The sequence below is a fragment of the Streptomyces sp. NPDC031049 genome (assembly GCF_055571015.1).
The window spans coordinates 115,344-170,572 of sequence record NZ_JBVIGC010000002.1 but is presented as its reverse complement, the minus strand read 5'-3'; the positions used below and the strand labels follow the sequence as shown (position 1 = coordinate 170,572).

At 71.2% G+C, this 55,229-nt stretch carries 53 protein-coding genes, 1 tRNA gene and 1 riboswitch (2 of these 55 cut by a window edge); of the genes, 22 read left to right on the top strand and 32 right to left on the bottom strand.

The window, feature by feature from the left end; all coding sequences use genetic code 11:
- Window positions 1-1,069, bottom strand: partial view of a helix-turn-helix transcriptional regulator gene (locus ACZ45Q_RS04225; RefSeq protein ID WP_468254616.1) — the beginning only. 1,076 nt of this gene lie to the left of the window's left edge; 1,069 of the gene's 2,145 nt are visible here — the first part of the coding sequence; the start codon lies at window positions 1,067-1,069; its stop codon lies beyond the left edge, outside the window.
- Window positions 1,070-1,563: 494 nt separating this feature from the next.
- Between ACZ45Q_RS04225 and ACZ45Q_RS04220 the strand changes: the two genes are divergently transcribed.
- The 5 genes from ACZ45Q_RS04220 (at window position 1,564) to drmB (ending at window position 13,698) form a co-directional block, all read left to right on the top strand.
- The gene (locus ACZ45Q_RS04220; protein WP_468254614.1) at window positions 1,564-1,770 is read left to right on the top strand and encodes a hypothetical protein; all 207 of its coding nucleotides are present in this window, start codon (window positions 1,564-1,566) and stop codon (window positions 1,768-1,770) included.
- 159 nt (window positions 1,771-1,929) lie between these two features.
- A complete protein-coding gene (locus tag ACZ45Q_RS04215) occupies window positions 1,930-6,699 on the top strand; it encodes a sacsin N-terminal ATP-binding-like domain-containing protein (protein ID WP_468254611.1) in 4,770 nt (1,589 codons plus the stop codon).
- Entirely contained in the window at window positions 6,696-8,600 is a 1,905-nt protein-coding gene (locus ACZ45Q_RS04210) for a UvrD-helicase domain-containing protein (RefSeq protein ID WP_468254609.1), read from the top strand. The genes ACZ45Q_RS04215 and ACZ45Q_RS04210 overlap by 4 nt, the downstream gene beginning before the upstream one ends.
- Window positions 8,597-11,836: a helicase-related protein gene (locus ACZ45Q_RS04205; protein WP_468254607.1), complete on the top strand. Its 3,240-nt coding sequence runs from the start codon at window positions 8,597-8,599 to the stop codon at window positions 11,834-11,836. Before ACZ45Q_RS04210 ends, ACZ45Q_RS04205 begins: the two co-directional genes overlap by 4 nt.
- Window positions 11,833-13,698, top strand: a complete 1,866-nt coding sequence (gene drmB, locus ACZ45Q_RS04200; RefSeq protein ID WP_468254604.1) for a DrmB family protein — start codon at window positions 11,833-11,835, stop codon at window positions 13,696-13,698. Before ACZ45Q_RS04205 ends, drmB begins: the two co-directional genes overlap by 4 nt.
- Before the next feature lie 17 nt (window positions 13,699-13,715).
- Here drmB and ACZ45Q_RS04195 read toward each other — a convergent pair whose 3' ends face one another.
- On the bottom strand, window positions 13,716-14,330 hold the full coding sequence (locus tag ACZ45Q_RS04195) for an ATP-binding protein (protein WP_468255310.1): 615 nt from the start codon (window positions 14,328-14,330) through the stop codon (window positions 13,716-13,718).
- A 234-nt stretch (window positions 14,331-14,564) separates the two neighbouring features.
- On the opposite strand from ACZ45Q_RS04195, the gene ACZ45Q_RS04190 reads away from it, so the two are divergent.
- The 4 genes from ACZ45Q_RS04190 to ACZ45Q_RS04175 are packed head-to-tail and all read left to right on the top strand — an operon-like array spanning window position 14,565 to window position 16,246.
- Entirely contained in the window at window positions 14,565-15,413 is an 849-nt protein-coding gene (locus tag ACZ45Q_RS04190; RefSeq protein WP_468254602.1) for a helix-turn-helix domain-containing protein, read from the top strand.
- Window positions 15,410-15,625: a DUF397 domain-containing protein gene (locus tag ACZ45Q_RS04185; protein WP_468254600.1), complete on the top strand. Its 216-nt coding sequence runs from the start codon at window positions 15,410-15,412 to the stop codon at window positions 15,623-15,625. The genes ACZ45Q_RS04190 and ACZ45Q_RS04185 overlap by 4 nt, the downstream gene beginning before the upstream one ends.
- A 37-nt stretch (window positions 15,626-15,662) precedes the next feature.
- A complete protein-coding gene (locus ACZ45Q_RS04180; RefSeq protein WP_468254597.1) occupies window positions 15,663-15,965 on the top strand; it encodes a DUF6247 family protein in 303 nt (100 codons plus the stop codon).
- Window positions 15,962-16,246, top strand: coding sequence for a hypothetical protein (locus tag ACZ45Q_RS04175; protein ID WP_468254595.1), 285 nt, complete (start codon window positions 15,962-15,964; stop codon window positions 16,244-16,246). Before ACZ45Q_RS04180 ends, ACZ45Q_RS04175 begins: the two co-directional genes overlap by 4 nt.
- A 69-nt stretch (window positions 16,247-16,315) precedes the next feature.
- On the opposite strand, the gene ACZ45Q_RS04170 is transcribed toward ACZ45Q_RS04175, so the two are convergent.
- The 4 genes from ACZ45Q_RS04170 to ACZ45Q_RS04155 form a co-directional block, all read right to left on the bottom strand.
- A complete protein-coding gene (locus ACZ45Q_RS04170; RefSeq protein WP_468254592.1) occupies window positions 16,316-16,789 on the bottom strand; it encodes a carboxymuconolactone decarboxylase family protein in 474 nt (157 codons plus the stop codon).
- A gap of 137 nt (window positions 16,790-16,926) precedes the next feature.
- Window positions 16,927-17,799 carry an alpha/beta fold hydrolase gene (locus ACZ45Q_RS04165; RefSeq protein WP_468254591.1) on the bottom strand — a complete coding sequence of 291 codons (873 nt, stop codon included), beginning with the start codon at window positions 17,797-17,799 and terminating at the stop codon, window positions 16,927-16,929.
- Window positions 17,800-18,063: 264 nt separating this feature from the next.
- Window positions 18,064-18,588 carry a DUF2267 domain-containing protein gene (locus ACZ45Q_RS04160; RefSeq protein WP_468254588.1) on the bottom strand — a complete coding sequence of 175 codons (525 nt, stop codon included), beginning with the start codon at window positions 18,586-18,588 and terminating at the stop codon, window positions 18,064-18,066.
- 110 nt (window positions 18,589-18,698) lie between these two features.
- On the bottom strand, window positions 18,699-19,124 hold the full coding sequence (locus tag ACZ45Q_RS04155) for an Hsp20/alpha crystallin family protein (RefSeq protein WP_468254585.1): 426 nt from the start codon (window positions 19,122-19,124) through the stop codon (window positions 18,699-18,701).
- 252 nt (window positions 19,125-19,376) lie between these two features.
- On the opposite strand from ACZ45Q_RS04155, the gene ACZ45Q_RS04150 reads away from it, so the two are divergent.
- A complete protein-coding gene (locus tag ACZ45Q_RS04150; protein ID WP_468254582.1) occupies window positions 19,377-19,679 on the top strand; it encodes a hypothetical protein in 303 nt (100 codons plus the stop codon).
- Window positions 19,680-19,711: 32 nt separating this feature from the next.
- Here ACZ45Q_RS04150 and ACZ45Q_RS04145 read toward each other — a convergent pair whose 3' ends face one another.
- Window positions 19,712-21,220, bottom strand: coding sequence for an MFS transporter (locus ACZ45Q_RS04145; RefSeq protein ID WP_468254579.1), 1,509 nt, complete (start codon window positions 21,218-21,220; stop codon window positions 19,712-19,714).
- Window positions 21,221-21,384: 164 nt separating this feature from the next.
- Window positions 21,385-22,758: a DUF445 domain-containing protein gene (locus tag ACZ45Q_RS04140; RefSeq protein WP_468254578.1), complete on the bottom strand. Its 1,374-nt coding sequence runs from the start codon at window positions 22,756-22,758 to the stop codon at window positions 21,385-21,387.
- Window positions 22,759-22,952: 194 nt separating this feature from the next.
- Between ACZ45Q_RS04140 and ACZ45Q_RS04135 the strand changes: the two genes are divergently transcribed.
- A complete protein-coding gene (locus ACZ45Q_RS04135; protein WP_468254576.1) occupies window positions 22,953-24,311 on the top strand; it encodes an SGNH/GDSL hydrolase family protein in 1,359 nt (452 codons plus the stop codon).
- Between the two features lie 38 nt (window positions 24,312-24,349).
- On the opposite strand, the gene ACZ45Q_RS04130 is transcribed toward ACZ45Q_RS04135, so the two are convergent.
- Genes ACZ45Q_RS04130 through ACZ45Q_RS04115 form a run of 4 tightly spaced genes read right to left on the bottom strand, consistent with a single transcriptional unit; the run spans window position 24,350 to window position 27,913 of the window.
- The gene (locus ACZ45Q_RS04130) at window positions 24,350-25,168 is read right to left on the bottom strand and encodes a DUF1707 SHOCT-like domain-containing protein (RefSeq protein ID WP_468254574.1); all 819 of its coding nucleotides are present in this window, start codon (window positions 25,166-25,168) and stop codon (window positions 24,350-24,352) included.
- Window positions 25,169-25,201: 33 nt separating this feature from the next.
- Complete coding sequence (locus ACZ45Q_RS04125) at window positions 25,202-26,227, bottom strand: ABC transporter ATP-binding protein (RefSeq protein WP_468255308.1); 1,026 nt, start codon at window positions 26,225-26,227, stop codon at window positions 25,202-25,204.
- A 53-nt stretch (window positions 26,228-26,280) separates the two neighbouring features.
- Window positions 26,281-27,135, bottom strand: a complete 855-nt coding sequence (locus ACZ45Q_RS04120) for an ABC transporter permease (protein ID WP_468254572.1) — start codon at window positions 27,133-27,135, stop codon at window positions 26,281-26,283.
- Window positions 27,128-27,913 carry an ABC transporter permease gene (locus ACZ45Q_RS04115; RefSeq protein WP_468255305.1) on the bottom strand — a complete coding sequence of 262 codons (786 nt, stop codon included), beginning with the start codon at window positions 27,911-27,913 and terminating at the stop codon, window positions 27,128-27,130. Before ACZ45Q_RS04115 ends, ACZ45Q_RS04120 begins: the two co-directional genes overlap by 8 nt.
- Window positions 27,914-28,169: 256 nt before the next feature.
- On the opposite strand from ACZ45Q_RS04115, the gene ACZ45Q_RS04110 reads away from it, so the two are divergent.
- Window positions 28,170-30,605, top strand: a complete 2,436-nt coding sequence (locus ACZ45Q_RS04110) for a transglycosylase domain-containing protein (protein ID WP_468254570.1) — start codon at window positions 28,170-28,172, stop codon at window positions 30,603-30,605.
- A gap of 46 nt (window positions 30,606-30,651) precedes the next feature.
- Here the strand turns inward: ACZ45Q_RS04110 and ACZ45Q_RS04105 are convergent, their stop codons facing one another.
- The 3 genes from ACZ45Q_RS04105 to ACZ45Q_RS04095 form a co-directional block, all read right to left on the bottom strand.
- The gene (locus ACZ45Q_RS04105; protein WP_468254568.1) at window positions 30,652-30,972 is read right to left on the bottom strand and encodes a DMT family transporter; all 321 of its coding nucleotides are present in this window, start codon (window positions 30,970-30,972) and stop codon (window positions 30,652-30,654) included.
- A gap of 39 nt (window positions 30,973-31,011) precedes the next feature.
- Window positions 31,012-31,073: riboswitch (guanidine-III (ykkC-III) riboswitch) on the bottom strand.
- Between the two features lie 125 nt (window positions 31,074-31,198).
- The gene (locus tag ACZ45Q_RS04100; protein WP_468254565.1) at window positions 31,199-31,555 is read right to left on the bottom strand and encodes a GroES family chaperonin; all 357 of its coding nucleotides are present in this window, start codon (window positions 31,553-31,555) and stop codon (window positions 31,199-31,201) included.
- 23 nt (window positions 31,556-31,578) lie between these two features.
- On the bottom strand, window positions 31,579-31,908 hold the full coding sequence (locus tag ACZ45Q_RS04095) for a DUF3618 domain-containing protein (protein ID WP_468254564.1): 330 nt from the start codon (window positions 31,906-31,908) through the stop codon (window positions 31,579-31,581).
- Between the two features lie 95 nt (window positions 31,909-32,003).
- On the opposite strand from ACZ45Q_RS04095, the gene bcp reads away from it, so the two are divergent.
- Window positions 32,004-32,471: a thioredoxin-dependent thiol peroxidase gene (bcp, locus tag ACZ45Q_RS04090; RefSeq protein WP_468254561.1), complete on the top strand. Its 468-nt coding sequence runs from the start codon at window positions 32,004-32,006 to the stop codon at window positions 32,469-32,471.
- A gap of 42 nt (window positions 32,472-32,513) precedes the next feature.
- Window positions 32,514-32,597: transfer RNA gene (locus ACZ45Q_RS04085), tRNA-Leu, on the top strand.
- A 41-nt stretch (window positions 32,598-32,638) separates the two neighbouring features.
- On the opposite strand, the gene rdgB is transcribed toward ACZ45Q_RS04085, so the two are convergent.
- From rdgB to ACZ45Q_RS04065, 4 genes are all read right to left on the bottom strand, one after another.
- Window positions 32,639-33,241: an RdgB/HAM1 family non-canonical purine NTP pyrophosphatase gene (gene rdgB, locus ACZ45Q_RS04080; protein ID WP_468254559.1), complete on the bottom strand. Its 603-nt coding sequence runs from the start codon at window positions 33,239-33,241 to the stop codon at window positions 32,639-32,641.
- Window positions 33,242-33,289: 48 nt separating this feature from the next.
- Window positions 33,290-33,697 (bottom strand): hypothetical protein, encoded by a 408-nt coding sequence (locus tag ACZ45Q_RS04075; protein ID WP_468254557.1) that lies wholly within the window; start codon window positions 33,695-33,697, stop codon window positions 33,290-33,292.
- 148 nt (window positions 33,698-33,845) lie between these two features.
- The gene (gene rph / locus ACZ45Q_RS04070) at window positions 33,846-34,583 is read right to left on the bottom strand and encodes a ribonuclease PH (RefSeq protein ID WP_468254554.1); all 738 of its coding nucleotides are present in this window, start codon (window positions 34,581-34,583) and stop codon (window positions 33,846-33,848) included.
- A gap of 77 nt (window positions 34,584-34,660) precedes the next feature.
- A complete protein-coding gene (locus ACZ45Q_RS04065; RefSeq protein ID WP_468254552.1) occupies window positions 34,661-34,894 on the bottom strand; it encodes a PTS sugar transporter subunit IIB in 234 nt (77 codons plus the stop codon).
- A 192-nt stretch (window positions 34,895-35,086) separates the two neighbouring features.
- Here ACZ45Q_RS04065 and ACZ45Q_RS04060 point away from each other — a divergent pair, with 192 nt between their 5' ends.
- Both ACZ45Q_RS04060 and ACZ45Q_RS04055 read left to right on the top strand, forming a co-directional pair.
- The gene (locus ACZ45Q_RS04060) at window positions 35,087-36,382 is read left to right on the top strand and encodes a PTS transporter subunit EIIC (RefSeq protein ID WP_468254549.1); all 1,296 of its coding nucleotides are present in this window, start codon (window positions 35,087-35,089) and stop codon (window positions 36,380-36,382) included.
- A gap of 202 nt (window positions 36,383-36,584) precedes the next feature.
- The gene (locus ACZ45Q_RS04055) at window positions 36,585-37,835 is read left to right on the top strand and encodes a PTS transporter subunit EIIC (RefSeq protein WP_468254547.1); all 1,251 of its coding nucleotides are present in this window, start codon (window positions 36,585-36,587) and stop codon (window positions 37,833-37,835) included.
- 81 nt (window positions 37,836-37,916) lie between these two features.
- Here ACZ45Q_RS04055 and ACZ45Q_RS04050 read toward each other — a convergent pair whose 3' ends face one another.
- A complete protein-coding gene (locus ACZ45Q_RS04050; RefSeq protein WP_468254544.1) occupies window positions 37,917-38,669 on the bottom strand; it encodes an MBL fold metallo-hydrolase in 753 nt (250 codons plus the stop codon).
- Between the two features lie 228 nt (window positions 38,670-38,897).
- Between ACZ45Q_RS04050 and ACZ45Q_RS04045 the strand changes: the two genes are divergently transcribed.
- Window positions 38,898-39,362, top strand: coding sequence for a type II toxin-antitoxin system PemK/MazF family toxin (locus ACZ45Q_RS04045; RefSeq protein WP_468254543.1), 465 nt, complete (start codon window positions 38,898-38,900; stop codon window positions 39,360-39,362).
- Between the two features lie 48 nt (window positions 39,363-39,410).
- Here the strand turns inward: ACZ45Q_RS04045 and ACZ45Q_RS04040 are convergent, their stop codons facing one another.
- From ACZ45Q_RS04040 to clpS, 7 genes are all read right to left on the bottom strand, one after another.
- A complete protein-coding gene (locus tag ACZ45Q_RS04040) occupies window positions 39,411-40,361 on the bottom strand; it encodes a PLP-dependent cysteine synthase family protein (protein ID WP_468254541.1) in 951 nt (316 codons plus the stop codon).
- Between the two features lie 5 nt (window positions 40,362-40,366).
- Window positions 40,367-40,645 (bottom strand): MoaD/ThiS family protein, encoded by a 279-nt coding sequence (locus ACZ45Q_RS04035; RefSeq protein ID WP_468254538.1) that lies wholly within the window; start codon window positions 40,643-40,645, stop codon window positions 40,367-40,369.
- A 99-nt stretch (window positions 40,646-40,744) separates the two neighbouring features.
- On the bottom strand, window positions 40,745-40,840 hold the full coding sequence (locus ACZ45Q_RS04030; protein ID WP_019065921.1) for a putative leader peptide: 96 nt from the start codon (window positions 40,838-40,840) through the stop codon (window positions 40,745-40,747).
- A 79-nt stretch (window positions 40,841-40,919) separates the two neighbouring features.
- The gene (locus tag ACZ45Q_RS04025) at window positions 40,920-41,342 is read right to left on the bottom strand and encodes a M67 family metallopeptidase (protein WP_416526879.1); all 423 of its coding nucleotides are present in this window, start codon (window positions 41,340-41,342) and stop codon (window positions 40,920-40,922) included.
- A 146-nt stretch (window positions 41,343-41,488) separates the two neighbouring features.
- On the bottom strand, window positions 41,489-42,913 hold the full coding sequence (locus ACZ45Q_RS04020) for an amino acid permease (protein ID WP_468254534.1): 1,425 nt from the start codon (window positions 42,911-42,913) through the stop codon (window positions 41,489-41,491).
- 364 nt (window positions 42,914-43,277) lie between these two features.
- Entirely contained in the window at window positions 43,278-43,886 is a 609-nt protein-coding gene (locus ACZ45Q_RS04015; RefSeq protein ID WP_468254531.1) for a DUF2017 domain-containing protein, read from the bottom strand.
- A gap of 42 nt (window positions 43,887-43,928) precedes the next feature.
- On the bottom strand, window positions 43,929-44,246 hold the full coding sequence (clpS, locus tag ACZ45Q_RS04010; RefSeq protein ID WP_416526875.1) for an ATP-dependent Clp protease adapter ClpS: 318 nt from the start codon (window positions 44,244-44,246) through the stop codon (window positions 43,929-43,931).
- A 107-nt stretch (window positions 44,247-44,353) separates the two neighbouring features.
- Between clpS and ACZ45Q_RS04005 the strand changes: the two genes are divergently transcribed.
- Both ACZ45Q_RS04005 and ACZ45Q_RS04000 read left to right on the top strand, forming a co-directional pair.
- Entirely contained in the window at window positions 44,354-45,751 is a 1,398-nt protein-coding gene (locus tag ACZ45Q_RS04005; RefSeq protein WP_468254529.1) for a nicotinate phosphoribosyltransferase, read from the top strand.
- 145 nt (window positions 45,752-45,896) lie between these two features.
- A complete protein-coding gene (locus ACZ45Q_RS04000) occupies window positions 45,897-46,484 on the top strand; it encodes a nicotinamidase (protein WP_468254526.1) in 588 nt (195 codons plus the stop codon).
- 34 nt (window positions 46,485-46,518) lie between these two features.
- Here the strand turns inward: ACZ45Q_RS04000 and ACZ45Q_RS03995 are convergent, their stop codons facing one another.
- Both ACZ45Q_RS03995 and ACZ45Q_RS03990 read right to left on the bottom strand, forming a co-directional pair.
- Window positions 46,519-46,860: a hypothetical protein gene (locus ACZ45Q_RS03995; protein WP_468254525.1), complete on the bottom strand. Its 342-nt coding sequence runs from the start codon at window positions 46,858-46,860 to the stop codon at window positions 46,519-46,521.
- A gap of 135 nt (window positions 46,861-46,995) precedes the next feature.
- Window positions 46,996-49,347 carry an immune inhibitor A domain-containing protein gene (locus tag ACZ45Q_RS03990; RefSeq protein ID WP_468254524.1) on the bottom strand — a complete coding sequence of 784 codons (2,352 nt, stop codon included), beginning with the start codon at window positions 49,345-49,347 and terminating at the stop codon, window positions 46,996-46,998.
- Window positions 49,348-49,855: 508 nt separating this feature from the next.
- On the opposite strand from ACZ45Q_RS03990, the gene ACZ45Q_RS03985 reads away from it, so the two are divergent.
- Window positions 49,856-50,149 (top strand): hypothetical protein, encoded by a 294-nt coding sequence (locus tag ACZ45Q_RS03985; protein WP_468254522.1) that lies wholly within the window; start codon window positions 49,856-49,858, stop codon window positions 50,147-50,149.
- Window positions 50,150-50,173: 24 nt separating this feature from the next.
- Here ACZ45Q_RS03985 and ACZ45Q_RS03980 read toward each other — a convergent pair whose 3' ends face one another.
- Both ACZ45Q_RS03980 and ACZ45Q_RS03975 read right to left on the bottom strand, forming a co-directional pair.
- On the bottom strand, window positions 50,174-50,905 hold the full coding sequence (locus ACZ45Q_RS03980) for an RDD family protein (protein ID WP_468254519.1): 732 nt from the start codon (window positions 50,903-50,905) through the stop codon (window positions 50,174-50,176).
- Window positions 50,906-50,989: 84 nt separating this feature from the next.
- The gene (locus tag ACZ45Q_RS03975) at window positions 50,990-52,816 is read right to left on the bottom strand and encodes an RDD family protein (protein WP_468254516.1); all 1,827 of its coding nucleotides are present in this window, start codon (window positions 52,814-52,816) and stop codon (window positions 50,990-50,992) included.
- Window positions 52,817-53,053: 237 nt separating this feature from the next.
- Between ACZ45Q_RS03975 and ACZ45Q_RS03970 the strand changes: the two genes are divergently transcribed.
- Window positions 53,054-53,467 (top strand): SsgA family sporulation/cell division regulator, encoded by a 414-nt coding sequence (locus ACZ45Q_RS03970; RefSeq protein ID WP_468254515.1) that lies wholly within the window; start codon window positions 53,054-53,056, stop codon window positions 53,465-53,467.
- Between the two features lie 10 nt (window positions 53,468-53,477).
- Here ACZ45Q_RS03970 and ACZ45Q_RS03965 read toward each other — a convergent pair whose 3' ends face one another.
- A complete protein-coding gene (locus ACZ45Q_RS03965; RefSeq protein WP_468254512.1) occupies window positions 53,478-54,887 on the bottom strand; it encodes an FAD-binding oxidoreductase in 1,410 nt (469 codons plus the stop codon).
- Between the two features lie 101 nt (window positions 54,888-54,988).
- Here ACZ45Q_RS03965 and ACZ45Q_RS03960 point away from each other — a divergent pair, with 101 nt between their 5' ends.
- On the top strand, window positions 54,989-55,229 hold the start of the coding sequence (locus ACZ45Q_RS03960) for a tetratricopeptide repeat protein (RefSeq protein ID WP_468254511.1). It continues 1,175 nt past the right edge of the window; 241 of the gene's 1,416 nt are visible here — the first part of the coding sequence; the start codon lies at window positions 54,989-54,991; its stop codon lies beyond the right edge, outside the window.

Here is a 55,229-nt window from a genome sequence, read left to right as displayed (position 1 = left end):
TGTCCTCCGGCCCCTCTTCGTCGCGGGGGCTCCCGTCGTGGTCGAGCATCTCCCCTTCGAGACTGGCCACGTCGTGCGCACCCACGACGAGGAAGGACGTACCGGGTTCGTCACTGTCCCGGGTCAGATGCAGGCGGGCCACGGTCTCCTCGTCCGCCCACCAGGAACGGGCGACCTCGGCGCCCGGTGAATCGGGGTCGGGGCGTCCGAACCAGGCGGGGCCCGCCCAGGGACGCCCGTCGACCTCCCGCCAGGGCAGTTCGAGCCGGCCGATCACCCGTCGCTCGGTACGACCCTCGTGCGGCACGGACAGGGTGGAGTTGATGAGCACGAGGCCGAGGGCACTGGTCGCCCACAGCGTCGCCTTGCCCAGTCCGTAGGAGCCTCCTGCGGCGGGACCGGACTTCAGGCTCTCGAGCTGGCGCCGGACGACGGCGGCGAACTTGCCGTCCGCGTAGTCGTCGCCGGTGAGCCCGGAAGCGTTGTAGTCGTCGACCCGCAGCAGGAGCAGGCGGCCCTTCTCGTACATGTCGCGCACACCGGCGTCGACGACCCTGCCGACCTTCTGGTTGCCGGCGACCTCCGAGACGGCGGAGTAGTGCGGGAAGAGGTCGTTCCAGAGGATCGCCTCGCGGAAGGCGTCCAAGTGCTCCCCGGTCAGCTCGTGCAGGGTGTAGCGGACGCGGACCGGGCGTCCGTTCTCCGTCAGCCGCTCGTCGAGGCTGTTCTGACACGTCTCTCGGGCGAGGACCTGGACATCCGCGTCGAAGGCGAAGGCCGCGGCATTGCCCAGGTCACGGCCACCGTCGGGATAACCGGGGCGGTGGTACCAGGTGATCGGGAGGCCGGCCTGAGTGTCGGTGGTGCGGGTGTGCACCGTGCCGACGTCCGTGCCCAGCGCCTTGGCGATGTCCGTCATCACGGTCGGGCGCGGGGTCGACCGTCCGGCGACCCAAGCGGAGACGGCGGCCCGGGTCAACCCGAGTTCCTTGGCCAGTTCGGCCTGCGTCTTCCCCGCGAGCTTGAGCTGCCGGGCCAGCCACGGCCCGAACTCCTCACCTGTCTCCACGCGCCACCTGCTCTTCTCGGGACGAACGTAGGAAGGAGGCTAATTTGACGATCGCCATCGCGTCAACCAACGGTTAACCGAAGACGCTGCCCCAGCAAGCCCGTCACGCCGATCCAGATGATCACGTTCGTCCGTTTTGGGCATCCCTGGGTCACCTTCGCGGCGCGGAGCGATGAACTCCGTTCACGCCGGGCGGAGTTGGGTTGCTCATTCCGCCCGACACCGCTACCTTCGCCATGCTGGAAAAGCCAGCTCGTCCGCGAACCGAATAATTCGGAGGCCGGGCGACCGGGGGTGGAGTGTGCCCGAAAGCGGTCAACACTCCGGCGCGAAAACGTTTTTCGTGAACGGCTGGCGAGCCGGAGGAACCACCCGCTACCGTGATCGACGGGAGCCACTCCCACAGCTCAAACCTTTTCGCTTCACGGGGGACGTGACCCGACTGCACACCCCTGCGCGAATACGTACAAGACTCGACAGGGGCGGGATTCTCATTGAACGAGGACGGGTGTTTTCCGTTACTGCTCTCCCAGCGGGAGCAGAATGCGCTGACAATGGACATTCGGTCGGCAACGAGCAAGCCCGAAGTGGCTGATGTGCTGAACCGACACGCCATTTCCGAGGACGATTTCGTCGCGGGTTTCCCCGATCTGGCGAAGTGGATTCAGGAGTTGCCCGACGAGAGACCCTCTGACGCCTGATGCCGAGCCCCTCCCTCCCCATGCCTCGCCTCCCCAACCCACCGGCGAGAAACGCCGAACACCAGCGGGCGATGAACCGTGGGCCGGCCCGTGCACGGCCGGCGGGCCGGCCCGTCACCCAGACTTTCACCCACCTTTGACACCGGGAGCGCAGCAACCGTGCCGTCCTCGTCCTCAGCGGTGATCGAAACCGTTCTCGAACAGTCCGCCCGCGTTCTGCAGACGTATGCCGTGGATCCCGGCCTCGTGGCCGAACACGCCAATGGCGAGCGCCGCATCACCCAGGGCGGGTACGGCGACCGCCAGCTTTTCGAACTCGTCCAGAACGCAGCCGACGAAATCGCGGACGAACCGGGTGGGCGCATCCATGTCGTCCTCACGGAAACCCACTTGTACTGCGCCAACGAAGGCAATCCGGTGACCCCGGAAGGGGCGGAGACCATTCTTCGCATGAGTATGTCGAAGAAGCGTGGCGGACAGATCGGGCGCTTCGGAGTCGGCGTCAAGTCGGTCCTCGTGGTGACCGACACTCCGGAATTCTTCAGCCGCACCGGGAGTTTCGGGTTCAACCGTGCGTGGTCGTACGAGCAGATCAAGGCCGTGCCCGGTGTGACGGCCCGCTACGGCACGGAGTTCGACGCTCCTGTCCTGCGGATGGCCCGCCCGCTGGACATGCAGGCCGAACGCGCCGCCGACCCCGCGCTGAACGAGCTGCTGACCTGGGCCACCACCGTCGTACGCCTGCCCCTGCTTCCCAAGGCCGACGACCGACTGGGCCGAGACATGCACGGCGGCCGCGCGAAGGATCGCGGCGAGTCCCGCGAGGAGTTCCCGGTCGGCTTCCAGCTGTTCAGCCCACACGTCGCGAAGGTCGTGCTGGAGGACCGCCGGCCCCGGCCCATGGCCCGCCGGACCCTGACCGCCCAGCACTCCGGCGACCTGCACACCGTGACCGAGGAGCGCACCGGTAAGGCCGTCTCCTCGGAGCGGTGGCGCGTGTTCACCACCACACACGAGCCGGGCCCCGCGGCCCGCGCGGACGCCGGTGAGCTGCACGACCGGGTCTTGCTCGACCTGTCCTGGGCCGTCCCCGCGCTGGAGCGGGACCCCGAGAGCGGCCTGTGGATCAGCCCCCGCTCCCGCGGCCGCGGGTCGTTCTGGTCCTTCTTCCCCACCAAGTACGAGATGTCGCTGAGCGGCATTCTCAACGGGGCGTGGAAGACCAACGAGGATCGACAGAACCTGCTCGACTCCTCCCCCTTCAACCAGGAGATGATCAGGATGTCGGCGAAGCTGGTCGTCGACTCCCTCCCCTCCCTGGTACCGGCCGAGGACCCTGGCGCGTATCTCCCGCTGCTGCCCGGGCGGACCAAGGAGTCGATCAGCTGGGCCGACGAGTTCCTGACCCGTGAGATCTGGGCCCGCGCCGCCACGAGTCCTTCACTGCCCGACCAGGACGGCGTCCTGCGCCTCCCGCGGCAACTGCGCGTCCACCCGAAGCCGGACAAGAAGGATCAGAAGCAGCTGACGCGGTGGCTGCGGATGTGGCACGAGTGCCCGGGACGGCCTTCGGACTGGCTGCACCCGAGCGTGGAGGCCGACGGCTTGCGCTCCGGCAAGGTCGAGCACATCCTCGGCGCCGCAGGACACACGCGGGCCGGGGTTCGCGAATGGCTGGAGGCCCTCGTGGCGGGCGGAACCGCCGAGGCCTCCGGGGTTGCCGTCCGCATCCTGGCCGACATGATCGAGAGCGAATCCCCTTCCGCCGACGAGGCCCGCAAGGCCCGCGTCGTGCTCACCGAGGAGCACGGGCTGGTCGCTCCCGTGCCCGGCAAGGTGTTCCGCCGGGCCGAGCACCAGGACGGACTGCGGGAGTCCACGGTGTACGTCGTCGACGAGCTGGCCCAGGATCCGTCGCTGGCGAACGCGTTCAACACTCTCGGCATCCACGAGGCCGACCCCGAGGGACGTTTCGACAGCGTCCTGGACCAGGGCTTCGACCACTACGGGGAGTCGGACTGGGAGCGCTTCTGGGAACTGTTCCGCCAGGCGGGCGTGCGTCGGCTGGCCCACAAGGTCCTGGAGCGGGTGCCCGATCCGCGCACGACCCTCCGGGTGCGGACGGCCGACAAGCACTTCCGGCCGGTCTGGGACTGCATGCTGCCCGGCGTCGTGGTCGACTCCGGGCGCGACCCGAGCGTCGCCGTCGACATGACGTTCCACTCCGACGACACGCCCTTCTTCTCCCTGATCGGCCTGCGGGACCGGCCCACCGGTGGCGTGCAACCGCAGGCGGACGAGCCATGGTTCGAGGAGTACCGAGCTGCCGTCCACGCTTCCTATTTGCGCACGCTGGACAGCCAGGCCCCCCGCCCCCAGCTGAACCGCATGAAGGTGGAGGGCGCCGCGATCGGTGGCCCTCTGCACCTCTTCCGCAAGCTGTCGGAGGAATCACGCGCCGCCTTCCTGAAGGCGCTGCCCGACGACGCCGTGGTGGACAACTGGACACGGCAGTTCGGCGCACAGACGAACACCCGGCAGGCGGTGATGTCGCCGATCCGATGGATGGTGCGGAAGTACGGAAGGGTCGCCACCTCCCAGGGCGTCAAGCCGCTGACGGAGGCCGTCGGCCCCCAGCTCGGCGCCTACCGGGACGTGCTGCCGGTCGCCGACCTCTCCTCCGAGAAGGCCCGCAAGCTGCGGCTGCCCGGCACCATCCAGGAAGTACCCGCCGACCACTGGGACACGCTGCTGGACAAGGTCTCCCGCAGCGAGGACGACGTCTTCGTCGGGTCGACCTATGTGATGCTGACCCGGGTGGGGGCGGACTTCCCCGAGGACTCGATGACCCGTTGCCGGATCGGTGACACCTGGGGCACCCGCCCCGACGACGAGATCACCCTGGCCGTCGGCACCGCCGAGTACCGGACCCTGCGTGCCGAACAGCTCCCCGCCCTGCTCGTGTCGACCGCCGAGGACGCCGAGCTGATGGTCGAGAGGTGGGGCATGCTCCGCTACTCCGACGTGATCAGTCGGGAGACCCGCGAGGTGCCCGACGGCGATCCCGTGCCCCTCGTGGAGCTGTTCCCCGCGCTACGGCAGCGCCTGAACAGCGGCAACCGGCACAGCACCGTGCAGCGGTGCACCGAGTTGGAGGAGATCACACGTACGCCCAGGGGCACGCACGCCTCTCCCCTGGACGCCGTGCGCCAGGACGGCACGGTCAAGATCCGCGTGCCGGTGGAGCCGGAGCCCATGCTGCGGCTGATCGACCGCGAGCTCGGCCTCGGTCTCGGCGCGGCCGGCTGCCGAGCGGTGTTGGAGCACCAGGACCGCATGGCCAGGGACAGCGCACTGAAGGCGGCGCAGGAGGCCGTGCGCGACGCCGAGGACGTCGTGACCAAGCTCGAACTGCTGATCGGCGCGGACGCGCTCAGGGCCGGTCTCCCCGAGGGGCTGATGGACGCCGAGCTGCAGGCGACCGGCGGCGTGGAGCCGTCCGGACGCCGCATCGCGCAGATGGCCTTCAACGCGCACGGCGACGGGGTTCTCCAGCAGCACGCCCGAGACATCCAAGCACGCTTTCCCAGCGCTCCGGTGGCGTACGGCGGTTCGTCGGCCGCCATCGCCTTCGTCTCCGACCTGCGCCTGCCGGTCACGTTCGCCGGCTCCAGGACTCCCTCACCGCCTCCCTACGAGACGATCGAGGGTCCACGGGACTTCCCGAGGCTGCACGACTACCAGGAGGACCTGGTCCGGAACGTCTCCGCCCTGCTCGACCGGCTCGCCCCGCAGCGCGGGATGCTGTCCCTGCCCACCGGCGCCGGCAAGACCCGGGTCACCGCCGAAGCGGTGATCCGCTGGGTGAAACGGGTCGGCGACCTCGAGGGCCCCTTGCTGTGGATCGCACAGACCGAGGAACTGTGCGAGCAGGCGGTGCAGAGCTGGAAGTTCGTCTGGAGCAAGGTCGGTGCCGAACGGCCGCTGACCATCAGTCGCCTGTGGAGCAGCAACGAGGTCGGCAACGTCGTCGACCATCCCCACCTGGTGGTCGCCACGGACGCCAAACTGGACCGGTGCCTGGGCACCGACCAGTACGCGTGGTTGCGCGAGCCCGCCCTGGTGATCGTGGACGAGGCGCACACCGCCATCTCCAAGCGGTACACGGAGATCCTCGGCCTGTTGGGACTGACCCAGTACGAGACGCGCCGACATCTGCTCGGTCTGACCGCCACCCCGTTCCGCAACACCAACGAGGACGAGACCCGCCGACTGATCACCCGCTTCGGCAACCGGCGACTCGACGAAGGCGTGTTCCCCTCCGGCGACCCCTACCGTGACCTCCAGAAGTGGGGCATGCTCGCCCAGGTCGAACACCGCACCCTGGAGGGCGGTCGGATCGTCCTGAACCAGGACGAGAAGACGCACGCCGAGCGCATGGCGATGCTGTCCCGCGCCGCCGAACAACGGCTCGCCGACGACCACGCCCGCAGCCTGCGCATCGTCGATTCGGTGGCCGCCCTGCCGTCGGACTGGCCGACGCTGCTCTTCGCCACCTCGGTCGACCACGCCAAGTACCTGGCGGCCATGCTCAACGACCGAGGGGTCCGGTCCGCCGCCGTGGACTCGACGACCAGTCCACAGGACCGTCGGACGCGGATCGAGAACTTCAGGAACGGCCGCATCCGTGTGCTCACCAACTACGGTGTCCTCACCCAGGGATTCGACGCGCCTGCCACACGGGTCGTGGTCGTGGCACGACCGGTCTACAGCACCAACGTGTACCAGCAGATGATCGGCCGCGGCCTGCGCGGCCCCAAGAACGGCGGCAAGGACACCTGTCTGATCCTCAACGTCGACGACAACATCGCCAACTTCGACACCCGGCTGGCCTTCACCCAGTTCGAGCACCTCTGGAGCCGTACGTGACGGACGTCTACCTCGACAGCCCTCCGCTCACCGCCGAGCAGCGGGCCGTCGTCGAGCAACCCTGGGACGCGCGGGTCCTGGTCACCGCCGGTGCCGGTGCGGGAAAGACGCACACCCTGGTGCGTCGACTCGACGCGCTGTGCGGTCACGAGGACCCGGAAGAGGTGCTGGACGCCGCCGACATCCTCGTGCTCACGTTCTCGCGCGCTGCCGCCCGCGAGCTGCGCGAACGCATCACCCGGCACGGGGACCGGGCCCGCCGGGTGCGCGCCCAGACCTTCGACGCCTGGGCCTACGCGGTGCTCCTCCAGGCGTACCCGGACCGGGACTGGGCCACGACCTCGTTCGACGAGCGGATCAGGACCGCGGCGGAAGCCGTCGAGCAAGGCGCGCTGGAGTACGGCGACTCGGCCCCGCCGTCCCATGTGGTGATCGACGAGGTGCAGGACCTGCTGGGCGACCGCCGGGAGCTGGTGGAGGCCCTGCTCGACCGCTACCAGGACAGCTGCGGCTTCACTGTGGTCGGTGACGCCGCCCAGTCCGTGTACGGCTTCCAGATCGAGGACCCGGCCGAACGCCACGACGAGACCGGCCGCTTCTTCGAGTGGCTGCGCCGCTCCTACCCCGACGACCTGGTGGAGCTGCACCTCACCGAGAACTTCCGGGCCGTCACCCCGGAGGCACGCACCGCGCTGTCGTACGGCCCCCGGCTCCAGCAGGTCCCGGACGCGGACGAGGCCGCCACACTCTACGAGGAACTGCGCGACCTGCTCCTGGACCCGGCGAACGCGCTGGGCGACCTCACCGACGAGTACACGCTGCAGGGGTTGCGGGGCCTCGACGACAGCTGCGCCATCCTGACCCGCGACAACCGGCAGGCCCTGGTGGTCTCCCGGCTGCTCCACGAGCACGGCATCGGGCACCGGCTGCGCCGTCCCCTCGAGGAGCGACCGGTGCCGTACTGGGTGGCCGAGCTGCTGCGCCGTACGGAGGCGACCGGCCTGACCGAGGACCGGTTCCGTTCCCTACTGGAGCAGGTCCCGCTGCCCCACGAACCGAACGCGGGCGCCCTGTGGACGGTGCTGCGACGCGCCACCCGCTCGCCCGGGCGCACCGCGCTCGAGCTGGACCGGCTGCGTCGTCTGGTCGCCGAGGGCCGGTTCCCCGACGAGGCGGCCGACCCGGAGACCGAGCGGATCGTCGTCTCCACCGTGCACCGGGCCAAGGGGCTGGAGTTCGATCGGGTGATCGTCCTGACTCCGCCGACCGTCGCCGAACTCCACAAACAGTACGGCACCGAGGCGGACCTCCCCGCGGAGGTCCGTGCCCTGTACGTGGCGATGACCCGCGCCCGGCACGACCTCTACCACCTCCACTCCCCCGAGCTTCCGATCATCAAGAGGGCGGGAAACCGCAAGAACGGTCGGCGTTACGTCGGCGGGTGGCGCTCGTACGACAGATACGGCGTCGTGGCCGAGGCCGGTGACGTCAGCCGGGACGACCCGCCCGGTCACGCGACCGACGCCGTGGCGACCCAGAAGTATCTCCTGCAAGAGGTCGGTCCCGGCCAGGAGGTGCTGCTGCGCAAGCGTCACGATCTGCCCGCGGGGGAGGCCCAGAGCCCTCCCTACGCCCTACTGCACCGGGGACGGGAGATAGGCGAGGCCTCGGAGCGGTTCCGACAGGAGCTGTTCCGAGTGCAGAAGGTGAACCGGACGTGGGATCCGTGGTGGCCCGACGAGATCCACGGCCTGCGGATCGACACCTTGGAGACGGTGACGGGCAGCATCGCCGCCGGCGCCAACGCAGGCCTCGGCGACCGGGGTGTGTGGATCGCGCCCCGGATCACCGGCATCGGCATGTTCCGACGGACCGACGGCGAAGGGGAGCAGGGCGCATGACACACGTGGCAGGTCGACACTCCGAGCACTACCGGGTGCGGGACGAGGAACTCCTCGTGGGTCTCCGCCGTGAACTTTTCGGTCCCGACGAGGACGCCGCACCGGAGGACCGGGCCGAGGTCCTCGCGCAGGACGCGCCGATCGACCGTTATGTGACCGGCGTGCTGTATCCGCGTGCTTCGCGGGAGCGGAGGGCCGAGAACGCCGCCGAGCAGGACGGTCTGGACGCGACGCCCGTACTCGCCCGGGAGGACACCGAGGAGTCAGGCGCCGCGCAGGAGACCGGCGTCTCGGGCGACAAGCGGCCGTCGTCCATGGGCCTGACCTTCGCGGTCGCCCCCGAGTGCGACACGATCGTGGTGTCGGCGCGTGTGGCGGTCTACGAGCCCACGGACGAGGACGGCACCCCGGTCCCGGCCCGCCGCGCCGAGGCCCGGACCGTCGCCGAACAGCGCGAACGGTGGCGGCGCAGGGAACTCGATCTCCCCGACGTCCCGATCGACGTCACCACCCCTGTCGCCGACGGCTGGACGGACCTCGACGACAGGGCCCGTCTGCGGTTCGTGGTCCGACGTCCCGATCCGACGACCGGGTCGGTCACGGTCACGGTCACGCTGGTCAATCAACAGAGAGTCGGTGAGCGGGACCTCCAGGACGCCTTCGCCCTGTTCCAGTGCGGACTGACGGTGCGCGCGGCCGACGGCTCCAGCGCGTTCGTGGAGCGCCCCGCACCGGCCGCCGCGCATGACCCGGAGATCGCCACCGGTCGGCTGCTGCACCGCCACGCCCCGACCTTCGCCGTCGGGCACGGCTGCGCCGCTGTCTGGGACTGGGTCCCGTCGCCGATCGGGATGACCGACACCCGCCCGGCCGCCGTCCCCGAGGTCCGCAGCGAGTTCGTGCCCACCGTCGAGGTGCTGCTGACCGACTCCAACCCGGAGATCGACAGCTCGTCGCTGTCGATGCTGGGACTGGCCGAGAAGCCCGACACCGAGGTCCTGGCCACCCTGGAGACGCTGGCCAGGGGGTACGAGGACTGGATCGCCCGCAAGGCGGCCGAAGCAGACGCTCTGAGCGGCACCCCGCACGAAAAGCCCGCTCGGGACCAGGTCGAGGCCTGCCACGAGGCGCTCGGCCGAGTCCGCGAGGGCATCGGGCTGCTGCGGACCAAGCCCGAGCTGATGCGGGCGTTCCGACTCGCCAATCGTGCCATGGCCGACCAACGTGCGCGTAGTGCCTGGGTGAAGGGCGGAAAGGTCGGCGACTGCGACCCGTCCACCGGCCGCTGGCGCCCGTTCCAGATCGCCTTCATGCTGCTCTGCCTCGCCGGCATCGACGACCCCGAGCACGACGACCGGAAGATCTCCGACCTTTTGTGGTTCCCCACCGGCGGTGGCAAGACGGAGGCGTACCTCGGGTTGATCGCCCTGACCTCCTTCCTGCGCCGGATCCGCAACGGCCCGAACGGCGGCGGGGTCACCGTCCTCATGCGCTACACGCTCCGGCTGCTCACCCTTCAGCAGTTCGAACGTGCGGCGATCCTGCTCTGCGCGATGGAGCACATGCGGCGCCGCACACCCGAGCTGGGCGACGAGCCGTTCTCCGTGGGCATGTGGGTGGGGCGCTCGGCCACGCCCAACACGCTGGCAGAGGCCGCTGCCAGGCTCGAGGAGCTGCGCGGCAACCCGGACAAGCGTCTGGCCATCGAGAACCCCGTCCAGCTCCACGCCTGCCCCTGGTGCGGAACCCGACTCGACGCCCGGGACTACGAGGTCGACGACGTCGCCCGGCGGATGCACATCCGCTGCCCCGGCACGGACTGCGACTTCTCCGGCGGCCTTCCCGTCCACCTCATCGACGAGGCGGTGTACGACGCGCGCCCGACGCTGGTGATCGCCACCGTCGACAAGTTCGCCTCCATGCCGTGGCGTCCGGCGACCTCCGCGCTCTTCAACCTCGACGATCCGAGCGACGCCACTCCTCCCCCCGAGCTGATCGTCCAGGACGAACTCCACCTGATCTCCGGCCCGCTGGGCACCCTCACCGGCCTCTACGAGACGGCGGTGGACGCGTTGGCCGACCGCCCCAAGGTGATCGCCTCCACGGCGACCATCCGCCGGGCCGCCGACCAGGGCCGCCACCTCTTCGCTCGTCAGGTGCGGCAGTTCCCGCCCGCCGGCCTGGACTCGCGCGACTCGTGGTTCGCGGTGGAGACGCCGCCCGAGGAGAAGGCCAGCAGGCGCTACGTCGGCCTGCTGGCACCTGGCACCAGTCAGTCGACGTTGTTGATCCGCACCTACGCCACGCTGCTGCATCGGGCCATGCACGCGGAGACCGACGACAAGGTGCGCGACGCCTACTGGAGCCTCGTCGGCTACTTCAACAGCCTTCGGCTGCTCTCCGCGGCCGAACTCCAGGTCCACGACGACGTGATCGCCTACCTGGAGACACTCGCCGAACGCGAGGGCGTGGCGGCGCGGTCGGTGGCCAACTACTCGGAGCTGACCAGCCGGATCGACGCCAGCGAGATCCCCGCACGTCTCAAGGGCATCGAGAAGAAGCTCCCCGACGAGGACACCGTGGACGTCCTGCTCGCCACCAACATGATCGCGGTGGGTGTGGACGTGGACCGGCTCGGGCTCATGGCCGTGATGGGCCAACCGCAGACGACCGCCGAGTACATCCAGGCCACGAGCCGCGTCGGTCGCGCCCACCCCGGCCTGGTGGCGGTCATGCTCAACGCGGCGCGGGCCCGGGACCGTTCGCACTACGAGAACTTCCAGCACTACCACTCGGCCCTCTACCGAGAGGTCGAGTCGACCTCCGTGACTCCGTTCTCCGCCCGCTCGCGTGAACGTGGACTGCACGCGGTGATCGTCGCACTCGCACGCATCCTGATCCCCGCCGCCCGCCCGAACGAGGGCGCCGGTCAGGTCGAGTCCTACGAGCGCGTTCTGCGGGGCCACATCAGGTCCCTGCTGCTGGACCGCGTCCGCGCGGTCACGCCTTCGGAGATCGAGGCCGTGGCGCAGGGATTCGACGAGTTCGTCGGATGGTGGTGCCGTGAAGCCGACATCCACGGTGAGCTGCTCTTCGAGCCGAAGCGGGGCAGCCGTGCTCCTTCGCTCCTGAAGGCGTACGACGACGAGTCCGCGGACCGCGAGGCATGGTCCACTCTGTGGAGCCTGCGCGACGTCGACGCCGAGTCTGCCCTGTTCATGGAGGGAACCCGATGACCCCGCCCCCCGCCCGCCGCCGTCGGACCTCGGCGAACGGCGGCGCCCCGGCCCACAACTTCCCCCGCCGCGGTACCGTCCGCCGCGCCCAGGCCATCACCACGTACGGCGTCGGATCGCTCATCGCCGTCGACCACGAGTCCTTCGTCGTCTCAGGTCTGGACGAGGCCGACCGGAGCTGGAGCGAGGACGAGTCGCCCGTCGTCCATGAGCGGCGGCTGGCCCGGCTGCTCGGCGTCCACTACTTCCGGCTGCCGCCTGCGTCCGAGGACACCAGCAAGGACGGTCTTCGGGTCCGCCGCTTTCCGTTGATGCACTCGTGTCCCGAGTGCAACGAACTGCAGTCGCACCGCGACTTCTCCCCACCGGCCGGTCGTAGCGTCTGCGGCAGGTGCGAGGTGGATCTCGTACCCTCCCGTTTCGTCATCGCCTGTGAGGCCGGGCACCTCGACGAGTTCCCCTACTGGCAGTGGGTGCACCGCTCCCCCGACCGGGGCTCCACGAGGCCCGCGAGGTGCGGGGGCAGGCTGAGGATGCGCACGACCGGACGCACCGCCTCGCTCCGCTCCATCGTCCTGTCCTGCACCTGCGGTCAGGTGCCCGACGTTTCGATGGAGGGCTCCTTCCGCCGGCACGCGCTGAAGGACCTCGGTCTCACCTGCCGGGGCGCCCGCCCGTGGCTCGGGCTCTCCGCCACGGACCCTGCGGGGTGCGGACTCCCCCTGCGCACCCTGCAGCGTGGTTCCTCGTCGGTGTGGCAGCCGGTGCTGAAGTCGGCGCTCTCCATCCCCCCGTGGAGCAACAGCCGTGCGGATCCGCTCGCGGGTCACTGGGAGAAGCTGAGGACGTACGACGATCCCGCGCGCATCGAGGGCTATCTCGATGCCGTTTTCGGCGACGAGTGGCCCCTCTCCCTGCAGGAGGTCATGGCCCTGCTCGACGCGGAACGCGAGGAGGACCCGGACGGCGAGACGGCCCCCGCCTTCGACCATCGCTATCGCGCCCTGCGCAACAAGGAGTACGAGCGCCTGTGCTCCGGCAACGACGAGAGCGAGCACTCCCGTGACGAACGGTTCGTCTGCGAGAAACCGCTCGGTGATCCGAGCGTGCTCCAGCCACTCGGGATCAGCGGTCCGATGTTGGTCAAGAAGCTCCGCGAGGTGCGTGCCCTGAAGGCGTTCACCCGCCTCGTCGACGCGGAGTCGACGACCGAGCCGAAGGAGATGCCGCTCTCCCAGAAGCCGCTGCACTGGCTGCCGGCCATGGTGGTCCAGGGCGAGGGCGTCTTCCTGCGCCTGGACCAGAGCCGACTGGACGCCTGGGAGAAGGCGCCGGCGGTGGCGGCCCGGGTGGAGCGCATGCGTACCGCTCACCAGCGGGTGCTCGAGCAGCGGGCCGCTGATCCGAACCAGGCCGTGCTGTCCCCGGCGACACCACGCATGGTGCTGTTGCACACCTTGGCCCACGCCCTCGTCAACGAGTGGAGCCTGGAGGCGGGCTACCCGGCCGCCTCTCTCCGCGAGCGTCTGTACGCCGCGGACGACATGGCCGGGGTGCTCGTCTACACGGCCACCACCGACTCGGCGGGCAGCCTGGGCGGCCTCGTCGCCCAAGGCGAACCGGACGTGCTCGACCGCACGGTGCGGTCGGCGCTGCGTCGCGCCCAGTGGTGCTCCTCCGACCCGCTCTGCATGGAGGCCGAGGCGGCAGGCTCGACCGGGACCAATCTCGCCGCCTGTCACGCGTGCGTGATGCTCCCGGAGACGAGCTGCGAGCACAACAACATCCTGTTGGACCGTGCGCTGCTGGTCGGTACGCCGGACGACCCCGGTCTGGGATTCTTCGGCCCGGTGCTTGTCTGACACGAGCTGTCTCCGGGTCACGGGCAGGCCTCGGACACCCGGGACTCGAACCGCATCAGGGCGCGGTCCAGGACGTCGTCCGCGTCGCGACCGCGCGCGCCGAGCCAGTGGAGGAGGTCGGTGATGGCGAGGATCGCCGCCTCCTCCGCCTCCGCGGTACCCACCCTGCCGACGTACGAGCCACCCATGCGACCCACGGCGCCGTAGACGCCGAGCACCGCCTCGGTGCGGGTGTCCCGCAGGCCGCCGTCGCGACCTCCCGTCGCCGGTGACGCGGTCACCAGCTCGCACCAGGTCACCTTGCGGTCAGCGAGAAGCTGGACACCCCACCGTTCGGCGACCGCAGCGACGAGCGCCATACCGCGGCCCTCCTCCGACTCCGCGTCCGCCGCGACGAGCGTGGGCAGCGCCCGGGAGTCGGGGTCGTGGACCTCGATGCGCAACAAGTCCTCGTCCACCAGGACCACCAGGGTCGTAGGCGTTCCCGCGCCGACGTGGCGCACGACATTGGCCACCAGCTCGGTCACACACAGCTGAGCCTCGTCCACCAACTGCCGTAGCCCACACGCTCGTAGATGTGCCGCCACGCCGTGCCGCAGAAGCGCGACCTCCTCTTCCAGGGCCGTGAACATCACGACCCATGGCACGCGCACCGTACACGTTCCTGGGATCACTGCCGCCACCTCCACCGCTCTCGCACGCACCGGCTCAGGACCTGTGAGGCGCCCCGCGTCGGTCTTGCGCAGCAGCATGGCCGGCGAGAATCCCGTGCTGCAATGTGCACGGAGAGAATCCCACCATCGGGTGACTGGTGTGGACATCCGTGCGCCGGAAGACTTGGGTCGTCCGACATGAAGGGGGTTCCGATGGCCGGATCACCGACGGCACGGCGCCGCCGCCTTTCCATCGAACTGAGGAAGCTACGGGAGAAGAACGGGCTGACCTGCGCACAGGTCGGGGCCGCCCTCGACTGGAGCGGCTCCAAGGTCAACCGGATGGAGACAGGAAGCGGGCGCGTGCAGCCGTCCGACATCGACGCCCTGTGCCGGTTCTACGACACCGACGACGACCTGCGTGAATTCCTCAAGACACTCGCCCGCCAGGCGAAGACGCGAGGTTGGTGGCAGGTGCACGGCTCGGGAGTTCCCGAGTGGTTCTCCATCTACATCGGCCTGGAACAGGACGCGTCGTCGGTGCGTCAGTACCAGTGCGAAGTCCTGCCGGGCCTGGTGCAGACCGAGGCGTACGCACGCGAACTGCACAAGTGCGGCTCGTACATGCCCCCGGACGACATCGAACGTGCCGTACAGGTACGGCTGCAGCGTCAGTCCCTCATCCAGGGCTCGGGAGCGCCGGACTGCTGGTTCGTCGTGAGCGAAGGAGCCGTGCGTCAGATCATCGGCGACCGGGAGCTGATGCGCACCCAGCTGGAGCACGTGCTGGCCGTGGTGGAACAGCCACGGGTGACCCTGCAGGTGCTCCCCTTCGACGCCGGCGCGGGCCCGACCACCGGAGCCTTCACCATGCTGGGCTTCCCAGATCCGGAAGACCCCGACGTGGTGTATCGGGACGGCATCACCGATGCCATGTACCTCGAAGGGGAGCCGCACGTCCGCGAGTACACGCGGGCCTTCGACGCGTTGAGGGCCGCAGCGCTGAGCCCGCGTCGAACGGTCGAGTTCGTCAAGACCATCGTGAAGGAGTACGCACAGTGACCGCGCGCCCGGAAGACACCGGTGGACAGAGCTCCTGGATCCGTTCCTCCTACAGCAACGGCGCGGGTGGCGAGTGCTTGGAGTGCCTCCGTACCGGCGACCGAATACGACTGCGCGACACGAAGGTCGGGGCTCAGCTCGTCGCGAGCGTGAGCGCCCCGGCTTGGTACGCCTTCGTGCGGGCGATACGGCAGGAGCGACCGGCTCTGTAGCACACTGCAGGTGGGCAGAGAGGGAACCGACGAACGGATGATCATGAGCGCATCGCATGCGGAGGCAGTCGCGTCCGAACCGTTGCCCTTGAGGACGATCGGCGACATAAGAGCCGCTCTCCGCTCCGGGCACGGGTTCCCCGGCGACCGGGAGTCGTTCGAAGCCGATCTTCAGCGGGCGTTGGAGGGGTCGTCGGAAACGGATCTGACGGCCGTGGCCTCGGTGATCGTCGACTACCGGGGGCGGATCCGTCTGTACCAGGACCCCGACTTCGACATCGCCGTACAGGAAGGCATCGACCTCGCCGCGCGGCTGAAGCAGGAGGCTCGGGGCACGTGAGCGAAGTCGTCGCCGCCGTGACGGTACGGGCGGCCGAGCGGGCGAAGGCACTCGGCGCGGAACAGGCTCTGGAGGCGCTGCGCCAGGAGCTGGAGCTGGTTCCTCGGCTGGGAGTGCTGCTCGGGCCTCCACGCCCCGACGGTATCGAGGTACGCAAGACGCGGATCGAGCCCGCGGGCGAGGTGCCGGGCCTCGCCGTGGCCTATGTGTACACGCCGTCCCCACCACCGCCGACGGTGGCGATCACCGCGGTGACCCCGGACGACGGCGTTCCCGAGTAGCGGGGCGTTCCGGACGCCCGAGTACCGTTCCCGCCCGCCCCGTTGTCCGGGGCGGGTGGGTCGGGATCGTCAGCCGAACATTCCCGGCTCGTAGCTGCCCGCCGGCTGGCGGACGATGACGTTCAGGCGGTTGTAGGCGTTGATCAGGGCGATCAGGGAGGTCAGCGCGGCGAGCTGTTCCTCGTCGTAGTGCTTGGCGGCGTTCTCCCACGCCTCGTCGGTGATGCCCCCGGCGGCATCGGCGATGCGGGTGCCCTGTTCGGTGAGTTCCAGGGCGGCGCGCTCGGCGTCGGTGAAGACCGTGGCCTCGCGCCAGGCGGCGATCAGGTTGAGACGCAGGGCGGTCTCCCCAGCCTTCGCCGCGTCCTTGGTGTGCATGTCGGTGCAGAAGCCGCAGCCGTTGATCTGGCTGGCGCGGATTTTCACCAGTTCCTGGGTGCTCATCGGCAGGCCCGAGCCGGCCAGGGCCTTGTTGGTGGCCCCGAGGTGCTGCACGACCTTCATCGCGACGGTGCTCTCGAACAGGTTGAGGCGGGCTTCCATCGTTGTCTCCTCCGGCTGCGTGGTGCGTTCGCTGTCGTCCGGTGCGTCGTCCGGTGTATGGCCTTACGCCGATACGACGGATCGGGCGGGCGTGGTGTGACAGGCCGGCGCAATGATGGGGGTGTGAGCCGCGTCACTCACGGTGTGCGGAGGAGGAGTTGCTCCAGTGCGCGCGTCACCTCGGCCGGGCGCTCGTCCATCACCCAGTGCCCGGCGCCCTCCAGCAGGGTCAGCTCGGCGCGCGGGACGCGCTCGGCGAGTTCGGTGGCGATCCCGGGCCGCAGGTAGGTGTCCTCGGTGCCCCAGACGATCGCGGTCGGGCAGGCGATGTCGCCGAGGCGGCGGCGCAGTTCGGGGCGGACGGTCACCCGGTAGTCGCCGAAGTAGTGGGCGAGCCAGCGGCGGCCCTCCCGGGTGCGCATCCAGTCGACGTAGGCGCTCAGCCCGTCCTCGTCCAGGTGGCCGGCGCGGACCAGGGGCGCGAGGGACCTGCGGTGGATCTGCGCCAGGGGCAGACGGACGAGCAGCGGGCGCAGCGCGGGGGCGCGGCCGGCCAGGGAGATCAGGCCGAAGGCGGCGTACCAGCGGGGCACGAACGTGGACTGCGCCCGGCTGTTGAGCACCGCCAGCCGGCGCACGCGCCCGGGGTGGGACTGGGTGAAGCCGAGGGAGAGGAAGCCGCCGTAGTCGTGGCCGACGAGGTTCACGGCCTCGATGCCCAGCGCGTCCAGGAGCGCACCGATGCGGGCGACCTCGGTGTCGTAGTCGAAGGGGAGGTGGAAGGGGCGGTCGGAGCGGCCCCAGCCGAGGAGGTCGGGGGCGATGACGCGGTGTCCGGCGCGGGCGAGCGCCGGGGCCTGGTGGCGCCAGCAGTGGTGGTTGGCGGGGTAGCCGTGCAGGAGCAGGACCGGCTCGCCGTCGGCGGGGCCGGACTCCCAGTAGGCCACGCGGGCGCCGTCCACGAGCGCCGACCCGGCGCGCGCCTTCCGCTCCGTGTCGGATTCGGTCATCGTCTCTCCCTCGTACGCGCCGTGCGGTGTCCGCGGGCCCCCGGCGCATGACCGCTTCCCGTGTGTGCCGCCGTCGCCGGAGGCGACCGGGGTCCGCGGTGCGTGGGGTACGCCCGTCAGGATTCTTCGGCAGTCCCCACCCCGCTTCGCACCCGCTGGGGGAACTGTCGCCCGTACGGGGGAGCAGCCGGGGGCCGGCGCGGTGCGGGCCGGCCCCCTCCGGGCGGCAACGGCACGGGTGGCGGCGGCGCGGGCGGCGGCGCGTTACGCCGCCGCGCTGAGGTCGGCGCGGCCGAACAGCAGGGCGTAGCCGGGCGGGAGCTGGTCGAGGACGCGGGTCACCAGGTCGTCGCCGACCAGGGGCGGCAGGACGCTGAGCACCGAGCTGACGTCCCAGCGGGCCGTGGCGGAGGTGGCGCCCTCGATGCGGGCGGCGACCGAGTCGACGAACTCCGGGGCGGTCAGCGGACGGGTGGCCGGTATCTGCTCGGCGATCACTCGTGCCGCCTCCTCGGGCAGGGCGCGGGCCAGGGCGACGCGTTCGTCGCCGACGACGTGCCCGCCGAGGGCGGACAGGACGATACGGGTGACGCGCTGCGCCTCGGCCCGGGTCGGGTACTGGCCGGCCTCCCGTACCTGCTCGACCAGGTCGTTCCACGCCGGGCGCGCGCCCTGCGGCGGCGCCACCGGGTCCGGCGTGGTCCGGCCCGGCACCGTCGGGTCCGGCGTCACCGGCTTGGGCGTCGTCGGGTTCGGCATCGTCGGGTTCGGCATCGTCGGCGCGGTCATCTGCGGGCTCCTTCTCCGGTTGTCGCGGGCTGATGGGGACGGACAGACGGGACCGCGCCCCGCAGGCGGGTGCCGGGCCTGCGGGACGCGCGTCGTGATGCGGCGGGCCGTCAGCCGCCGAGCTGCTTGCGGTCGCTGCCGCCGGAGACCTGGATGCGGCGCGGCTTGGCCTGCTCGGCGACCGGGATGCGCAGCGTGAGGACGCCGGCGTCGTACGAGGCGTCGATGCGCTCCGTGTCGAGGGTGTCGCCGAGGAACAGCTGGCGGGTGAAGGTGCCGGTGGGCCGTTCGGCGACGAGGGTCTCGGCGCCCTCGGGGGCGGGGGACCTGCGCTCGGCACGGACGTTGAGGACGTTGCGTTCGACGTCGAGTTCGATGGTCTCGGGGTCGATGCCGGGGAGGTCGAAGTGGACGATGAAGTCCTCCCCGGCCCGGTAGGCGTCCATCGGCATGGCCGCCGGGCGGGCCGCCGCGTTCCCGAAGACCTGCTGCGCGAGGCGGTCGAATTCGCGGAACGGGTCGGTGCGCATGAGCATCACAGTTCACTCCTCTCGTACAGGTGCTGCTGTGCGATGCCCTGATTGCCTCTTCTTATATAACTCCGGGGAGGAAACTTGACAAGCTCTGACTCAAGGCGGATTGAGTGGCTGGTCAGAGGTCGGGAGGGGGCTCTGGGAGGGGCTCTGCGAGGGGGTCTGGGATGGCTCGTCGGGACTGTCCGCCGGAGCCGATTAGTCTCGTGCCGAACAGGGACATCACGCGGACCAGGCGGACATCAGGAGGCAGAGATGGCCAGGATTCCCAGCGCGGCGGTGGCCGCGGGCGGGCTCGTCGGCGGGTACGGCGTGGCCCGCTGGACGAAGAAGCGGCCGCTCGGCGGGGCCGTCCTGGCCGTCGCCGGAGCCGCCGCCGCGCAGCAGTGGCGCCAGCGGGCCGGCGGGCCGGCCGCGGGTGCGCTGACCGCCGCGTACGTCGCCGCCTTCGCCGGGTCCCATCCGCTGGCCAAGAAGGTCGGTGCCTGGCCCGCCGTGTTCGGCGTCGCGGGCGCCGTCGCCCTGGCGTCCTGGGCGGTCGCCGACCGGCAGGGCTGAAGCGGCCCCGGCTCCGGTTCCGCCCTCGGCGCTCACCTCCGCCGACCGACACCGCCCCCCACCGCCGCCGTGGCCTCCGCCGCCGACAGGGGGCGGGCGATGTCCTCCAGGGAGCGTCGCTCCGCCTTGACCGCGAGGAAGGCCGCGACCAGGCCCGCCGCACACATCAGCCCGGCGCCGATCTGGAAGGCGAGCACCGTGTCGGCGACCACGCCCGACTCCGTCAGCTGGGCGAACAGCAGCGGCCCGCTGATGCCGCCGGCGGCGGTGCCGATGGCGTAGAAGAAGGCGATGGCCATCGCGCGGGTCTCCATCGGGAAGACCTCGGAGACCGTCAGGTACGCGCTGGACGCGCCCGCCGAGGCGAAGAAGAGCACCACGCACCAGCACGCCGTCAGGGTCGTCGCCGTCAGCGAGCCGCGGTCGAAGAGCCACGCAGTGCCGAACAGCAGCAGGCCGGAGAGCAGATACGTGCCGGAGATCATGATCCGCCGGCCCACCGTGTCGAAGAGCTTGCCGAGCAGCAGCGGGCCCAGGAAGTTGCCGGCCGCGATGACGGCGAAGTAGTAGCCGGTGCTGCCGGTCGGCACGTCGAAGAAGGTGATGAGGATGGCGCCGAAGCCGAAGGTGATGGCGTTGTAGAGGAACGCCTGGCCGATGAAGAGGGCGAGGCCGAGGACCGCGCGGCGCGGGTACCGGCCGAAGACGGTCCGGGCGATCAGGCCGAAGCCGATGCTCTTGCGCTGGTGGATGGTGATCTCGCCGGCCGGCGGCGGCAGCGGCTCGCCCTTCTCCCGCTCGATCTCCTTCTCGACGCCCGCCACGAGCGCCTCCGCCTTCTCACCGTGGCCGTGGATGAACTGCCACCGTGGGCTCTCCGGTACGTGCCTGCGCACCAGGAGGATGACCAGACCGAGGACGACGCCCATGGCGAAGCTGAGCCGCCAGCCGAGGTCCTTGGGGAAGATGTCGGTGTCCAGCATCACGATGGACAGCAGGGCGCCGCCGATCGCACCGAGCCAGTAGCTGCCGTTGATGATCAGGTCGACCCGGCCCCGGTAGTAGGACGGGATCAGCTCGTCGATCGCGGAGTTGATGGCCGCGTACTCGCCGCCGATGCCGAAGCCGGTGAGGAACCGGAAGAGGAAGAACCACCAGGAGTCGAAGGAGAGTGCCGTCAGCGCGGTCGCCGCCAGATAGACGGCGAGCGTGGTGATGAACAGCTTCTTGCGGCCGTAGCGGTCGGTCAGCCAGCCGAAGAACAGCGCCCCGGAGCAGGCGCCCGCCACGTACAGGGCGGCGGCGACACCGGTGATCTGGGCCGAGGTGATGTCCAGGCCGCTGCCTTCCTCGGCGATGCGGCCGGCCACGTTGCCGACGATGGTGACTTCGAGGCCGTCCAGGATCCAGACGGTGCCCAGACCGATGACGATCATCCAGTGCCATCGTGACCAGGGCAGCCGGTCCAGTCGGGCGGGCACGGCGGTGGTGACGGTTCCGGTGGAGGCGGGCACCGGGCCCGGCGACGAATCCGCTGTCATGTCTCCCTCTCCGTCGAGCGAACGCCTCCCGTGTGCCCGGGACCCGGATGATCACGCTCGCCCGGGAGGAGGGCCCGGAGAGCGGCCCTCGCCCGGGAGGAGGGCCCGGAGAGCGGCCCTGAGCCGGCCCTGAGCGGGCCAAGAGAGCGGGCCCTGAGGGGCCCCTACGCCCCCAGCACCCGCGACACCGTGTAGATCAGCAGCCCGGCGAGCGAGCCGACCACCGTGCCGTTGATGCGGATGAACTGGAGGTCGCGGCCGATGTTGGCCTCGATCTTCTTCGTGGTGTGCTCGGCGTCCCAGCTCGCCACCGTGTCGGTGATCAGGGAGGTGATCTCGCGCCGGTAGGTCGTGACGACGTACACCGCCGCCCCCTCGACCCAGGTGTCGACCTTGCCCTGCACCTTGGGGTCGGAGGCCATGCGCTGCCCCAGCGACAGCAGTGAGGCCCGCACACGCAGCCGCAGTTCGCTGCGCTCGTCCTCCGCCGCCGAGACGATCATCGTGCGTACGGCGGTCCAGGCGGAGGCGATCAGGTCCTGGACCTCGCCCCGGCCCAGCACCTCGCCCTTCAGCCGCTCGACCCGGGCACGGGTGTCGGTGTCGGACTGGAGGTCGGAGGCGAAGTCGGTGAGGAACCGGTCGAGGGCGCCGCGCGCCGGGTGGGCGGGCATGTCCCGCATCTCGGTGACGAAGCGCAGCAGCTCCTTGTAGACCCGCTCGCCGACCTTGCGGTCCACGAACCTCGGGGTCCAGCCCGGCGCCCCGCCCTGCACGGCGTCCATCACGGAGTCCTGGTGCAGCACCAGCCAGTCGTGGGCGCGGCTGACGACCAGGTCGACGGCGCGTTTGTGCCCGCCGTCGGCGACGACCTTCTCCAGCATCTTGCCGACGCCGGGCGCGATCTCCGCCGCGTCCGCCCGGCGGGTGATCGCCTCGCCGACCACGGCCTGGACGTCGGAGTCCCGCAGGACGGTCAGGGCGCCGCGCAGGGCGGCGGACAGCTCGGCGGTGACCCGGTCGGCGTGCTCGGGGACGGCCAGCCAGGCGCCGAGCCGGCTGCCTATGCCGACGGCGCGCAGCCGCTGGCGGACGACGTCCTCGGAGAGGAAGTTCTCGCCGACGAACTCGCCCAGCGAGACACCGAGCTGGTCCTTCTTCTTCGGGATGATCGCGGTGTGCGGGATGGGGATGCCGAGGGGGTGGCGGAAGAGGGCGGTGACCGCGAACCAGTCGGCGAGCGCGCCCACCATGCCGGCCTCGGCGGCGGCCGCGACGTACCCCGCCCAGGCGCCGGCGCCCGCGTGGGAGGCCCACTCGGCGAGGACGTACACCAGTGCGACGAAGAGCAGCAGTCCGGTGGCGGTGAGCTTCATCCGGCGCACGCCGCGCCGCTTCTCCTCGTCCGCCGGACTGAACGTCGTCATCGCGCGGTTCGTGGCGCCGCCGGGGCGGACCGCGCCCTGCCCGGCGGCGGCGCCGTCCATGCCGACCGCACCGCTCACGCCGCCCGGCTTATCCGGTTCAGTCCGTTTCATCCGCTCCACCCGTTCGGTGATCCCTCACACATTGTCCCTTCCTGACCGACTCCTGGAACGGAACACAAGTTCCCGGCGTCTGTCCGGACGGGGTAATGCCGGGGGGTCCTGACGCCGCGGCAGGACCTCTGACGCATCATGGGCTCATCGGACCGGAGCCCGAGGCTCCCATCGCCCGAGGAGAACACCACAGCATGACCCGGGGTCGTGACGGGGGGGCACCCCGAACCCAACACCGTGCCCTGCTGGCCGCCGTCGTCGCCGCGATCGTGGCCCTTTCCACCGCGATCTTCGTCGGTGTGGCCGCCGACGACGGCACGGACGGCAGGACGTCGCTCTCCACGGGCGGCCGCGCCCAGAACCCCGCCGCGCCCGCCTCCACCGGCAGCTGGGTCGGCGCCTGGTCCACCTCCCCGGCGGGGGCGGAACCGGGCACCGAGACCACCGGCATGGCGGGCCGCTCGGTACGCAACGTCGTCCACGCGAACATCGCGGGAACGGGTGCCCGGATCACGCTGTCCAACCTCTACGGGCAGTCACCGCTGACCATCACCCACGCCTCCATCGCCCTCGCCGCCGGCCACGACACCCCCGCCGCGGTCGCCGACACCATGCGGCGCCTGACCTTCGCCGGCAACCCCCGGGTCGTCATCCCGGCCGGCGGCCAGGTGACGAGCGACGCCGTCCGCATCACCGTCCCCCACGGCGGTGACGTCCTGGTCACCACCTACTCCCCCACCCCGTCCGGACCGGTCACCTACCACCCGCACGCACGCGAGACCAGCTACCTCGCCACCGGCGACCGCACCGAGGACGTGACCGGCGCCGCGTACACCGAGGAGACGCCGTACTGGCGTTACCTGACCGCGCTGGACGTGCTCAGCAACGAGGCCGACGGCACCGTCGTCGTCATCGGCGACTCGATCACCGACGGCATCACCTCCACCATGGACGCCAACCGCCGCTGGACCGACGTGCTGGCCGCGCGGCTGCGCACGGCGGTCGACAACGGCCGGGACGTGCCCCGCTACAGCGTCGTCAACCAGGGCATCAGCGGCAACCGGGTGCTGACCGGCGGCCGGGGCCGGCCCGCCGACAACCCCAGCGGCGTCGACCGGTTCGCCCGGGACGTGCTCGGCCGGCCGGGCGTCCGGGCCGTCGTGGTCGTCCTCGGCGTCAACGACATCCTGCGCCACCCGGGCACCATCGACCCCGACACCGTCCTGGACGGTCTGCGCACCATGGTCGAGCAGGCCCACGCCCGCGGGGTGAAGGTCGTCGGCGCGACGGTGATGCCCTTCGGCGGCCACCGCGGCTACACGCCCGCCCGCGAGGCGGTACGGCAGGAGATCAACGCCGAGATCCGCGCGGGCCGGGTGTTCGACGCGGTGGTCGACTTCGACAAGGAGCTGCGCGACCCGTACGACCCGCGCCGGCTGCGGGACGTGTACGACTGCGGCGACCATCTGCACCCCAGCGACCGCGGTTACGCGCGGATGGCCGAGGTCTTCGACCTCGACCTCCTCGAGGGCGCGGCGCCCGCCCAGCTCTGAGCACCGACGACGGCGCCCCCCTCCGGCACGTCCCCGGGTCAGACGTCCCGGCGCCGGTCGCGCTCCTCGGGGCGGGGCTCGTGGAGGTTCAGGCCGTGCAGACCCGCGCCCAGGCCGTGCTGGTCGGCACGGGAGCCGGGCAGTTCCCCGCGGGCGGCCTCCTTGCGCTCCACCCTCCCCTGCCGCCGCTCCTGCCGGCGCTCCAGCCGCTCCTGGCGGCGCTCCTCCTTGAGCCGCTGCTTCTCCGCCCGGGGCAGCTTGCGCCGCACGCCGACGCCGCCCCAGAACGCGAAGCCGCTGACGATCACGCGCGGGGCGCCGGGATCGCCCGGCACGCCGTCCTCGCGGTGGTCGAAGTCGCCCATGACCCCCACGCCCCGGACGATCACCTGGACGCCGGGCGGCACGATCACGTCGATCCCGCCCATGATCGCCACGCAGTTGATCCGGACCTCGCGGCCGGCGAAGTACGCCTCGCGCAGGTCGATCTCCCCGCCGCCCCAGAAGGCGAAGCTGTTGAACCGCTCGGGCACCGTCCAGCGGCCCTTGCGCTGGAACCCGGACATCACCGCGACCGCCCAGCTCGACGACCCCTCGACGCCGCCGGTGATCCGGCTCGCCCACGCCTCGCCGCCCGCCGATTCCTTGGTCATGGACACCCGGGGTCCCTCACCGGCCGGCAGGTCCCTGGTGATGGGCGCCAGTTCCCCGTAGGTGCGGGCCTTGTAGGTGGCGTCCAGGCGTTCCTCGAACTCCGCCATGTCCAGCCGCCCCTCCGCGAGGGCGTCCCGCAGGACCTCGGCGACTCGTTCACGGTCGGCGTCGGATGCGCGCAGTTCCGGGGCGTCGTCGGTCATGTACAGCAGCCTACGAGGTCACGGTGCGCGGCACTACGCGCTCGCCCGGTCCGGCCCGGGCCGGGGACCGTCCCCCGCCGAGCGCAGCATCCGGGCGATCACCGCCTCGATGTCCGGTTCCCGCACCGACAGGTCGACCAGGGGGTAGGCGGCGGCGATCGACGCCACCAGCCCGGCCGCCGAGGCCGACGCCGGGAACGCCAGCCACTGCCGGGGGCCGTCAACCCGGACCACGCGGGCGGGCGGCGGGGCGGCGATCGGGGGCAGCTCCCGCTCCAGGTCGACCACGAGCGTCCGCTCGCTCTCGCCCGCCTCGTGCAGCCCGGCCAGCGGGCCGTCGTACATCAGCCGCCCGTGGTCGATGACCATCACCCGCGAGCACAACTGCTCGATGTCCTGGAGGTCGTGCGTGGTCAGCAGCACCGTCGTGCCGCGCTCGGCGTTCAGCTCCCGCAGGAAACCCCGCACCTTCGCCTTGGACACCACGTCCAGGCCGATCGTCGGCTCGTCGAGGTAGAGCACCTCCGGGTCGTGCAGCAGCGCCGCCGCGATGTCCCCGCGCATCCGCTGGCCCAGGGACAGCTGACGCACCGGCACGTCCAGCAGCCCGCCCAGCTCCAGCAGTTCGACGCAGCGGTCCAGGTTCCGCCGGTACCGGGCGTCCGGGATGCGGTACATCCGGTGCATCAACCGGTAGGAGTCGATCAGCGGCAGGTCCCACCACAGCGTCGTCCGCTGCCCGAACACCACCCCGATGCGGTGCGCGAGACGGGTCCGCTCACGGGACGGGTCGATGCCGGCCACCCGCAGCCGGCCGCCGCTCGGCGTGAGGATGCCGGTGAGCATCTTGATCGTGGTCGACTTGCCGGCGCCGTTGGGGCCGATGTAGCCGACCATCTCGCCGCGCGCCACCGTGAACGACAGCCCGTCCACCGCCCGCACCCGGCGCCGCTCCCGCTTCAGGAACCCGGTCCTGCGCCGCACGTCGAAGACCTTCTCCACGCCGTCCAGCCGGATGAAGTCCCCGCCGTCCCGGCCCGCGCCGCCCTCGTCACCCATGCCGCCGCCCATACCGCCGTCCACGTCACCGTCCACGTCGCCGCCCACTCGGTCTAACTCCCCGTACTCCGGTACGAACGAAGCCCCGCCCGCCACGCCAGCCCGGCCAGGGCGCAGCACACCACCGCCACCAGCGGCGAGCCGAACGCCACCCACCCCGGCAGGTCCAGCGGATACGGCCGCCCCAGCACGTAGGTGACCGGCAGCCAGTTCACGAAGGCCAGCGGCAGCACGAACGTCACCCCGCGCACCAGCTCCCGCCCGAACACCGTCGGCGGGTACTGCAACAGCGTCGTGCCCCCGTAGGTGAACGCGTTCTGCACCTCGGAGGCGTCCTGCGCCAGGAACTGGAAGGCCGCCCCCGCCACGAACACCGCCCCGAACAGCGCCGCGCCGCTGAGCACCATCACCGGCATCAGCAGCAGCTTCCCCGGCGTCCAGTCGATGTCCACCACGCTCAGCGCGTAGCCCAGCACCAGCGCGCCCTGCGTGACCCGGCCGATCCGGCGCAGCGCGAACCGGTCGGCGGCCACCTGGGCCAGCACCGGCACCGGTCGCACCAGCAGCGTGTCGAGCGTCCCGTCCCGCACCCGCCGCCCGAGCCGCTCCGCCGACCCGATCGCCAGGTCGGCGAGGCCGAACGCGACGCTGGAGACGCCGTAGAGGAACGCCACCTCGGGCAGGGCGTAGCCGCCGAGCGCGTCGACGCGCGAGAACATCAGCAGGATCGCGACGAAGTCGAGCCCGGTCAGCGCGAAGTTCCCGACCACCGTCAGCACGAAAGAGGTCCGGTACGCCGTGGTGGAGCGGACCCACATGCCCGCGATCAGCCCGTAGGCGCGCAGCCCCTCGCCGAACCGGCCGACGGCCCCGGCCCGCCTGCCCGCCGTCGCACCGGCGTCAGCCACCCTGCACCACCACCCGCCGCGTCGCCACCGACTGAAGCGCCCGCCCCGCCGCCAGCAGCACCACCGCCCAGCCGGCCTGGAAGGCGTACGTGCCGAGCAGGTCGGCCTCGCCCAGCAGCACGTCCGCGGGCGCCTGGAGCATCGACGACCAGGGCAGCGCCCGCACGGTCTCGCCGAGCGCGCCGGGGAAGACGTTCAGCGGCAGCAGCATCCCCGAGCAGAACGTGCCGGTGAGCATCAGCACCTGCGTCACACCGGTGCCGTCGAGCAGCCAGAACGCCGACAGCGCCACCAGGTACCGGATCGCGAAGCTGACGACCATGGCGAGGAGCACCGCGACGAGGAACGCCGCCCAGGTCGTCGCGTCGGCGGGCAGCGCGATGTGGAAGAACAGCCCCCCGAACGCGAACGGCAGCACCCCGCGCCCCAGCAGCTGGAACAGCGCCCGCCCCAGATCCGCCGACAGCCACCACAGCTGGAGGTCGGCCGGCCGGTACAGGTCGATCGCCACGTCACCCGTACGGATGCGCTCCATCAGCTCGCTCTCCACGCCGCCGCCCCCGAGCGCCAGGGTCGACAGGAACGCCTGCCCCAGCCACACGTAGGTCAGCGCCTGCGCCTGGTCGTAGCCGCCGAGGCCGGGCCGCTCGTCCCACAGCGCCAGATAGGTGTAGGCCAGGACCAGCCCGAAGACGGTGTTGGTGAACACCCCCGCCGCGGTGGCCGCCCGGTAGGTCGCGTAGCGCCGGAACCCGCCCACCGCGACCGCCCCGTACAACCGCGCCGCGCCGCCCACGTCCACCGCCCCTCCGTCTCCCTCACCGGACACCGAAGCGCGGGAGCCTAGTACGGCCGGACGCGCGCCCGCCACGGAATTTCTGCCGCGACACGGCCCCGGGTCGGGGAACTGATCGTCCGATGGGACAGTCTTCTTCCCAGGGCCTTCTTCTCAGGGCGCACGAAAACGCCCGAGAGGTACGGACCCGACGCAGGACGCACCCGCACCGCAGGCATCACAGGAGTCTTTCGCCACCATGAGCGACGAGCCGCAGCCGAAGCCGCCGATCCCGGGCTGGGCGCGCACCAACGCCCCGCGGCCCGCAGGCACCGTCAAGGGCGAGCGCAGCACGGCGTCCGGCGGCAAGCCGAAGGGCGCGGGGCGCCCCAAGCGCACCGGCTGGCGCCGGCTGATCCCGACCTGGCGCATGGTCCTGACGACCTGCGTCGTCGGCGTCCTGCTGCTGGTCGGCGGCTTCTTCCTCGGCTACTCGCTGGTCAAGATCCCCTCGGCCAACGCCCTGGCGACCCAGCAGAGCAACGTCTACCTGTACGCCGACGGCGGCGTGCTGGCCCGCGACGGCGAGGTCAACCGGGAGAACGTCGACCTCGCCCGGGTCTCGGAGGACGCCCGGCACGCCGTGCTCGCCGCCGAGGACCGCGACTTCTACTCCGAGTCCGGCGTCGACCCCTCCGCGATGGTCCGCGCCGCCTGGAACATGGCCACCGGCAAGGGCAAGCAGTCCGGGTCGACGATCACCCAGCAGTACGTGAAGAACTACTACCTCGCCCAGGAGCAGACCCTCACCCGCAAGGCGAAGGAGTTCTTCATCGCGATCAAACTCGACCGCGAGAAGTCCAAGGACGAGATCCTCCAGGGCTACCTCAACACCAGCTTCTTCGGCCGCGGCGCCTACGGCGTCCAGGCCGCCGCCCAGGCCTACTACGGCGTGGACGCCGCCGAACTGGACGCCGCCCAGGGCGCCTACCTCGCCTCCCTGCTCAACGCGCCGAGCCAGTACGACGTCGTCGCCCACCCCGAGAACCGGCCCGCCGCCGAGGCCCGCTGGAACTACGTCCTGGACGGCATGGTCGAGCAGGGCTGGCTCACCGCCTCCGAGCGGGCGAGCCTGGACTTCCCGATGCCGAAGGAGACCACCGTCTCCACGGGCATGTCCGGGCAGCGCGGCTACGTCGTCCAGATCGTCAAGGACCACCTCGTGCAGAGCGGCGTCGTCACCGAGGACGAACTCGACCGCGGCGGCTACCGCATCACCACCACCCTGGAGAAGGACAAGCAGGACGCCTTCGTCGAGGCCGTCGACGACAACCTGATGTCCAAGCTGGACCCGAAGACCCGCAAGGTGGACTCCTACGTCCGCGCGGGCGGCGCCGCCGTCGACCCGGAGACCGGCGAGGTCGTCGCGATGTACAACGGCATCGACTACGTCAAGCAGTACACGCCGAACGCCACCCGCCGCGACTTCCAGGCCGGCTCCACCTTCAAGCCGTTCGTCTTCACCGCGGCCGTCGACCACCACGCCCAGACCCAGGACGGCCGCGTGATCACCCCGAACACGATCTACGACGGCACCAGCGAACGCCCCGTCCAGGGCTGGTCCGGCGGCCACTACGCCCCCGAGAACGAGGACCACCGCGACTACGGCGACATCACGGTGCAGGAGGCCACCGACAAGTCCGTCAACGCCGTCTACGCGCAGATGGCCGTGGACGTCGGCTCCGACAAGGTCAAGCAGACCGCGATCGACCTCGGCCTGTCCCCCGACACCCCCGAGCTGGTCGCCAGCCCCTCCGTCGCCCTGGGCACCTCCACCCCGAGCGTGCTGGACATGGCGGAGGCCTACGCCACCCTCGCCAACCACGGCCGGCACGGCACGTACACCCTGGTCGAGAAGGTCACCCGGGGCGGCGAGGAGGTCGAGCTGCCGGAGCGGCGCGAGCGGCAGGCCGTCAGCCGGGAGGCCGCCGACACCACCACCCGCGTGCTGCGCAGCGTCGTGCAGAACGGCACCGCCACCGCCGCGCAGGCCGCGGGCCGCCCGGTGGCCGGCAAGACCGGCACCGCGGAGGAGGACACCGCCGCCTGGTTCGCCGGCTACACCCCCGAGCTGGCCACCGTCGTCGCGGTGATGGGCCAGGACCCCGAAACCGCCGCCCACAAGTCGCTGTACGGCGCCATGGGGCTGCCCCGCGTCAACGGCGGCGGCGCGCCCACGGAGATCTGGGCCCAGTTCACCAGGAAGGCGCTGGCGGACGAGCCGGTCACCGACTTCGACCTGCGGATCCAGGCGGGCGCCGACGCGAGCCGGGCCCCGTCCTCCGACGAGCCCTCCTCCGGCACCGGCACCGGTGATCCCGCCGACGGCACCGGCACCGGCGGCGACGCCCCCGCAAGCGGCGCCCCGAGCCCGTCCGGGCGCCCCGAGGGCGGTGACGCCTCCGGGGACGCGTCGACCGGCGGCGCGGCCACCGGCGGCGGGAACACCGAGCCCAGCGACGGCACCACCGGGCAGCCACCCGCGGGTGGCGCCACCGGCGACGCCTCGACCGGCTCGGGCGGCGCCACCGGCGGCGGAGGGGACGACGGCGCGGGTGGCTCGGGCGGCACCGGCGGACCCACGGACGGCGGGACGACCGTCGGACGGTTCCCGTGGACGCCCCGCCCCGACTGACACCGCCCCGTCTGACACCGCCCCGGCGGACGCCGCCGCGGCGGTGTCAGTGGCCGGAGGTCGCCTTCAGCCCCACCACGGCGACCAGCAGCAGACAGATGAAGAAGATCCGCGCGGCGGTCACCGGCTCACCGAGCACCACCATGCCGAGGACCGCCGCGCCGGCCGCGCCGATGCCCACCCACACGCCGTAGGCGGTCCCGATGGGCAGAGTCCGGGCGGCGTACGACAGCAGCACCATGCTGGCGACGATGCCGGCGCCGGTGAACAGGGACGGGACGAGACGGGTGAACCCGTCGGTGTACTTCATCCCGATCGACCAGCCGACCTCCAGCAGACCGGCGACGATCAGCAGAACCCAGGCCATGACGGCACCTCCGAGGCGAACGCAAGCGAACTGAACGGTGGTGCGTCGTCTTTGCCTTCACCCGGTACGGCGCGTCTCGTCGGGGTCCTCCCAAGGTAGCAAAACACGCACGAAGGGGCTGGTGACGATGGTCACCAGCCCCATTCTCAGCAGCCCGCGGGGCCCACGCCCGGCAGGAAGGACGCACGACCCGGAGACACGGCCCCGGCCCGGTCCCGGTCCCGGCTCAGAGGTACAGGCCGGTCGAGTCCTCCGACCCCTCGAAGCGGTCCGCGGCCACGGCGTGCAGGTCGCGCTCGCGCATCAGCACGTACGCCACCCCGCGCACCTCGACCTCGGCACGGTCCTCCGGGTCGAACAGCACCCGGTCCCCGGGCTCCACGGTCCGTACGTTCTGCCCCACCGCGACGACCTCGGCCCAGGCCAGCCGCCGGCCGACCGCCGCCGTGGCGGGGATCAGGATGCCGCCCCCGGAACGCCGCTCGCCCTCGCTGGTGTCCTGCCGCACGAGCACGCGGTCGTGCAGCATGCGGATGGGCAGCTTGTCGTGCGGGGTGCTGTGGTCGTTTCTGTTGGCGCTCACGCCCTGAACCTACCTGCTTCCCCTCATCCCCTGCGCCGCCGGGTGCCGAGAGCCAGCAGCCCCACGACACCGACCACGACGAGCGCGACGGGCACGACCCGCTCCAGCCGGGGCGCGCCGTCCTCGTCCACGAACCTGCCCCGCACGTCGCTGACGACCCGGTTGGCGCCGACGTAGGCCCGGCCCAGGGTGTGGTCGATGTTGGAGACGACCTTGGCCTTGGCGTCCCCCATGATCGTCTTCGGATGCACCCGCATCCCGATCTCGTCGAGCGTCTCGGCCAGCACCTCGCGGCGGCGCCTGATGTCCGCCTCGATCTGCGCCGGTGTTCTGGTGTCCGACGTGTCCGCCACCGTACGGCCTCCGATGTGATGCTGATGCTTGTTCCGGACAGTCTGTCAGCTTCCCGGCCGACCGCACTGTCAGCACCCCCGGTTACATTGGATCGATGAGCGAGCGACTCCAGCCCGGGGACGTGGCCCCCGCCTTCACCCTCCCGGACGCCGACGGCAACGAGGTGTCCCTGTCCGACCACAAGGGCCGCAAGGTCATCGTCTACTTCTACCCGGCGGCCCTGACCCCCGGCTGCACCAAGCAGGCGTGCGACTTCACGGACAACCTGGAGCTGCTGGCCGGCGCGGGGTACGAGGTGATCGGCATCTCCCCCGACAAGCCGGAGAAGCTGGCCAAGTTCCGCGACACCGAGTCCCTGAAGGTCACCCTGCTCGCCGACCCGGACAAGAAGGTCCTGGACGCCTACGGCGCCTTCGGCGAGAAGAAGAACTACGGCAGGACGTACATGGGCGTCATCCGCTCCACGGTGATCGTGGACGAGGAGGGCAAGGTCGAACGGGCCCTGTACAACGTCCGCGCGACGGGCCACGTGGCCAAGATCATCAAGGACTTGGGGATCTGACGGCACCGCCCGGCCAGTAGCATGGCCGGGCAGCAGCCGCAGGCGGCCGTGGTGGAACTGGCAGTCACGCTGGGTTTAGGTCCCAGTGGGGTAACTCCCGTGAGGGTTCGAGTCCCTCCGGCCGCACACCGCCCGGTTCGGCGGGCCGGGCAGCACCGTCCGGCCCGTCAGCCGATCAGCTCCCGCACCACGGGCACCAGCGCCCGGAACGCCTTCCCGCGGTGGCTGATGGCGTTCTTCTCCTCCGGGGTCAGTTCCGCGCAGGTGCGCGTCTCGCCGTCCGGCTGGAGGATCGGGTCGTAGCCGAAGCCGCCGGTGCCGGCGGGCCCGTGGCGCAGGACGCCCCTGAGCTGTCCCTCGACCACCCGTTCCGTGCCGTCGGGCAGGGCCAGGGCCGCCGCGCAGGCGAAGTGGGCGCCGCGGTGTTCGTCGGCGATGTCGGAGAGCTGGGCCAGGAGCAGGTCGAGGTTGGCCTTGTCGTCGCCGTGCCGGCCGGCCCAGCGGGCGGAGAAGATGCCGGGGGCGCCGTTCAGGACGTCGACGCACAGGCCGGAGTCGTCGGCGACGGCGGGCAGTCCGGTGGCCTGGGCGAGGGCGTGGGCCTTGAGCAGGGCGTTCTCGGCGAAGGTGACGCCGGTTTCCTTGACGTCGGGGACGTCGGGGTAGGCGTCGGCGCCGACCAGTTCGTGGGGCAGGCCGGCGTCGGCGAGGATGGCCCTCAGTTCGGTGATCTTTCCGGCGTTGCGGGTGGCGAGGATCAGGCGGGTCATGGGGTTCAGTATCCCCGGACCCGCCCGCGCGTCCCGGCGGTGCCCTCGTTACGGCGTGCAGACCTTCGTCAGTTCGCCGGCCGCGTCGGTGACCGGGCTGATGTCGGGGGTGCTGTCGCCGTTCTCGATCGACGTGCGGACGTTGTCGACGGCCTTGCCGAGGTCGTCGACGGCCTTGTTGACGTCGGCGTTGTCGGTCTGGTCGCCGATCTTGTCGAGGTTCTTGTCTATGGAGGTGAGGGACTCCTCGAGCTGGGTCGGGTCGTTGGAGGCGTTTTCCACGGCCTGCTGGAGCTCGGTGACGCTGTCGGCGATGGCGTCGGCGGTCTGGACGCAGTCCAGCGCCTTGCCCACGGCGTCGCAGCCGGTGGTGAGGCCGGCGGTCAGGCCGGCGGCCGCCAGGGCTGCGGCGGCGATGGCGGTACGGCGACGGCGGCTGCGTCGGGTGGCGGCCATGGGTGCGGTCCTCCCGCTGGGTCGGGGCCGGCTGGCCCGGGTGGGTGCTGCGCCGGGCGCACGGCGGTGAGCCGTACGCCCGTATCTGCAGGGACGCGGGCGTGCGCGGCTCAGTTGCCTGCCGGCCCGGCGTTTCTTGGTGACCTGTTTACCTTTCGAGGACCGCGCCGAGGGCCTTGCGCTGGAGTTCGGCGAGCTCCGTGCACCCGGCGGTGGCGAGGTCGAGGAGGGCGTTCAGCTCCTCGCGGGCGAAGGGTTCGGCCTCGGCGGTGCCCTGGACCTCGACGAAGCGGCCGTCTCCGGTGCAGACGACGTTCATGTCGGTGTCGGCGCGGACGTCCTCCTCGTAGCGGAGGTCCAGCATGGGGGTGCCGTCGACGATGCCGACGGAGACGGCGGAGACGGTGCCGGTCAGCGGCTTGCGGCCGGCCCGGATCAGCTTCTTGTCCTGGGCCCAGGCGACGGCGTCGGCGAGGGCGACGTAGGCGCCGGTGATGGCGGCGGTGCGGGTGCCGCCGTCGGCCTGGAGGACGTCGCAGTCGAGGACGATGGTGTTCTCGCCGAGTGCCTTGTAGTCGATGACCGCGCGCAGGGAGCGGCCGATGAGGCGGCTGATCTCGTGCGTACGGCCGCCGATCCTGCCCTTGACGGACTCGCGGTCGCCGCGGGTGTTGGTGGCGCGGGGCAGCATGGCGTACTCGGCGGTGACCCAGCCCTCGCCGCTGCCCTTGCGCCAGCGGGGGACGCCTTCGGTGACGGAGGCGGTGCACAGGACCTTGGTGTCGCCGAAGGAGACGAGGACGGAGCCCTCGGCGTGCTTGCTCCAGCCGCGCTCGATGGTGACGGGGCGGAGCTGTTGGGGGGTGCGGCCGTCGATTCGTGACATGCGGGTGAGCCTAGCCGCATACGGAAGGGGCCCTTCCCGGAGTCTCGGGAGGGGCCCCTGTCGCGGTGAACCGGGGGTCACATCATGTCTTCGATCTCCGCGGCGATCGGGTCGGCGTCGGTGCCGATGACGACCTGGATGGCGCTGCCCATCTTGACGACGCCGTGGGCGCCGGCGGCCTTGAGGGCGGCCTCGTCGACCAGCGAGGCGTCGGAGACCTCGGTGCGGAGGCGGGTGATGCAGCCCTCGACCTCTTCGATGTTGTCGATGCCGCCGAGCCCGGCAACGATCTTCTCAGCCTTGCTGGCCATGTTCTTTCTCCCTGATCCGGACCGCTTTGTCGCAGTAACCCACAGTTGGCCCATCTTCGCGAGCGGTCGTGTCGTACGTACCGAATGATGGCGTCACGACAGCGGAACCGTCCGCCAACTGGTCTACACCACCTTAGTGGCCACTTTAGTGGACGGCCGCCGAACCGCCCCGTCCTAGGAGACCAGAGCCGGATGAGTGCCGACAGCGCGGTCAGTCCCGCCCGTGCCCGCTGGAACCGGTTGTTCCAGGGCCTTCAGAAGATGGGCCGCAGTCTGCAACTGCCCATCGCGGTCCTGCCCGCCGCGGGCATTCTCAACCGCCTGGGCCAGCCGGACGTGTTCGGGGACGAGGGGCTGGGCTGGACCAACGTCTCCAAGGTGATGGTGGGCGCGGGCGGGGCGCTGCTGGACAGTTCGCTGGGGCTGCCGCTGCTGTTCTGCGTGGGCGTGGCCATCGGCATGGCGAAGAAGGCGGACGGCTCGACGGCCCTGGCGGCGGTGGCGGGGTTCCTCGTCTACTTCGGTGTGCTGCGGCAGTTCCCGGACGACTGTCCGGAGGGGGCTCGGGCGGTGCCGAACGTGGGCTGCCAGGTGACCGAGGGGGCGGGCGCGGTGACCGCGTTCACGTACCAGAACCCCGGGGTCTTCGGCGGCATCGTCATGGGATTGCTCGCGGCCTTCTTCTGGCAGCGGTTCCACCGTACGAAGCTGGTGGACTGGCTGGGCTTCTTCAACGGGCGCCGGCTGGTGCCGATCATCATGGCGTTCGTGGCGATCCTGTTCGCCGCGCTGTGCCTGTGGGTGTGGCCGCCGATCGGTGCGGGGCTGGAGAGCTTCAGCGACTGGCTGACGGGGCTCGGCGCGTGGGGCGCTGGCGTGTTCGGGGTGGCGAACCGGGCGCTGCTGGTGATCGGGCTGCACCAGTTCCTGAACGTGCCGATGTGGTTCCAGTTCGGCAGTTACACCAAGCCGGACGGCACGGTGGTGCACGGCGACATCAACATGTTCCTGGCGGGGGATCCGGAGGCGGGCCAGTTCACCACCGGGTTCTTCCCGATCATGATGTTCGCGCTGCCGGCCGCGGCGCTGGCGATCACGCACTGCGCGAAGCCGCACCGCCGCAAGGAGGTGGGCGGTCTGATGCTGTCGGTGGCGCTGACGTCGTTCGTGACCGGGATCACCGAGCCGCTGGAGTACTCGTTCCTGTTCATCGCGCCGGTGCTGTACGCGGTGCACGCGGTGCTGACGGGGGTGTCGATGGCGGTGACGTGGGGGCTGGGCGTGAAGGACGGGTTCAGCTTCTCGGCGGGGCTCATCGACTACGTCATCAACTGGAACCTGGCGACGAAACCGTGGCTGATCATCCCGATCGGCCTGGGTTTCGCGGTCGTCTACTACGTGGTCTTCCGCTTCGCCATCACGAAGTTCGATCTGAAGACCCCGGGCCGGGAGCCGGAGGAGGAGGTCGAGGACGTGACCAAGGTGTAGGTCGCACGGAGTTTCCGCGTACCCTTTTCCCGGGTTTTCCAGGCCCTCGGACCGCCCGTCCGGGGGCCTTCGCCGTGCCCGTTTTCCGGCACTTTCCGTAGCCGGACGGTAGCTGGAATCGCGGGTTCCTTATGGGCCCTTCATCGTGCTACAACAGGTCTACACCACTGAGTGGTGTAGACCACCACCCGATGGAGGAAGTATGAGCACCGCCACCGACAAGGCGGCCCCCGCAAAGAGGCGGGGATCCGGTCTTTTCCAGGGTCTTCAGAAGATCGGCCGCAGTCTCCAGCTGCCGATCGCCGTGCTGCCGGCGGCGGGCATCCTGCTGCGTCTGGGCCAGCCGGACGTCTTCGGCGAGGACGGGCTCGGCTGGGACAAGGTCGCGGCCGTGTTCGCCACCGCCGGTGGTGCCATCTTCGACAACCTGCCGATGCTGTTCTGCATCGGCGTCGCCATCGGCTTCGCCAAGAAGGCCGACGGCTCCACGGCCCTGGCCGCCCTGGTCGGCTTCCTGGTCTACAGCAACGTCCTGAAGGCCTTCCCCGTCACCGAGGCGCAGATCAAGGCCGGCGAGGACGTGGCCGCGACCTACAACAACCCCGGTGTCCTCGGCGGCATCCTGATGGGCCTGCTGGCCGCGGTGCTGTGGCAGCGGTACCACCGCAAGAAGCTGGTGGACTGGCTCGGCTTCTTCAACGGACGCCGGCTGGTGCCGATCATCATGGCCTTCGTCGGCACCGCCGTGGGCGTCTTCTTCGGCCTGGTCTGGGAGCCGATCGGCGAGGTCATCTCGGACGCGGGTGAGTGGATCACCGGCCTCGGCGCGGCGGGCGCCGGTCTGTTCGGTCTGATCAACCGCGCGCTGATCCCGATCGGCATGCACCAGTTCGTCAACACCGTCTCCTGGTTCCAGATCGGCGACTTCACCAACGCCGCGGGCGAGGTCGTGCACGGTGACCTGAACCGGTTCTTCGCGGGTGACCCGACCGCCGGCCAGTTCATGTCGGGCTTCTTCCCGATCATGATGTTCGGCCTGCCGGCCGCCGCCATCGCCATCGCGCACGCCGCCCGCCCCGAGCGCCGCAAGGCCGTGATGGGCATGATGGTCTCGCTCGCGCTGACCTCCTTCGTCACCGGTGTGACCGAGCCCATCGAGTTCGCCTTCATGTTCATCGCGCCGGTGCTCTACGTGATCCACGCGGTGCTCACCGCCCTGTCGATGGCGATCACCTGGGCCCTCGGCGTCCACGCCGGCTTCACGTTCTCCGCGGGCTTCATCGACTACGCGCTGAACTGGAACCTGGCGACCAAGCCCTGGATGATCATCCCGATCGGTCTGGTGTTCGCGGCGATCTACTACACGGTCTTCCGCTTCGCGATCGTCAAGTTCAACCTGCCGACCCCGGGCCGGGAGCCCGAGGAGGAGGTCGAGGACCTCACGAAGGCGTGAGCGACCGCAGTGCACGACCGAGGCCCCGGAGCGGCGATCGCTCCGGGGCCTCGGTCGTGTCCGTGTCCGGAACCGGGCGCTTCAGACCTCGTAGACGGCCCCCGGCGCCGCCAGTTCCACCGGGCCGTCGTACACCGCGCGGGCGTCGGTCAGATTGGTCCGGGGGTCGGTCCACGGGGGGATGTGGGTGAGGACCAGGCGGCGGGCGCCGGCGCGGGTGGCCGTCTCGCCGGCCTCCCGGCCGTTGAGGTGGAGGTCGGGGATGGACTCCTTGCCGTGCGTGAAGGCGGCCTCGCACAGGAAGAGGTCGGCGTCCCGGGCCAGCTCGTCCAGCGCGGCCGTGACGCCGGTGTCGCCGGAGTACGTCAGCGACCTGCCGCCGTGCTCGATGCGGACGCCGTAGGCCTCGACGGGGTGGGCCACCTGGTCGGTGTGCACGGTGAAGGGGCCGATCTCGAAGGTGCCCGGCTTGACCGTGTGGAAGTCGAAGACCTCGCTCATGGAGGAGGCGGAGGGGGTGTCGGCGTAGGCGGTGGTCAGCCGGTGCTCGGTGCCCTCCGGTCCGAAGACCGGCAGGGGCGCACAGCGACCGCCGTCGTGCCGGTAGTAGCGCGCCACGAAATAGGCGCACATGTCGATGCAGTGGTCGGCGTGCAGATGACTGAGGAAGATCGCGTCGAGGTCGTAGAGACCGCAGTGGCGCTGCAACTCGCCCAGGGCGCCGTTGCCCATGTCGAGGAGCAGCCGGAAGCCGTCGGCCTCGACGAGGTAGCTCGAGCAGGCCGATTCCGCGGACGGGAACGACCCCGAGCAGCCGACGACGGTGAGCTTCATGAAGCAGAAACCTCCGCTGGCGGAATATCTGGCGGATACGGAGAGCGGATACGGAGAAACGGGGGTCGTGCGGTCCGTCGAGCGTAAGGCGCGAAACCTCAGGTCGCTCCTCCGCCAGGGGCCGTTGTGGGCGAACTCACCTGTGGTGTCACCGGTTCGGCTGGACGTGGGGAGTGCGAGGCGGGTGAGGGGGCGCGCGAATGAGGCGCGCGCCGGTAACGTCGTCGTATGGATACGTCGTGGTGGCTCGCGCTCGCCGCAGTGGTGCTGCTGGCGCTCGTCGCCGCGCTCGTCGACGGCTGGGGCCGCCGGGGGCACCGGCCGCCCGGTCCGCGGGGCCGGCGCAGGCCGCCGGGGCGCCCGGGTGAGCGGGCCGCCGCCGTCCGGCCGCGGCCGGCGGAGATCTGGTGGGCCAACGTGCCCTACGAGGACGGCCCGGGTGCCAAGGACCGGCCGTGTCTCGTGCTGTCCGTGCACCGGCGGCGGGCGCTGGTCGCCAAGATCACCAGCCGGTACCGGGAGGAGCGCGCCGGGGTCATCCCGCTGCCGCCCGGCGCGGTCGGTGACGCGCGGGGCCGGACCAGCTACCTGGAGACGGACGAGCTCCGGGAGGTCCCGGTGCGGGACTTCCGGCGCCGGGTGGGCGAGGTGGACCCGGTCCTGTGGGACCAGGTCCGGCACCTCGCCCTGTGAGGCCTCACCCCGCCCGGTGAGACCCCCGGGGCCGGTGCCGGTGCGGGCTCACGCCCAGAGCTGACCCTGGAGGGTCTCGATGGCTTCCTCGGTGGTGACCGCCGTGTAGACGCCGGTGGAGAGGTACTTCCAGCCGCCGTCGGCGACGACGAAGACGATGTCGGCGCTCTCGCCCGCCTTCACCGCCTTCTTGCCGACGCCGATCGCGGCGTGCAGCGCGGCGCCGGTGGAGACGCCCGCGAAGATGCCCTCCTGCTGGAGCAGCTCCCGGGTGCGGGTGACCGCGTCGGCGGAGCCGACCGAGAAGCGGGTGGTCAGCACGGAGGAGTCGTACAGCTCGGGCACGAAGCCCTCGTCGAGGTTGCGCAGGCCGTAGACCAGGTCGTCGTAGCGCGGTTCGGCGGCGACGATCTTCACGTCCGGCTTGTGCTCGCGCAGGTAGCGGCCGACGCCCATGAGGGTGCCGGTGGTGCCGAGTCCGGCGACGAAGTGCGTGACGGACGGCAGGTCGGCGAGGATCTCCGGGCCCGTGGTGGCGTAGTGGGCGCCGGCGTTGTCGGGGTTGCCGTACTGGTAGAGCATCACCCAGTCCGGGTGCTCGGCGGACAGCTCCTTGGCGACCCGTACGGCGGTGTTGGAGCCGCCCGCTGCCGGGGAGGAGATGATCTCCGCGCCCCACATGGCGAGCAGGTCGCGGCGCTCCTGCGAGGTGTTCTCGGGCATCACGCACACGATGCGGTAGCCCTTGAGCCTGGCCGCCATGGCGAGCGAGATGCCGGTGTTGCCGCTGGTGGGCTCGAGGATCGTGCAGCCGGGCGTGAGGCGGCCGTCCTTCTCCGCCTGCTCGATCATGTGCAGGGCCGGGCGGTCCTTGACCGAGCCGGTGGGATTGCGGTCCTCCAGCTTGGCCCAGATGCGGACGTCGTCGGACGGCGAGAGCCGCGGCAGGCGCACCAGGGGGGTGTTGCCCACCGCGGCCAGCGGCGAGTCGTACCGCATCCCGATCAGGCCATACCGCCGGCGACCGCCGGCAGGATCGTGACGCTGTCGCCGTCGGCGAGCTTGGTGTTGATGCCGTCGAGGAAGCGGACGTCCTCGTCGTTGAGGTAGACGTTCACGAAGCGGCGCAGCTGGTCGCCGTCGACGATGCGGTCCTGGATGCCCGCATGCCGGGACTCGAGGTCGGTGAAGAGTTCGGCGAGGGTGTCTCCGGTGCCCTCCACCGCCTTCTGACCGTCGGTGTACTGGCGGAGGATGGTCGGGATGCGGACCTCGATGGCCATGGCTGAGGGCTCCTGTCGGAAGGTGTCGTAGGTTCGAAACGGCGCACGGCGGCACCGCCGCGCCCCGGGGAGCAGGGGCCGTACGGCGGCGGCGGAAGATCAACAGATGGCGCTGTTCAGCCTGCACAGGTCGACGTGCAGCCGCGCCACGAGCAGCGTGCCCGGCGCCTTGTCGCTCACGTCGAGAAGAACCATGGGCTCATCGTATCGATTCCCGGTACGGCTCCCGGAGTGTGATCTCACATACCGGGCGCTTTGCGTCCAGTGGGCGGGATCAGTAGGCCTCCACCACCTTGACCTCCTCCTCGGTCACCTCGCCCTCCACGATCCGGAACGACCGGAACTGGAACTCGCCGGCGCCGTCGGTGTCGGCGGTGGAGACGAGGACGTAGTGGGCGCCGGGCTCGTTGGCGTAGGAGATGTCGGTGCGCGAGGGGTAGGCCTCGGTCGCCGTGTGCGAGTGGTAGATGACCACCGGCTCCTCGTCGCGGTCGTCCATCTCGCGGTAGAGCTTGAGCAGGTCCTGCGAGTCGAACTCGTAGAACGTGGGCGAGCGGGCGGCGTTGAGCATCGGGACGAAGCGCTCGGGGCGGCCCTCGCCGACGGGGCCGGCGACCACGCCGCACGCCTCGTCGGGGTGGTCGGCCCGGGCGTGGGCGACGATCTGGTCGTAGAGGGCCTGGGTGATGGTCAGCATGGGTGCCAGGATAAGCAGAAGGGCCACCCCGTACCGATGGGTGGTACGGGGTGGCCCACATGCCGGACACCAGGGTGGCGGCCGCGCCGGGGCGCCAGGCGTCCCCGGGCGGCCGGGCCTCCGCGGATGAGCGGAAAACGCGCTGGTCAGCCGACCTTCTCGAACTCCGACGGGCGGCGCTCGGTGATCTGCGGGTTGCGGCTCCTGAGGACCGCCCAGCCGATCGCCAGGGCGGCGGCCCAGCCGGCCATCACGTACAGGCAGACCCGGGCGTCGGCGTCGTAGGCGATCAGGCAGGTGACGAACAGCAGGAAGGCGATGGCGATCCAGGAGCACACCGAGCCGCCGGGCGCCGGGAAGGACGAGGCGGGCAGGCGGCCCGCGACGACCTGGCGGCGGTAGCGGACGTGGCTGATCAGGATCATCAGCCACGTCCAGATGCCGGCCGCGGTGGCGACGGAGGTGACGTAGCCGAACGCCTTCTCCGGCACGGTGTAGTTGAGCACCACGCCGATGCCCATGAAGACGACCGAGACGGCGATGCCGAGGGCCGGGGTCCTGGTCGACGACAGCCGCCGGAAGACCCGCGGCGCCTCGCCGTTGTCCGCGAGGGTGCGCAGCATCCGGCCGGTGGAGTACATGCCGGAGTTGCAGGAGGACAGCGCGGCGGTCAGGACGACGAAGTTGACGATGCCGGCGCCGGCCGGGATGCCGATGACGGCGAAGGCCTTCACGAAGGGGCTGACGCCCTCGGCGAACTCGGTCCACTTCACCACGCACAGGATGACGGTGAGGGCGCCGATGTAGAACAGCGCGATGCGCCAGGGCAGCGTGTTGATCGCCTTGGGGAGGGTCTTCTCCGGGTTCTCCGACTCGCCGGCGGTGACGCCGACCAGTTCGACGGCGAGGTAGGCGAACATCACCCCCTGGAGGGTCATCAGGGAGGAGCCGATGCCCTTGGGGAAGAAGCCGTCGAAGGCCCACAGGTTGGAGACGGCGGCGGTGTCGCCGGCCTGGCTGAAGCCGAGGGTGAGCACCCCCAGGCCGATGACGATCATGCCGATGATCGCGGTGACCTTGATCATCGAGAACCAGAACTCGATCTCGCCGAACAGCTTCACCGAGATCAGGTTGGCCGCGAACAGCAGGACGAGGAAGACCAGCGCCGAGACCCACTGCGGGATCGCGGGGAACCAGAAGTTGATGTAGATGGCGGCGGCGGTCAGCTCGGCCATGCCGGTGACCACCCACATCAGCCAGTACGTCCAGCCGGTGAAGTAGCCGAAGAACGGGCCGAGGAACTCGCGGGAGTACTCGGCGAAGGAGCCGGAGACGGGGCGGTAGAGCAGCAGCTCGCCGAGGGCCCGCATGATGAAGAAGATGATCACGCCCGCCAGGGCGTACATCAGGATGATGCTGGGGCCCGCCTTGGCGATGTTGGCCCCGGCCCCCAGGAAGAGGCCCACGCCGATGGCGCCGCCGATCGCGATCATCTGGACCTGACGGCTGTTGAGCCCGCGCTCGTACCCCTCTTCCGGGGCGTTCGCCTGGTCGACCTGCGCTGAGGTCATGTGTTGGTGCGCCTTTCTCCACGCCGACCCGGACCTTCGCGTCGGCCCCGGATCGGATCTCGATCCCCCCGGATGATGGAGCTGAGCGGGCATTCCCAGGTCCGCTCGTGCCTGGCCGGCGGTCCGCCGGCTCGGTGGCGCACCCGCCGAACATTCGGGTGGTGTTCGCCGGGCGGTCGTGAAGATTTACCACGCCGGGGCCGGAGATCAGGAAGGCGCTTTGTGACGCAGCACACAGACAGAAACGCGCAAAGAACGCCCCAAGGGGACATACAGGGGCGTTTCCTTGACTCGATCATTACCCGGATTTGATCGTCCGCTGAGCGGACGCCCGAACCGGGCCTTCACCCGTGAAACCGGGCGATCAGGGCATCAAGGTGGAGACCAGCGTCTCCTGGAGCCCGCCCAGCCACAGATACGCCATGACCATCGGCTTGCGCGGGTCCTCGTCCGGGAGCCGGTAGAGCAGCTCGGTGTCGTCCTCGTCCGTGATCTCCAGCCGGGCGCCGATCGCCAGCCGCAGGTCGTTGAGCGCGCCGAGCCACTGCCGGGACTCCCCGGCGGAGAGCTTCAGCACGGCCCCGCCCTCATCCGCCGCCTCCGAGGCGAGCGCGTCCAGGGCCCGGACCACGGCGAGGGCGTTGTCGCGCTTGCCGGCCCGCAGGTCGTTCTCGGTGTAGCGGCGGAACTCGGCGGAGTACGCCCGCCGCTCCTCCGCCTCGCGCGGGCCCGGCGTCGCCTCGGGGTCGCCGTAGGCGTCGGGGAACAGGCGCCGCAGCACCGGGTCGGAGGGCGGCTCGCTGGGGCCGTCGGCGAACAGCTCGGCGAGCGGGTCGCCGGGCGCGTCCCCCGCGGGGCCGGGGCCGATCAGCTCGAGCAGCTGCACGGCCAGCGACCGGATGATGGAGATCTCGACGTCGTCGAGTGCGACGGCCGCGCCGCCGCCGGGGAGCGGTTCGAAGTGTCCTGGCATGGAGGGGTTTCAGCTACTTCCGTCCTGCGGGCGGGCGGTGGGTCATTTCCGGTCCTGCTGGAGGGTGGCCCACAGACCGTAGCCGTGCATGGCCTGGACGTCCCGCTCCATCTCCTCGCGGGTGCCGCTGGAGACGACCGCCCGGCCCTTGTGGTGGACGTCGAGCATGAGCTTGGTGGCCTTGTCCTTGGAATAGCCGAAGTACGACTGGAAGACGTACGTCACGTAGCTCATGAGGTTGACGGGGTCGTTGTGGACGATCGTCACCCAGGGCACGTCGGGCTCGGGCACGGCGGAGACCTCTTCCGCCGACTCGGTCTTCTCGATCTCGATGGGTGCGGCTGCCGTCACATGGCCCATGCTGCCACCACAGGGGGGTACTCGCACAAACGGGCCTGCGGAGCCGCGCCGTGAGCCCGCCGGACCCTAAATCGTCAGACTGACGAAATGGGGGTACCATGCTCGTCATGAACACAGCGGACGTTGGGCTGCCGGAAGAAGAGGAGCGCGAAGCGCTTCCGCGTAAGGGTGGTGGCGGGCGACGGGTGGGCGTTCCCTCGACGGCGCTCTTCACGGACCAGTACGAGCTGACCATGCTGCAAGGCGCCCTGAAGGCGGGCACGGCCGGGCGGCGGAGCGTGTTCGAGGTCTTCACCCGGCGACTGCCGGAGGGACGCCGCTACGGGGTCGTCGCCGGCACCGGACGGGTCCTGGACGCGGTGGAGAACTTCCGTTTCGACGCGGACGTCCTCGCCTTCCTGCGCGAGCGCGGCATCGTCGACGAGGAGACCCTGGAGTGGCTCGCCGGCTACCGCTTCGGCGGGGACGTGTGGGGCTACCCCGAGGGCGAGGTCTACTTCCCGGGCTCGCCGATCATGCGGATCGAGGGCACCTTCGCCGAGTGCGTGCTGCTGGAGACCGTGATCCTGTCCATCCTCAACCACGACTCGGCCATCGCGGCGGCGGCCTCCCGCATGGCCTCCGCCGCCGGGGACCGGCCGCTGATCGAGATGGGCGCCCGACGCACCCACGAGCTGGCCGCGGTGGCCGCCGCCCGCGCCGCCTACGTCGGCGGTTTCAGCACCACCTCCGACCTGGCCGCCGGCTTCCGCTACGGCATCCCGACCGTGGGCACCTCCGCGCACGCCTTCACGCTGCTGCACGACAGCGAGCGGGACGCCTTCCGCGCCCAGGTGGACACCCTGGGCCGGGGCACGACCCTGCTGGTCGACACCTACGACGTCGCCGAGGCGGTCCGTACGGCCGTGGAGGTGGCCGGCACCGGGCTGGGCGCGGTGCGGATCGACTCCGGCGACCTGCTGCTGGTCGCCCACCGGGTGCGCCGGCAGCTGGACGAGCTGGGCGCCACCGGGACGAAGATCGTCGTCACCTCCGACCTGGACGAGTACGCCATCGCCTCGCTGGCGGCGGCGCCCGTGGACGCGTACGGCGTCGGCACCCAGCTGGTGACCGGCTCGGGGCACCCGACGGCGTCGATGGTCTACAAGCTCGTCGCCCGCGCGGAGTCCGCCGGCCCCGACGCCCCGCTGGTGCCGGTGGCCAAGAAGTCCTCCGGCGGCAAGACGTCCGTCGGCGGACGCAAGTGGGCCGCCCGGCGCCTGGACGCCCACGGGGTGGCCGAGGCCGAGGTGGTCGGCACCGGGCCCGTGCCCGACGAGCTGGCCGACCGGCAGCTGCTGGTCGAGCTGATCAAGGGCGGCGAGGCGGTCGCCCGCGAGCCCCTGGACGCCGCACGCGACCGGCACATCGCGGCCCGTGCGCGGCTGCCGCTGTCCGCCACCCAGCTCTCCCGCGGGGAACCCGTCCTTCCGACGGAGTACCTGCACGGGGGGTCGGGTAGCTAAAGCTGGTGCGACGACGCGATGCAGCCCGTGGTGGCCTCTCCCGGACCGCCCTCGACGTCCATAGGCTCGGAGGTGCAGCAGCCTCCGGGCCGGCCCCCGCTGCCCCCCGCCCCCTCCCGGACCTCATAGCCGAAGGACACCCGCCATGCGCCGCGCCTTGATCGTCGTAGACGTGCAGAACGACTTCTGTGAGGGAGGCAGCCTCGCGGTGGCCGGGGGTGCCGACGTGGCCGCCGCCATCACCGAGCTGATCGGGCAGGCGCCGGCCGGCTACCGCCATGTCGTGGCCACCCGCGACCACCACATCGCGCCCGGCGGCCACTTCGCCGACAACCCCGACTTCGTCCACTCCTGGCCGGCGCACTGCGTGGCCGGCACGGAGGGCGTCGGCTTCCACCCGAACTTCGCGCCCGCCGTCGCCTCCGGCGGTGTCGACGCCGTCTTCGACAAGGGTGCGTACTCCGCCGCCTACAGCGGTTTCGAGGGCACCGACGAGAACGGCGTGCCGCTCGCCGACTGGCTGCGGGAGCGCAGGATCGACGAGGTGGACGTGGTGGGCATCGCCACGGACCACTGTGTGCGCGCCACCGCGCTGGACGCCGCGCGGGAGGGCTTTCGCACCCACGTCCTGCTCGACCTGACCGCCGGAGTGGCCCCGGAGACCACCGAGCGGGCGCTGGAGGAGCTGCGGGAGGCGGGCGTGGAGCTGTCCGGCAAGCCGGTCGTCCAGTAGCCCGCCGAACCCCTCACGCGGAGGCCGCCGGACGTCAGGTCTGGGCCGACGGGCGTCTGAGCAGGGCCCGGATGGGGTGCCACAGCTCCTGCACCGGGTCGAGGCCCGTGATGCCACCCGCCGGGGCCGTACGCCATATCAGGCCGTCCGGGTGGTGCAGGACCGCGGTGATCTCGTCCGGGCTCGGCGGGGCCGCGTTGCCCCGCAGGTAGACCGCCCGCAGCCCCAGGTTGCGCAGCCTGGTCAGGGCGCGCGCCCGGTTCGCCGCGTGCACGAGCACCCGGACACTGCCCGGTCCGTCGGCGGCGGGGCTGGGCAGGTTCAGCGCCACCACCACGGTGCCGTTCGGCAGCTTGCAGAAGCCTCCTGCGGCCATGCGGTCATACCCCCGTGTCGGTCGGTGTCGATCCGTGTGTCAATAAGAGAACCACAGGACGCACCTAAACACGGATCGGCGGCGACCCGCTAGAGGGTCGCCGCCGATCATGCTCTGACCTGCGAAGATGCTGTCTTACCTACCTGCGGGGCCGACCTCCAGCTCGATGGTCGAGCCGTTCCTGGCCTCCTTGAGGATCTTGATCTTCGTGTTGGTGTCAGTGATCTTGACGCCGCCGGTCGGGTTCGACTCGTCGTAGTAGTCGTTCTTGCGGTCGTTGAAGACCGACACACCCTTCGAGCCCGGGATGTACTTCGCCACGTCCGCCTTGTGCAGCGTCATGCCGTCGGTGCGGTACTTGCTGAACGGCGAGTCGTAGCTCTGGATCCGGTTGCGCATCAGCGTGCCGTCGGCCCACTTCAGCGCGGTCGGGTGGGAGTCGACGGGCAGGACCAGACCCGTGCCGGGGTGCTGGCTGGTGTTGTTGTCCGCCTGCGAGGTGTCCCACTTCCAGATGAGCAGGCCGTTCTGGTACGCGTAGTGCTCGACCCAGTCCGGGCGCTCGGTGAAGCCGAAGTTGTACGGGCCCACCTTCAGCGTCTTGTCGTACGACACGTACTGCCGGTTCTCGGCGATGTAGTACTGGGCGTAGTCCTTGGTGAAGGACGCACCCACGCGCGAGAAGCCGCTCTTCGTCCAGGCCGCGTCCTCGGACTCGGCGTTGTCGGTGAACACCGCCGCGCCGTCCGCGGTCACCGTGATCGCGTCGGCCGTGAAGCCCTTCTGGGCCACGCCGCCGTCGGTCTGGTAGCGGAAGCGCAGGTCGATCTTCTGGCCGGCGTAGGCGTCGAGGGAGTACGCGAACTTCGTGTAGCCCTCGAGCGTGCCGTGCAGGGCGGGCTTGTCGCTGCCGTCGCGCGGGATCGGCTTGCCGTCCACGGTGCCGTCGACGGCGGTCCAGTTGGCGCCGCCGTCGGTGGAGACCTCGGTGTAGAGGTAGTCGTAGTTGGCCTCGATGTCGTACCAGCCGTCGAAGGTCAGCTCGGCGGACGACGTACCGGTGAGGTCGACCGAACGCGTCAGCGTGTTCTTGAGGTTGTCGCCGCTGCCGCTCCACCACTGGGTCTTGCCCTCGGCGGGCTCGACGATCTCGGTGGTGACCGCCTTCTTCGGCAGCTCGACGACGAGCGCCTGCTTGTGCTTGGTGTTGTACTCGGCCACGCCCAGCTTGTGCCAGGAGTTCACCCCGGCCTTGGCGGTGTCGTAGTTCAGCCAGCCGAGCTGGAGCTTGTCCCAGGCGGTCATGTCGCCGGGCAGGTCGCCGATCTCGTTGCGGCCGGTGCCCAGCCAGGAACCGGAGGACATCAGGGTCCAGAAGCCGGTGGAGTTCTCGCCGCCCGCGGTGTCGTAGTGGTCCGGCAGACCGAGGTCGTGGCCGTACTCGTGGGCGAAGACGCCGAGTCCGCCGTTCTCCGGCTGAATGGTGTAGTCGCCGACCCAGACACCGGTGGAGCCGATCTGTGCGCCGCCCAGCCTGTTCTGCTCGGGACCGGTGGCGCCGGCGTCGGTGCCGAAGGCGTACCAGCGGTGGGCCCAGATCGCGTCGGTGCCCTGGGCGCCGCCGCCCGCGGACTCGTCCTCGCCGGCGTGCACGATCTGGAAGTGGTCGATGTAGCCGTCGGGCTCGTTGAAGTCGCCGTCGCCGTCGAAGTCGTAGCGGTCCCACTCGTCGAAGCGGGCGACGTCCGCCTTGATCTGGGCGTCGCTGCGGCCGGCCGCCTTCTGCTGCTCGACCCAGGCGTTCAGGCCGTCGCTGACGACGTTCCACACGCTCGGGCAGTTGGTCTGGCCGCAGGCGTTGTTGCCGTAGCGGGCCTCGTTGTAGGGGACCTTGACCCAGTCGGAGACCTCGCCCTCGACCGAGTAGCGGCCGGAGGACTGCTTCTCGTAGTAGGTCTTGACCGAGTTGACGCCCTTGCCGGAGCCGAAGTACAGGTCCTCGAAGTGCTGCCGGTCGTAGTCGGCCTTCCACGCCGTGGAGTTGTCCGTACGGCGGTCCGGCTTGGCTATCTGGTTGTGCAGCGGGCCCGGGGTGCCGCCGTAGCGGCTGTCGATCTCGTCGCCGAACTCGACCAGGATGGTGAAGATCTTGTCGGTCTTCTCCCGGCCCAGTTCGACGTACTTGGCGTCGCCCTTCTTGCTCTTCAGCTGGACGACGTTGGAGCCGTCCTTCTTCTTCACCGAGGCCTTGCCGGAGATGACCTGCTTCAGGGCCTCCTCGCGCTGGGCCTCCTGAGTCTTGCTCAGCGGGCCTTCGAGGTCGTGCCCGTGGTTGTCCTTCGCCGGGTGCGGGTCCTGGCGGTCCACGGCCTCCGGACGGACGGGCACGTCCGCCTGCACGACGCCGGCGGCGGAGAGCGTGGCGCCCGCCGCGGCGATGGCGACGGCGGTGGCCGCCGCTCTCAACGTCCAGGGTCTACTGGTCACTTGAGTTCCTCCCCCGCGTGCGCGTGCGCGGATGGGGGGTCAGAGAGGCGTGCAGGGGTCCGCGCACGCGTGATCAACGCGTGTTTTCAAGTGACGACATTTGACTAGAGGTTCGCCGGAAAAGACAGACCTTGACTTGAGCAGATCAAGTGCACTATGCGGAGCGCGCGTCCGCTTTGCGGACAGAGGGCGGGGCAGACCACGGGGCAGACCACGGGACAGACGGCGGGGCGGGCGACGGAACAGACGGCGGGGCGGGCGACGGGACGGGTGAGCCGCCGAGACCGTCACCGAGGTCCTCGAACGGGCGCGCGAGACCGTCCACTTGCTGGACGCCATGACTCCGTGCGCCCCCCGTGCATCGGCACTGTTGGTCAGGTCACGCTTACTGTTCGTTCCCCTCGGGCATGCAGGCGACTAGAGTCGATTGGCGGAACGCCCTGACGTCGGCGGAAAGCCAGGCCGACAGCCCGTTTCGCCCCCGATGTCTGCCGAGGACACGATGGCCATGCCACGCCCGACCGTCGCACAGTTCGCCTACGGCTCGTGCACCGTGATCTTCTCGACCCTCGCCATGCTGCTGGCGGCGCAGGCGGGTTCCGCACCGGGAGTCGCCGTCACCGCCGCCATCGCCGTCGTGGCCCTCGCGCTCGGGCTGCTGGTCGCGCTCACGGTGGCGGCCCCCAAGTCGCCCCGCACGGCGGCCGCCCGGCCCGCCGCGGCCCCCCGCCGCCAGGAGCCGGTGCCGGCGTCCCGGACGGCCGGGCCCGCGAGCGAGCCGGTGCGCCAGCGGGCCGCCTGACCGCCGCCGGGTCCCCGGCCCGGCTCAACGGGCGCTGACCACGACCGTCTTGGCCGCCTTGTCGTGCAGGCCCTGCTTGTAGGGCTTGTCGAAGAAGCTCCAGCCGCCGCAGATGATCGTCCAGATGCAGGCGCAGCAGAAGGCGAACGGAATCCACAGCACCGCCGCGCGGATCAGCGAGGTCTGGACGGAGGGCGTGGCGCCGTTGTCCAGGTTGGCCACGCGCAGGCCCATCCACTGCTTGCCGAGGGTCTGTCCGCGCTTGGCCGTCATGAAGGTGTCGTAGCCCATGTACAGCACGACGGCGATGAGCGACTGGCCGAACGACTTGGTGGCTTCGATCTGATCGCCGTCGAACTCGTACGAGTTGACCCGGAAGGCCCAGCTGAGCAGCCAGACCACGGCGCCCACCAGGATCATGTCGACGATCCGCGCCAGGGTGCGCCGGCCGCTGTCGGCGAGCGGGGGCATGCCGGCCAGCGGGTCGGTGGGATAGCCGCCACCGCCGTACGGGTCACCGCCGTAGGGTCCGCCGCCGTAGGGCCCTCCCCCCGGGGGTCCGCCGCCGTAGGGCGGGGGCTGGCCGCCGGGCGGGGGCGGGCCGCCGGGCGGCGGGCTGTCGTACGGCGAGCCGGATCCGCCGGTGCCACCGCTGCCGGCGCCCGCACCCGGGCCGGGCGGCGGGGGCTGCTTCCTGAACGGGTCGTCGTCGTCCGGCCGCTGCTGGCCGGAGCCGGGAGGCGGTTCGCTGCTCATGGCCCGAGTCGACCGCGATCCCCACGGTGCCGCATCCGGCGAGCCGCCGTCCGGAGTACGGCGGCCCGGACGGGCGACGGACCGTCAGCCCGACACGAACGTGTGCGCCGCCTTGTCGTGCCAGCACTGGTGCCAGGGCCGGTCGAACAGGCACCACAGCACGCCCACGACACCGACGACCAGCAGGCCGGGGATGCTGTAGACCAGCCAGCGGCGCAGCGCGGCGCCGAAGGACGGGGCCTCGTGGCCCTCGATGTCCCGCACCTCCAGACCGAGCAGCTTCTTGCCGAGGGTGCGGCCCCACTTGGCGGTGGGCAGCACCTCGTACACGACGCCGCCGAGCAGCAGGACGGCCAGCACGATGCCCAGGTACAGGGACGTGGTGCCGTCCAGGAGCCAGACGGTGACGGTCTCGCCGGAGAGCTTGGCCGCGTCGATCTTGCCGTTGACGTGGTCGACGGCCTTGAGGCCGAGGGGTACGGCGGCCACGGCGGTGACGGCGCCCAGGACGAGGGTGTCCAGCAGCCGGGCGGCCAGCCGCTTGCCGAGCCCGGCGGGGCGCGCCGCGGCCTGGCGCCGGGCGGCGGCCTGGAACGGGTCCTCCACGGGCGGCTTCCACGGTGCGACGGGCTGGTCCTCGCCGGCCGCGCCCGCGAGCCGGTGGACCTGCTGCGCCCAGGAGGACTGGCCGCCGCCCGGTCCGCTGGTCAGCGGGGTGGCGGCAGCGGGCGCGGCGGCCTGCGCGGGGACGGAGGCCTGCTGGGGCGCGGCGGGCTGCTGAGGGCTCGCGGACTGACGGGCGGGCGGCGACGGGTGGGGGACCGAGGGCGCCACCTGCTGGGGGCCGGAGAGGGCCGTCGGCGCGGCAGCCGGTCCGGGCTGCGCGGCGGACGGTGCCGACGGCGCGGCGGCTGCCGGACCGGCCTGGGAGGTGCCCGCCTGGCCGGCCCGGGCGGCGGCCTTCCCGGCTCCGAAGCCGGGGCCGGGGCCGGCGGAGGGGTTCGCGGTGCCGGATCGGGACTCGGCCTGGTGCCGGCCGACGCGCGGGGGCACCGGACGGAAGGTCATCGTGCCGTCGTCGGCGGCGCGGGCCGGCTGTGCGTCGGCGGTGGGGCGGCGGAAGACGAACGTGCCGTCGGTCCCGCTCTCCGCCTCGCCGGGCGCGTCCTGGGAGGCACCCTCGCCCCGGGCCGCGCGACCGTCGGACTGCGCCGGCCCGGCGGCCTGTGCCGCCCCGGCGGACCGGCCGTCGGCGGAGCCACCGCCGGAACCCGCCTCCGCCGCACCGGCACCAACGCCCGCACCGGCGCCGGCACCAGCACCAGCACCAGCACCAGCACCAGCACCGACCGAACCAGCACCGGCGGCCCCACGGTCCGCCGCACCGGGGGCGCGGCCCTCGGCGGTCGCGGCGCCGGAGGCTCCCGTTCCGTCGGCTCCGCCCGCGGCGGCCGGGCCGCCGGCCGCGGGCCAGCCGCCCGCCCCGGCGTCGGCGGCTCCGCCCCCGGCGGCCGGGTTCCCGGACGAGGAGGCGGACGCGTGCGGCACCCTCGGGTCGCCGCCCTGCGGCGCGGCCGGCCACGGGATGCGGCGGCCCTCGCCGGAGCCCCACGCGGACGCGGGCTCCGGCGCGTTGCCGTGCGGGGACGGTGCCTGCGGGTCGGCGGGTCCCGCGGGCTCCTCGACCGGGTCCTCGTCGAAGAAGTGCGGCCCGGTCTCCTCGACCGAGGGCTGCGCGGGGCGCACGCCGGGCGGCGGAGCGAGCGGTTCGCCGTCCTTGGGCGCCGGCCGGCTGGTGCCCGGCACCCAGGCGGCGCCGTTCCAGTACCGGACATATCCAGGAATGGACGGGTCCGGGTAATACCCTTCGCGGGGCCTGTCGTCGCCGGGGGCCGGGGTTGGGGCGCTCATGTCCGTCGTCCCGTATCTGCTCGGTGGGTGGTATGGGGGCCTCCACATCTATCAGACCGGCGCACGGCGCACGGCCACTCCCGCCGGACCCGCCCCTTTCCGGGCAACCTCGCGCACCCCGCTTCACACCCGCGGGAGCCCACGGAAAAAATCTTCGGCGAACCCGCGTAACGCTCCCGGCTCCGGCCGCTCTCCCTCGTGACGGACCGACCCGCGTCGTGAGAGAGGAACCACGTCATGCACCCCACCGTCGTAGAGCGCGAACTGGAGATGCGGCTCATCCTGGCGCCGGAGTACGCCATCCCGGTGCCGGCCCTGCTCGGCTACCGCACCGACGACCCGTACGCCGTCCACATCACCTTCCACGTCGACTCCGACCGGCCGGTGCACTGGACCTTCGCCCGGGACCTGCTGGTCGAGGGCGTCTTCCGGCCGTGCGGGCACGGGGACGTGCGGGTGTGGCCGACGAAGGCGGACGGGCGCAGCGTCGTGCTGATGGCGCTCAGCAGCCCGGACGGCGACGCCCTGCTGGAGGCGCCGGTGCCGCAGGTGTCGGCCTGGCTGGAGCGGACGCTGCGCGCCTGCCCCCCGGGGGCGGAGGGTGGGCAGCTCGGCCTGGACGACGGTCTGGCCGAGCTGCTCGCCCAGTGAGGCGGGTGCGTCAGAAGAGCTTGCCCGGGTTGAGGATGCCGAGCGGGTCGAAGGCCTGTTTGACGGCCCGCTGCATCTCCAGCCCCACGGGGCCGAGTTCGCGCGCCAGCCACTCCTTCTTCAGCACGCCCACGCCGTGCTCGCCGGTGATCGTGCCGCCGAGTTCCAGGCCGAGGGCCATGATCTCGTCGAAGGACTCGCGGGCCCGCCGGGACTCCTCGGGGTCGGCGGCGTCGAAGCAGACCGTCGGGTGGGTGTTGCCGTCGCCCGCGTGGGCGCAGACGCCGATGGTGAGGTCGTACTTGGCGGCGATGCGCTCCACGCCCTCGAGCAGGTCGCCGAGCCGGGACCGGGGCACGCACACGTCGTCGATCATCGTCGTGCCCTTGACGGCCTCCAGCGCGGTCAGTGACAGCCGGCGCGCCTGGAGCAGCAGTTCGGACTCGGCGGCGTCGTCGGCGGGGACCACCTCGGTGGCGCCTGCCGCCTCGCACAGCGCGGCGACGGCGGCGAGGTCGGCGGCCGGGTCCGGGGTGTCGAAGGCGGCCAGCAGCAGGGCCTCGGTGGTCTCCGGCAGGCCCATCTGCGCCAGGTCGTTGACCGCCTTGACCGTCGTACGGTCCATCAGTTCCAGCAGGGAGGGGACGTGGCCCTGCGCCATGATCCGGCAGACCGCGTCGCAGGCGGCCGCGGCGGAGGCGAACTCGGCGGCCAGCACCAGTTGCCGCGGCGGCTTGGGCCGCAGCCCCAGCACCGCCCGGACGACGACGCCGAGGGAGCCCTCGGAGCCGACGAAGAGGCGGGTGAGGTCGTACCCGGCGACGCCCTTGGCGGTGCGGCGGCCGGTGGACATCAGGCGGCCGTCGGCGAGGACGACGTCGAGGCCGAGGACGTACTCGGCGGTGACCCCGTACTTGACGCAGCACAGGCCGCCGGAGGCGGTGCCGATGTTGCCGCCGATGGTGCACATCTCCCAGCTGGAGGGGTCGGGAGGGTAGTAGAGGCCGTGTTCGTCCACCGCGCGGGAGAGCGCGGCGTTGACGACGCCGGGTTCGACGACGGCGATCCGGTCGACGGGGCTGATCTCCAGGATGCGGTCCATCTTGGTCAGGGACAGCACGATGCAGCCGTCGGTGGCGTTGGCGCCGCCCGACAGGCCGGTGCGGGCGCCCTGCGGCACGACCGGGACGCGGAGCCCGGTGGCGGTGCGCATGACGTGCTGCACCTCTTCGACGGTGCGCGGCAGGACCACCACGGCGGGGGCGCCGGCCGGGCAGAAGCTCGCCATGTCGTTGGCGTAGGAGGTCGTGACGTCGGGGTCGGTGAGGACGGCGTCCGCGGGCAGGCCGCCGAGCAGCCGCTCGACGAGGTCGCCCGCGAGGGCGCCGTCGGCTTCGGGGCGCGCTTCGATACGGCTCATGATCACAGGGTCGCACCGGGGGCCATCGGTGTGAACCCCGCGGGCGGCGCCCTTCGGCTGCCCGGGTGCGCTCCTCGTACGAGCGCACAGTATGCGGTGTGATGACCATTCTGGACGTTCCCGAACCCCGGCGGCGGCGTGCCCGGCGCGTGCGCCGGGTGCTGGTCGCCTCGGCGGCGGGGTGTGCCGTGCTCGCCGGGGTGCTGGTGCTGGTGCCGGGGCCCTGGGAGCGCGGGGCCGCTCCCCCGCCGGCGCCGGGCCCGGCGGCGCAGGCGCGCAGCGCGGTCACGGCCGGGGCGCCGGCGGCGCTGTCGGACCTGGCGGTGCTGATCGAGGAGCGGG

Coding starts and splice junctions, on each gene's coding strand:
- ACZ45Q_RS04160 (WP_468254588.1), bottom strand. CDS start 18,588: ATGACCGCGCCGACGATGCCGAACCCGACGATGCCGAACCCGACGACG.
- ACZ45Q_RS03965 (WP_468254512.1), bottom strand. CDS start 54,887: ATGAGCCGTATCGAAGCGCGCCCCGAAGCCGACGGCGCCCTCGCGGGC.
- ACZ45Q_RS04125 (WP_468255308.1), bottom strand. CDS start 26,227: ATGGGTGACGAGGGCGGCGCGGGCCGGGACGGCGGGGACTTCATCCGG.
- clpS (WP_416526875.1), bottom strand. CDS start 44,246: ATGGGCCATGTGACGGCAGCCGCACCCATCGAGATCGAGAAGACCGAG.
- ACZ45Q_RS04030 (WP_019065921.1), bottom strand. CDS start 40,840: ATGGTTCTTCTCGACGTGAGCGACAAGGCGCCGGGCACGCTGCTCGTG.
- ACZ45Q_RS04110 (WP_468254570.1), top strand. CDS start 28,170: ATGAGCGACGAGCCGCAGCCGAAGCCGCCGATCCCGGGCTGGGCGCGC.
- ACZ45Q_RS04195 (WP_468255310.1), bottom strand. CDS start 14,330: ATGTTCACGGCCCTGGAAGAGGAGGTCGCGCTTCTGCGGCACGGCGTG.
- ACZ45Q_RS04075 (WP_468254557.1), bottom strand. CDS start 33,697: ATGGCCGCCACCCGACGCAGCCGCCGTCGCCGTACCGCCATCGCCGCC.
- ACZ45Q_RS04020 (WP_468254534.1), bottom strand. CDS start 42,913: ATGACCTCAGCGCAGGTCGACCAGGCGAACGCCCCGGAAGAGGGGTAC.
- ACZ45Q_RS04205 (WP_468254607.1), top strand. CDS start 8,597: ATGACACACGTGGCAGGTCGACACTCCGAGCACTACCGGGTGCGGGAC.
- ACZ45Q_RS04065 (WP_468254552.1), bottom strand. CDS start 34,894: ATGGCCAGCAAGGCTGAGAAGATCGTTGCCGGGCTCGGCGGCATCGAC.
- ACZ45Q_RS04050 (WP_468254544.1), bottom strand. CDS start 38,669: ATGAAGCTCACCGTCGTCGGCTGCTCGGGGTCGTTCCCGTCCGCGGAA.
- ACZ45Q_RS04150 (WP_468254582.1), top strand. CDS start 19,377: ATGGCCAGGATTCCCAGCGCGGCGGTGGCCGCGGGCGGGCTCGTCGGC.
- ACZ45Q_RS04035 (WP_468254538.1), bottom strand. CDS start 40,645: ATGGCCATCGAGGTCCGCATCCCGACCATCCTCCGCCAGTACACCGAC.
- ACZ45Q_RS04025 (WP_416526879.1), bottom strand. CDS start 41,342: ATGCTGACCATCACCCAGGCCCTCTACGACCAGATCGTCGCCCACGCC.
- ACZ45Q_RS03985 (WP_468254522.1), top strand. CDS start 49,856: ATGCCACGCCCGACCGTCGCACAGTTCGCCTACGGCTCGTGCACCGTG.
- ACZ45Q_RS04040 (WP_468254541.1), bottom strand. CDS start 40,361: ATGCGGTACGACTCGCCGCTGGCCGCGGTGGGCAACACCCCCCTGGTG.
- ACZ45Q_RS04140 (WP_468254578.1), bottom strand. CDS start 22,758: ATGAAACGGACTGAACCGGATAAGCCGGGCGGCGTGAGCGGTGCGGTC.
- ACZ45Q_RS03975 (WP_468254516.1), bottom strand. CDS start 52,816: ATGAGCGCCCCAACCCCGGCCCCCGGCGACGACAGGCCCCGCGAAGGG.
- ACZ45Q_RS04170 (WP_468254592.1), bottom strand. CDS start 16,789: ATGGAAGCCCGCCTCAACCTGTTCGAGAGCACCGTCGCGATGAAGGTC.
- ACZ45Q_RS04180 (WP_468254597.1), top strand. CDS start 15,663: ATGATCATGAGCGCATCGCATGCGGAGGCAGTCGCGTCCGAACCGTTG.
- ACZ45Q_RS04000 (WP_468254526.1), top strand. CDS start 45,897: ATGCGCCGCGCCTTGATCGTCGTAGACGTGCAGAACGACTTCTGTGAG.
- ACZ45Q_RS04190 (WP_468254602.1), top strand. CDS start 14,565: ATGGCCGGATCACCGACGGCACGGCGCCGCCGCCTTTCCATCGAACTG.
- ACZ45Q_RS04130 (WP_468254574.1), bottom strand. CDS start 25,168: ATGACCGACGACGCCCCGGAACTGCGCGCATCCGACGCCGACCGTGAA.
- ACZ45Q_RS04060 (WP_468254549.1), top strand. CDS start 35,087: ATGAGTGCCGACAGCGCGGTCAGTCCCGCCCGTGCCCGCTGGAACCGG.
- ACZ45Q_RS04045 (WP_468254543.1), top strand. CDS start 38,898: ATGGATACGTCGTGGTGGCTCGCGCTCGCCGCAGTGGTGCTGCTGGCG.
- drmB (WP_468254604.1), top strand. CDS start 11,833: ATGACCCCGCCCCCCGCCCGCCGCCGTCGGACCTCGGCGAACGGCGGC.
- ACZ45Q_RS04055 (WP_468254547.1), top strand. CDS start 36,585: ATGAGCACCGCCACCGACAAGGCGGCCCCCGCAAAGAGGCGGGGATCC.
- ACZ45Q_RS03995 (WP_468254525.1), bottom strand. CDS start 46,860: ATGGCCGCAGGAGGCTTCTGCAAGCTGCCGAACGGCACCGTGGTGGTG.
- ACZ45Q_RS04105 (WP_468254568.1), bottom strand. CDS start 30,972: ATGGCCTGGGTTCTGCTGATCGTCGCCGGTCTGCTGGAGGTCGGCTGG.
- ACZ45Q_RS03980 (WP_468254519.1), bottom strand. CDS start 50,905: ATGAGCAGCGAACCGCCTCCCGGCTCCGGCCAGCAGCGGCCGGACGAC.
- ACZ45Q_RS04145 (WP_468254579.1), bottom strand. CDS start 21,220: ATGACAGCGGATTCGTCGCCGGGCCCGGTGCCCGCCTCCACCGGAACC.
- ACZ45Q_RS04135 (WP_468254576.1), top strand. CDS start 22,953: ATGACCCGGGGTCGTGACGGGGGGGCACCCCGAACCCAACACCGTGCC.
- ACZ45Q_RS04015 (WP_468254531.1), bottom strand. CDS start 43,886: ATGCCAGGACACTTCGAACCGCTCCCCGGCGGCGGCGCGGCCGTCGCA.
- ACZ45Q_RS04005 (WP_468254529.1), top strand. CDS start 44,354: ATGAACACAGCGGACGTTGGGCTGCCGGAAGAAGAGGAGCGCGAAGCG.
- bcp (WP_468254561.1), top strand. CDS start 32,004: ATGAGCGAGCGACTCCAGCCCGGGGACGTGGCCCCCGCCTTCACCCTC.
- ACZ45Q_RS03970 (WP_468254515.1), top strand. CDS start 53,054: ATGCACCCCACCGTCGTAGAGCGCGAACTGGAGATGCGGCTCATCCTG.
- rph (WP_468254554.1), bottom strand. CDS start 34,583: ATGTCACGAATCGACGGCCGCACCCCCCAACAGCTCCGCCCCGTCACC.
- ACZ45Q_RS04165 (WP_468254591.1), bottom strand. CDS start 17,799: ATGACCGAATCCGACACGGAGCGGAAGGCGCGCGCCGGGTCGGCGCTC.
- ACZ45Q_RS04155 (WP_468254585.1), bottom strand. CDS start 19,124: ATGCTCATGCGCACCGACCCGTTCCGCGAATTCGACCGCCTCGCGCAG.
- rdgB (WP_468254559.1), bottom strand. CDS start 33,241: ATGACCCGCCTGATCCTCGCCACCCGCAACGCCGGAAAGATCACCGAA.